Below are 55,466 nucleotides of genomic sequence, written 5' to 3' on the forward strand. Positions count from 1 at the left end.
AGGGAGCGCCCACCCCGGGCCCGTCACCCCGCAGGGTGTGGCGGGCCCGCCGGGCCCTCGCCCAGGGTCACAGCAGCACCGGCAGTACCACCGGCTTCACACCCGTCAGAAGTAACAGGAGCGGCGCCGGGGACCGGCTACGCGGGCTTGTGGGCGCTGGCGACCAGGTGGACGCCGACGTAGTCGTCGGAGTCGGCGGCGTGCAGTTCCATCTCCACCAGCCGCGCCATGGACCTCGGGTCACGGGCCAGCATCATCTCCACGGTGGAGGCGGACAGGACCGTGCGCGGCTTGATCCACTCCAGTTCGAGCCCGGCCTCGGTGACCATCTCCGTGACCTGCTCCGCGGTGAAGCAGCGGGTGATCGAACCGTCCGGCCAGGGCACCAGGAGCACGTCGGCGCTGGGCGCGTGGCTCAGTTCCGGCCAGGCGTCCTGTTCGGCCAGCAGCGCCATGCCCAGGACCACCGAGTCCACACAGACCAGCACCCGGCCGCCCGGGCGCAGCACCCGGGCCACCTCGGACATCGACGACTCGGTGGCGAGGTGTCGGGAGAACACCCGGTTGTCAGCGATCACCCCGTCGAACGACTCGGGGCTGAAGGCGCGCAGGAAGGCGGAGTCGCCGACCACGTGCCGAAGGCGCCCGCGCGGTGTGGGACGCGGCACCACCGCCCGGCCGTTCACCAGGGTGAGAGGGCGGCGCATGGCCATGTCCACCGAGGGCAGCAGAGTCACGACGTCATGACCAGCGGCGACGGCGCGTGGGGTGCCCTGGAAGTCGGGGCTGGACAGGTCGAGGAGCCGGGAGGGCCGCTCGGGGAGCCACCGGCTGATCTGCGCCTCCGCGACCGCCCAGTAGAAGCGCCAGTAGTCCGAGAGCCGGTCCGTTGTGGCGAACTGGGCGGCGGGCGATCGGGGGCGGTCGGAGGCCGGAGTCGAGGACGGTCGCACGTGCACTCCTCTCCATCCTTCAGTGTGTCCTACCCGCACTCTGCCATGCCTCACCTTCACCGACGCGGGCAAACGACAAAGTTCGGCGGGAGGGGGACCCGGTCACCACCCGCAGGGGTGGAATCAGGTCGCGGAGGACGTTGTTGTGACCAGCACCGCCCGGGGCGTGGTCCCGGAGGGGGTCCCCGAGGCGGGGACCCGCAGGAACACGGGAGCAGGGAAGGGGATGGGTTCGAGCATGCCGACCGCTGGTGCGTGCCTTGAGCGCGAGGAAACGGCGTTGGCGCCACGCGGCGTCGATGCGCAGGTCGGGGGTGTGGGAACGTATCGTTGGGATACGGACACCCCACCAGGGACCAGCGCGAGGAGGCCGAAGGGCTTGGACCAGAGCCAGGAGACAGCCGGGGAACGGGACGAGCGGTTCGAGAGGGACGTGCTTCCCTTCCTCGACCAGCTCTACTCGGCGGCGCTGCGCATGACACGCAACCCCTCGGACGCCGAGGACCTGGTACAGGAGACCTTCGCCAAGGCGTTCGGTTCCTTCCACCAGTTCAAGGCGGGGACCAACCTGAAGGCGTGGCTGTACCGCATCCTCACGAACACCTTCATCAACTCCTACCGCAAGAAGCAGCGGGAGCCGAAGCAGGCCGGGACCGAGGACGTCGAGGACTGGCAGCTCGCCCAGGCCGCCTCGCACACGGCGGCGGGGCTGAAGTCCGCCGAGGCCGAGGCGCTCGAGCACCTCCCCGACAGCGACGTCAAGCGCGCCCTCCAGGAGCTGCCGGAGGACTTCCGGATCGCGGTCTACCTCGCGGACGTCGAGGGCTTCGCGTACAAGGAGGTCGCCGAGATCATGGGCACCCCCATCGGGACGGTCATGTCCCGGCTGCACAGGGGGCGGCGCCAGCTGCGTTCCCACCTTGAGGAGTACGCGGTGGACCGTGGTTTCCTCCCCGCGACCAGAGCCGCGGAGGCCTCGGCCGTCGCGTCGGGGTCGGCGGCGGGGGGTCGAGGACAGGTGAGCGGGTCGGATCGAGGAGATCGGCAATGAGCGACGGCCACGACAAGTCGGAGACGGACACCCCGTGCAGCGAGGTGCTCGACAAGCTCTACACCTACCTTGACGGCGAGCTGGAGGAGAGCGACTGCCCCGAGGTCAGGGCGCACCTGGACGGGTGCAGCCCCTGCCTGGACGAGTACGGCCTGGAAGAGGCCGTGAAGAAGCTCGTCGCCAAGCACTGCGGTTGCGATCCGGTCCCGCTGGACCTGCGGGACAAGGTCCTCGGCCGGCTGGCCGAGGCCCGCAAGGAGCAGCTGGCCCGCGAGGCCAGGGCGGCCCCCGGGGCGCCCGCCTGACACCGGCCTGAGCCGTCGACGGCCGGGGCCGTCCGGGATGACGGGGTGGCGAAAGCTGGCATTCCAGCTTTCGCCACTTTTGTGTATTCAGGGGTTCTTGTTGGGTTCTGGTGCTTTTTGGGCCATTTGAGTGCTTTTGTAGAAAGAGTGCGACGCATCCCGTTGGGTCCGGGGGGTTTTGGTCATTCGGGTGTCGGGTGGGTGGTTCTCGGGGGGTTCGACACGCCCGATGGGGCGAATCGGTTTTCGGTCGTGACCGAGTCGGAATGAATTTCCTTGAACTTGTGAGAGTCCGTTTCGGATGCTCACAATGGGTAGTCGTGCCTGATGGGGTCCGCTGGCCTCGGTGGCAGGATCCCCCGAGGAATCGGAGGTCCCCAGTGTCGCGCCTGTGGTCTATTGTCACTCTGTGTAGTCATCTGGAATGACTAATTGAATTAGTAATTCCACGCTCCGGAACTTCTCGCTCCGGGGGGTGGCGAGTGTGCCCCCGGTTCGGGTTGGGGGTAATCAGGATGGTGTCGTGGCCCGTTAAACTGGAGGCCTTATCCAACGAATAAGGTAATTTGCGCGGCGTGCCCGGGGGATGAGGGGGTCGCCGCCACGGGGAGAAGGAGGACGACTGATGTTCGTCACCATGTTCGGTTCGATGATGTCCGCCGTTTTGATGGCTTCCACTTTTACCGGATGGTCTTGGTGGTAGAACAGAACCGGTGAAACCATGACAGTCCGGTCGTCGTCGGTGGGGGGTGAACGGGGGTGCGGGCTCTTCCTTGGGGCGCGCGTGTCTACGTCGGGATCATCGTTGTCAGTGCTGTCGCCATCATGCTCGTCGGTCCCTACACGGGGATCGACCTGGGGACCCTGGTACTCATCGCGGTCCTCTTCGTCGTCGCGGAGTCGATAAGCACACACGTCGTCGTCGACGTCAAGGAAGCCGGGATCTCGCCGAGCTCGGCCGTGGCCCTGGCCGCCGTCGTGCTGGTGGGACCGGTCGGCGCGGCCGTGGTCGGTTTCGCCTCCTGCCTGGCGGTCCGCAGACAGGGCCTGGTCAAGCGCGCCTTCAACGGAGCGCAGTTCGCACTGGCGGCCCACGTGGCCGGACACGTCTACCTCCTGCTCGGCGGCACGGTGGGGGTGCCGGGACAGTCCGACTTCCCCGGCATCGTCCTGCCGTACGTCGCGGCGGTCCTGACGCACACGCTGCTCAACTCGGTGCTCATCGGCGTCCTCATGTGGTGCCTGGGCGTCACCCGGCCCGCCGGGGCGGGGCCGCTGCGCTGGCGTCCGCTGGCCGCCCTGGAGGTCGCCTCCGTGGGCTACCAGATGCTGGGCCTGGCGATCGCGGCCATCTGGGGCGCGGTGGGGATCATCGCCCCGCTGCTGGTCCTGCTGCCGCTGTTCATCGCGCGGTGGGTCTTCGGCCAGCAGACCGCCGAGGCGCGGGCGCACGAGGCCACCCTGGCCACGCTGTGCCAGGCCGTGGAGACGAAGGACTACTACACCCGTGGCCACTGCATGCGGGTGGCCCAGGGCTCGGCGATGATCGCCGCCGAGTTGGGTATGCCCGCCGAGCGGGTGCAGAAGATCCGGTACGCGGGGATGCTGCACGACATCGGCAAGCTCGGGGTACCCACCAAGGTGCTCCAGAAGAACGGCAAGCTCACTGACGACGAGTACGCGGCGATCAAGCTGCACCCCACGCGCGGGTACGAGATCGTCCGCGAGATCAGCTTCCTGGACGAGGCGCTCGCGGGCATCCGGCACCACCACGAGCGCCTGGACGGGCGCGGCTACCCGATGGGGCTGGTGGGGATGGAGATCCCCGAGTCCGCTCGGATCATCAGCGTGGCCGACGTCTTCGACTGCCTCACCTCGACGCGCTCCTACCGCAAGGCCTGGTCCGTCGAGGACGCCATCGTCGAGCTCCGGCGCTGCGCGGGCAGCCAGTTCGATCCCCGCATGGTGGAGGCCCTCGTCCGGGCCGTCACCCGTGAGGGTTGGGAGACCCCGGACATCGCGGAACCGCCGGGCGGTTGCTACGGCGCCTCCGTCGACTCCGGGATCGGGGACACGGGCGCGACGGTGCCGGCCGCACCGCCGCGCGACGGTACGGCACCGGTGGCCGAGTCCACGTCGGCGGCCGCGGTGACGGGGGGCCAGGACCGGTGATGACGCAGAAGCAGTCGGACGGGCCGCTCCCCGGGCCCTACCCCGGTGGCCCCGAGGGCGGGGCGTTGGGCCACCAGCGGTCCTGGGGGCCCGCCTGGCGCACCGCGAGACCCTTCCGGGCGGTCCTGGTGGGCGGGGTGGGCGCCGCCTCCCTGGCCTCCCTGGTGTGGACCGCGGCTGCCGGGTTCCACCAGCCCTACGTGGCCCTGGCCTTCTGCCTGGTCATCGCGGGCGGCGAACTGGCCAGGATCACGCTGCCAGGACACCGGGAGTCCGCGCCGATCGCCCTGGCCGGGGCGATCGCCTACGCGTTCCTGCTCAGCCTGGGCGGAGAGGCCAGCCACCACACCGCCTGGCAGGTGGTGGCGGTGGTCGCCCTGGGTGTGGCCCTGGGCGAACTCCCGCACGTGGCTGTGGGGCGCGGCCCACGGCTGGAGGACGTCGCGCGCAGGGTGCTCACCGCGTCGCTGCTCGCCGTCGCCTTCCGGCCCCTGGTGGAGGCCCTGGCCCTGACCGGCCCCTCGGTCGTGGTCGCCCTGATGATGACCGTCCTGGTCGCCCTGGCGTGGTCGCTGGACGTCGTGGTCTCCGCCGTACTGCGCGCCGAGCGGCTGCGCACCCGCCTGGTGGTGGCCATGCGTGACGAGGCCCGGGCACAGGTCGCGACCGGCGGCGCGATCGCCTCCAGCGGAGTGCTGATCGCCCTGGCCTGTACGGTGACCGGCCTGGTGGGGCTGCTGGTCTTCCTCGCGCCGCTGCTGGTCTCCCAGGTGGCCTTCCGCAGGCACGCCGAGGTGCGCCGCACCTACCTGGAGACGGTGCGGGCGCTGTCCCGCGTCACCGAGGTGGGCGGATACGTGGAGAACGGCCACTCGCGGCGCGTCAGCCAGCTCTCCCACGGCATCGCCTGCGAACTGGGTCTGGCCGAGGCGGAGCTGCTGGAACTGGAGTACGCGGCGCTCATGCACGACATCGGCCAGCTCTCCCTTCGTGAACCCATCGCGGGCGGCGCCACCCTGCTGTCCTCGCCGAGGGAGCAGCGGCGGATCGCGGAGCTGGGGTCGGCCATCATCCGGGAGACCGGGGTGCTGGACAACGTCGCGGAGATGGTCCGCCGCCAGTGCGAGCCGCTGGCCGGGGACGGCGATGAGGGTGTGCCCCCGCTGGGCAGCCGCATCATCAAGGTCGCCAACGCCTTCGACGACCTGGTCGGTGAGAACGGTGACGCCGAGCGCCGGGCCGCCGTGGTGGAACGCCTGCGTATGGACACCGGCAGCGAGTACGACCCGCGCGTGGTCGACGCCCTCTCCAGCGTGCTCGCGCGCGGCTGATCCGGTCACCCGGTAAAGGGAGACACCGCTTCGGAGCCCGGGTCACCCGGACCGGGCGGTGCGCCGATGACGGCTGCGCGCCGGGAAGCGATCGCCCACGACGCCCTTCCCATGTGCGGGCGCGAGCCCGGAGCGGCGCCGGGAACGGTGCGTCCGCCAACCGGGCGGAGGGCGTTGACGGCGTCCGAGGCGTCGGCGAGGGGCGGTGCGAGCGGCCGCGGAAGCGTCGGGTGCCACCAGCGGGCTCCGAGGGCCCCGCACCCGGGCGGAGGGGTCCTCGGCCCGGGGGGCGGGAAGGCGCCGGTGAGAGGATGGTCACGGGGGAGCACGTCGGGGCCGCACCGTGCGTGCGCGGATCAGTCCCGGGGCGGGCGCAGGCGGGTGACGAACTTGTAGCGGTCGCCGCGGTAGAGCGAGCGGACCCACTCCACCGGGTGCCCGTCCCCGTCGAAGCTGTGCTGGCAGTGCAGGACCAGGGGCAGTCCCACGTCCACGCCGAGGAGGCGGGCCTCGTTGGGAGTGGCGAGGACGGTCTCGATCGAAGCCTCCGCCTCCGCGAGGGAGACGTCGTAGGCGCTCGCCAGAGCCTCGTAGAGCGACGCGTAGCGGTCCAGCTGCCTCCGGAGTCCGGGAAAGCGTCGCGCGGCCAGGTGGGCCGTCTCGACGGCCATGGGCTCACCGTTGGCCAGCCGGAGCCGTTCGATGCGCAGCACGCGGCCGCCCGAACGGATCGCGAGGAGTTCCGCGAGCTGGTCGTCCGCGTTGATGTAGCTCACGTCCAGGATGCGGGTGGCCGGGTGTAGACCGTGCGCCCGCATCTCCTGCGTGTAGCTGGTCAGCTGGAGGATCTGCGCGACCTTCGGCTTGGCCACGAAGGTGCCCTTGCCCTGGATGCGCAGGAGCCGGCCCTCGACCACCATCTCGGTCAGCGCCTGGCGCACCGTGGTTCGCGAGGTGCCGAACTGGGTGGCCAACGATCGCTCGGGCGGGACCGGGTTCCCCGCCGGCATCGCCTCGATCAGCTCCAGCAACTGCTTCTTGACCTGGTAGTACTTCGGCACTCTGGGGTTGCCGTCCAGTGTGTGCTGACCAGTCATCAGTCTCCTCCGCCGCGTTCCGCGCCCCGCCCGGACGTGGTCGGTGCGGCCGCCTTCCGGCCGTCGATTGGTGTGGACCACTGGTCGAGTGCGTGTCCCTTGAGTATGCACGGCTTCATGGGATGATTTGTGAGTGCCTCACCTCAGCGACCTCATTCGCCGTCACACGTCACTCAAGCAGGCGGACCTGGAGTGGATCCACTCTCTGGTCTCCGACTGGCAGCTCCTGGCCGACCTCTCCTTCGCGGACCTCGTGCTGTGGGTGCGCCTGCGCGAGGACGACGGCTGGACAGCCATCGCGCAGATGCGGCCCACGACCGGCCCGACCGCCTTCCAGGACGACCTGGTGGAGGCGGTGCTCCGGGACGACATGACCGATGTCACGTCCCGGTCCGCGCCCAGGGTGGTCGGCCGCCGGGCCCTGATAGACCGCGCCTGGAGCGAGGGACGGATCTGCCGCGACGGCGACCCCGACTGGTCCGGCGGGGTCCCGGTGCGCGAGGAGACCATTCCGGTCCGCCGCGAGGGCAACCTCATCGCGGTCATCCAGCGCAGCACCAACCTGAGTTCGGCGCGCACGCCCAGCCGTCTGGAGCTCACCTACCTCCAGAGCGCGGGCGACCTCGCCCAGATGATCGCTGAGGGCGCCTTCCCGTTCAGCGAGCAGGGGCCGCTCATGGTCCGCTCGCCGAGGGTCGGTGACGGCCTGCTGCGCCTGGACCAGAACGGCGAGGTGGTCTACGCGAGCCCCAACGCCCTCTCGGCGTATCGGCGCCTGGGCCTGGCGGCCGACCTGGTGGGTGCGCGCCTGGACCGCACCACGCTGGAACTGGCCGCCCAGGGGGAGGCCCGCGACGAGAACCTCACCTACACCGCGAGCGGGCGCGCGCCGCAGGAGGCCGAGGTCGAGGCCCGCGGTGTCACCGTGCAGCTGCGGGCCATACCGCTGGTGATCGACGGGGTGCGGATCGGCGCGCTGGTGATGGTCCGCGACGTCACCGAACTGCGGCGGCGTGAGCGCGAGCTGATGACCAAGGACGCCACCATCCGGGAGATCCACCACCGGGTGAAGAACAACCTCCAGACGGTGGCGGCGCTGCTGCGGCTCCAGTCACGGCGCCTGGACATTCCCGAGGCGCGTGCGGCCCTGGACGAGGCGGTCGGCCGGGTGGGGTCCATCGCGATCGTGCACGAGATGCTCTCGCACACCCCGGACGAGGTGGTGGACTTCGACGACATCGCCGACCGGGTCATGCAGATGGCGGCGGAGGTGTCCTCGACGGGACAGGCGGTGGTGCCCAGACGCGACGGCCACTTCGGCCTGCTGAACGCGCTGGTGGCGACGCCGTTGTCGATGGTGCTGGCCGAACTGGTGCAGAACGCGGTGGAGCACGGCCTGGGCCAGGGCCCTGGTCTGATCGAGGTGCGGGTGTGCCGGTTCGACACCGGGCCGGGCCACCCTGGGCCGAGCAGCCTGGAACTGGCCGTCTTCGACGACGGTGGCGGTCTTCCGGAGGACTTCGACCTGGAGGGGACCACGAGTCTGGGGTTGCAGATCGTGCGAACCCTGATCGTGGGAGAACTCGGCGGGACCCTGGCGATCAAGCCGAAGGATTCCGGCGGTACCGAGGTGGCGATCAGCCTGCCGCTGGAGCACGAGGAGCGGGAGGTTCCCTGAGGGGGCCCGAGAGGCCGGGGGAGCCGCTCCCGGTCCGGGGGCCGCACGGACGTGTGCGATCCCCCGCCGCGCCAACGGGGGTCGTCGGTCGGTCGGGGCCGGTGGTCAGCTGCGGACCATCGGACGCAGCGTGGTGCCACGGCGCTTGATGCGGCGACGTTCCTCCTCGGAGGTGCCACCCCAGACGCCGCCGTCCTGGCCGCTTTCCAGTGCCCACTTCAGACACGCCGAGCTGACCGGGCAGCGCTGACACACCGCCTTGGCCTCCTCGATCTGGTTCAGTGCGGGGCCGTAGTCGCCGATGGGGAAGAAGAGTTCGGGGTCTTCGTCACGGCAGGCTGCGTCATGGCGCCAGTCCATGCGGTCCACTCCTCACAGTGAGGCGATCATTTGTGAAGCTTTTCACGATCGGAATGTGCAAGGGCGCCCGGCGGAGGGGGTCCACCGGAGGTGTCGACAAGGCCGAGGTAAGTGAGGTTTCACCCCACGGCCACGTGGGAAGCGCCCAAATTAACTCGCCCGTAACTCGCGGCGATATCCTGAGCGTGACAGGAACGCGGGGGGCATGCAAGAGTCCCCGAGGCCAAAGGTCCTGTTCGGCGTGTCGGGTGCGTCACAGTCATCGGGAATGGCTGCTTTCGACGTTATTAACAGAAGATTCGTAATGCCTTCGGTACCGAGTGGAAGTTGACCTCTTCACGCTCGCCCAGGTATTCACCGTCGATTTGGAAGGCCCGGGGATGGGACGAGGAGATGCGCAGTGACACCTGGTCGTGCCAGGTCACGTAGCCGTCACCACGTGCGGGAAGGCCCTTGGGGAAGAACATTTGGGAAAGAACCCAGCCAGTCAGCGCGTGCGAGGACTGCGTCAGCGCGAATGCGTCCAGACCCAGCTCGAAACGTGAGGCCGGGGTGGGCTGAAGTGGCAGCGCCCCCGCGTAGGTCCACGGAGTGGTGTTCGTGACCAGCGCGAAATAGACGTCCTCCAGTGACGTTCCGTCGCTGGACACGCTGAGTGACGGATCGCGGATATCGCCCCGGAAGAACAGCTTTACCGCGGTCTCCGCGTACAGCGCGGGGGTGGCCTTCCTGCCGTTGCCGCGTTCCTGCTCCACCTGCTGCACCACATCGGCGTCCCACCCGAAACCGGCGCAGAAAGTGAAGTAACGGTCGTCCTGGTCGCCGGTGATCCGGCCCAGTCCGATCTCCCGCTCACGCCCCGCCCGAATGGCCTCCAGGACGGCACCGGTCGCCTCGACGGGGTCACCGGGGACCCCGAGCGAGCGGATGAACACGTTCGCGCTCCCGCCCGGGATGACGGCGTACCGGGGGCGGGGCAGGTCCTCGGGGGTAGTGAGGAGCCCGTTGACGACCTCGTTCACGGTGCCGTCACCGCCCAGGCTCAACACGAGTTCGTAGCCGTCCGCGGCCGCGCCCCGCGCCAGCTCGCGAGCGTGGTCACGATGGGCGGTCTCGACGGGGGTCACGTCCAGCTCGGAGGCCAGGGCGCCCAGGATCACCTCGCGCGTGCGGGAGGTGGTCGTGGTCGCCTGGGGGTTCACGATGAATAGGGCTCGCACCCGGTCAGTCTAGGCGGTGCGTCGTCCACGAGGGGCGCGGAGTCGGGCCCCACCACGGGGGCTGCCACGCGGGGGCACCGGGTGGGCCGGGCGCGGGAGCGTCTCCGAGGGCGGGCCGGAGAGGGGGACACCGGGAGCGCGTATAGGCTCGTCGGGTGTCTTCGCGTCCCTTCACCATCGTCATCGCCGCCGTGCTGGAGGCCCTGATCGGGCTGGTCGCGGCGTTCGCCGGAATCTACAGCCTGTACACCGCCATCACCGGACGGGCCACCGATCCGGTCTCCTCCGCCATCCCGCTCACCGTGATCGGGGTCGGGGTCGGCGCGCTGCTCGTCTTCGTCGCGTACGGGCTCTGGAACCTGCGCGACTGGGCCCGTACCCCGGTGGTGGTCACCCAGCTCTTCATGGCCGTGGTGGCGTACTACATGTACACGGGGGAGCAGTACGTGATCTGCGCGGTCATGCTCGCCGTGGCCGTCGCCGCGGCGACGGCCGTCCTGTCGCCGCCGACGACCGCGGTGCTGTTCTCCGACACCGAGGGGCGCCGGTAACGGTCACCGCGGCCGTCGGCCGCGCACCGGGTCAGTCGTCCGTGGTGAGCGCCTGACGCAGCTGGGCCAGGGTGCGCGCGAGCAGACGCGACACGTGCATCTGGGAGATCCCGAGCTCCTGGGCGATCTGCGACTGCGTCATGTTCCCGAAGAAGCGCAGCAGCAGGATGCGCTTCTCGCGGGGCGGGAGCTGCTCCAGGAGCGGTTTGAGCGACTCCCGGTACTCCACGCCCTCCAGGGACTCGTCGACGATCCCCAGGGAGTCGGCCACCGCGGGGGCGTCCTCGTCCCCGCTGTCGGGGGCGTCCAACGACACCGTCGAGTAGGCGTTGGCGGACTCCAGGCCCTCCAGCACCTCCTCCTCGGTCATCTGGAGGTGCGTGGCCAGCTCCGCGACGGTGGGCGAGCGCCCCTCGCGCTGGGACAGGTCGCTGACCGCCTTGGTCAGCGAGAGCTTCAGCTCCTGGAGACGGCGCGGTACCCGCACCGCCCAGCCCTTGTCCCGGAAGTGGCGTTTGATCTCGCCGACGATCGTCGGGGTCGCGTAGGTGGAGAACTCCACCCCGCGTTCCAGATCGAACCGGTCGATGGACTTGATCAGCCCGATCGTGGCCACCTGCGTGAGGTCGTCCAGCCACTCGCCCCGGTTGCGGAACCTGCGGGCCAGGTACTCCACCAAGGGCAGGTGGAGCTCGACCAGTTCGTCGCGGATCGCCCTGCGCTCGGGCGCGTCCGCGTCGAGGTCGTTAAGGCGCTCGAACAACTCTCTCGCGCGCGCCCGGTCGGGCACCGCGTGCTCGGTCTTCGCTGTCAGAGCGGGCCCCCTTTCGCTCACGCCGGCTCCAGGGCGCCACGGCGTTTGTACAGGACGATGTAGACGCGGTCGTCCGGACCGACCCCCGCGTCGACATCCCCGGCGAGAGCGGAAAGAACGGTCCAGGCGAAGGTGTCACGTGCGGGCAGGCGTCCGTCCGCCGTCATCACCGAGACCGAGATGCGCATCCCGTCGGGGGTGAGTTCGAATTCCGTGGTCAGTTCTGTGCCGGGCAGCGCCTGGGAGAGGAGCATCGCGCAGGCCTCGTCGACCCCGATCCTCAGGTCCTCGATCTCGTCGAGGGTGAAGTCGAGTCGGGCGGCCAGCCCTGCCGTCGCCGTGCGCAGGACAGACAGGTAAGCGCTGTCGGCTGGCATGTTGACGGTGACAGCGTCGCGTACACCGGTGGCGTCGGCCGTGGGCACAGCGGTTTCTTCGGTCACGTCCCTCCTTCGGGGGGCGAGGTTGCCGCTTGAGAGCAATGTATCTCGTTTCACCCTGCCACTGACGCAGGGCGATGGGATCGTGTCCAGCCCTCACGGGGTGAACACGAGACGAATGGTCCGTCCGGACCCCTTGCGGGAGCCAGTGCGGTCAGCGCGTCGCCGTTCGGGCGACGGACCGTCAACACATCCGTGGGGGGCCAACCCAGGGTACGCGCCGCGCCGGTGGGGCCCGCCGTCGAGACTCACCGGGGCCGTCGGGCGACCAGCCGCTCCACCATTCCCATCAACAGCCGGTCGTGGTGGCCCACCTCGAACCCGACCTCCTCGGCGACCGCGCGAGGCAGTCTGCGCGGGTGTGAGCGCAGACGTTCGCGCAGCCGGAACGGGAAGCGCGTGTACTCGATGTGGTCGACCAGCAGCAGCCGTCCGCCGGGGACCAGGACCCGGTACATCTCGGCCAGGGCGCGCTCCTGGTCGGGGATCGTGCAGAGCGCGAGCGCGCACAGGACGGTGTCGAAGGACTGGTCGGCGAAGGAGAGCCGCTGGGCGTCGCCCTCCACCAGGTGCACCGGGCGTCCCTGCTCCTCGGCCCGCTCCCGGGCCCGCGCGAGCATGGTGGGGCTCAGGTCCACCCCGGTGAGGACGACCTGTGGTGGGTAGAGCTCCAGGTTGATCCCGGTGCCCACCGCCACTTCGAGGGTGCGTCCCCGCGCGCCGCCGCACAGCAGACGACGGGTGCGCCGGACACTCGGCGGTTCCATCCGCGATCCCGCGTCGTAGCCTCCCGCCCTCTTCTCCCACAGCTCGCGAACCTTCTCCGTACGCGCGTCCATGCCTCTCCCCGGGCAGGTGGATGTCACGTGACGACTCTGGAGGCGGGAGCCCCCGGGGTCAAGGGCATCGGGGGTGCTTTCCCGTGAACAGCGAGGGCCCCGCGCTCCGTGGGGAACGCGGGGCCCTCGCGGCGTCGCGGCGGACCGCGGTGGCCGGTGTGTCTATAGCACCTTGGAGAGGAAGGCCTGGGTACGCTCGTGTTGCGGGTTGGTCAGCACCTCGGACGGGGTGCCCGACTCCACGACGACCCCGTCGTCCATGAAGACCAGGGAGTCGCCGACCTCGCGGGCGAAGCCCATCTCGTGGGTGACCACGACCATCGTCATGCCACCCCGGGCGAGGTCGCGCATGACGTCGAGCACCTCGCCGACCAACTCCGGGTCCAGCGCGCTGGTGGGCTCGTCGAACAGCATCAGCGACGGCTCCATCGCCAGCGCGCGGGCGATCGCCACGCGCTGCTGCTGGCCGCCGGAGAGCTGCTCGGGGTAGGCGTCCGCCTTGTCCGGGAGGCCGACCCGCTCGAGGAGCTCCCGGGCGCGTTCGGTGGCCTCGGCGCGCGGCACCTTCTTGACCTGCACCGGGGCCTCGATGACGTTGCCGAGCACGGTCAGGTGCGGGAACAGGTTGAAGCGCTGGAAGACCATCCCGATGTCGCTGCGCTGGGCGGCGATCTCGGTGTCGCGCAGCTCGTACAGGCGTCCGCGCTTCTGCCGGTAGCCCATCAGCTCGCCGTTGACCCACAGACGGCCGGCGGTGAGCTTCTCCAGGTGGTTGACGCAGCGCAGGAACGTGGACTTGCCCGACCCCGAGGGGCCGACCACGCACATGACCTCGCCGCGCTTGACCTGGAGGTCGATGCCCTTGAGGACCTCCAGGCGCCCGAAGCTCTTGTGGACGTTCTCCGCCACCACGAGGGCGTCGGCGGGCAGTTCGGTGCCCTCCGCGGTCTCCACGACGCCCTCCGGCCCGTGGTCACTGGTCTGGTCGGCCATCAGTGCGCCCCTCCCACGATGCGGTCCCGGACCCCGCGTCCGCTCCGGTTGAACCTGCGTTCGATGAAGTACTGGCCCACCATCAGGACGCTGGTGATGGCCAGGTACCACAGACACGCGGCCACCAGCATCGGGAAGATCTGGTAGCTCCGGGTGCCGATCGCCTGGAGCTGGTAGAAGAGCTCGATGGTCACCGGCACGTAGGCGAGCAGCGCCGTGTCCTTGAGCATGGCGATGGTCTCGTTGCCGGTCGGGGGGATCACCACCCGCATCGCCTGCGGCAGCGTGATCCGCCGCATGATCCTGCTCCGGCTCATCCCGAGCGCCTGCGCGGCCTCTGTTTGGCCCTTGTCCACGGACTGGAGGCCGGCGCGGATGATCTCCGCCATGTAGGCGCCCTCGGACAGCGACAGGGCGAGCAGGCCCGCCGTGTAGCCGGTCAGGAGGGTGCGCGCGTCGATCTCGAAGAAGCGGGCGTCGCCCTCCAGGCCCAGCCACGGCATCCAGTAGTTGTCGAACGGCAGCCCGATGTGGATGGTCGAGTACAGGATCGCGAGGTTGCCGAAGAGCACCGCCAGCACGAGCCGGGGCACCCCTCGGAAGAACCACGTGTACATCCAGGAGACCGTGACCAGCACGGGGTTACCGGACAGGCGCATCACCGCGAGGATGATGCCCAGGAGGACGCCGATGACCATCGACAACACGGTCGCGCTCAGCGTGACCCACACGCCCCGGAGCACGGGCTCGGAGAACATGTTGTCGAACATGAACGGCCAGTTGAAGGCGGGGTTCGTGAACAGCATGTGCACGAACATCGCGGCGAGGACCAGGATGATCCCGGCGGCCACCCACCGTTCGGGGTACCGGACGGGGACGGCGGTGATCGGAGCGGCCGAACGGCCCGGGGTCGGTTCCTTCGACCCCGGGCCGCCCACCGGTTCGCTCGGTGAGGTCACAGTCAGACTTTCGCTTGGTTGACGGGAGTGCGGTGCTCTGGGGCGTGTCCGCCGAACAGCCCTAGGCGGCGGGGTTGACCTCGGAGGTCTCCAGGGCGCCGCCCTCGATGCCCCACTCGGCGAGGACCTCCTCGTAGGTGCCGTCCTCAATGATGGCGTTGAAGGCGGCGGCGACGGCCTCGGAGAGCTCCTCCTGCTCCTGGTTGACGACGACGCCGTAGGGGGCGGCGTCGTACTGCTCGCCGATGAACTCCAGCTGCTCACCGGTCTGCTGGAGAGCGTAGAGCGAGGTCGGCAGGTCGGCCAGGGAGGCGTCGTTCAGGCCGGAGACGATGGTCTCGGTGGCCTGGGGCTGGGTCTGGAACTTCTCGATGGTGATGGCGTCCTCGCCCGCCTCGACACAGGCCTCACTGCGGGCCTCGATGTCGTGGTCGTGCGTGGTGCCCGTCTGCACCGCGATGCGCAGGCCGCAGGCGTTGTCGGGGTCGACGCCGTCGGGGTTGCCCGCCGGGGCGAACCACTGGGTGCCGGAGGAGAAGTAGCTGACCATGTTCACGGCCTCCATGCGCTCCTCCGTGATGGTGAAGGAGGAGGCGCCGAGGTCGTAGGTGCCGGTGTCGACGCCGATGATGATCGAGTCGAAGGTGGTGGGCTCCCAGTCGGCCTCCAGGCCGAGCTTGCCCAGCGCGGCCTCGATGAGGTCGACGTTGAAGCCGAGGACGGTCTCGCCGTCCTCGTCCAGGTACTCGCCAGGCGGGTAGGACGCCTCGACGCCGATCGTGACGGCGCCGGCGTCGGCGACAGCGTCGGGCAGGAGCGCGGCGAGCTCCTCGTCGACGGCGACATCGGGGGCGTCCGCCTCGTCGGAGGCTCCGTCACCACCGTTGCCGCAAGCAGCCAGAGCCAGCACGCCGGCCGTCGCCAGGGCGGTGAGGTAGGTCCGGGGCTCGGACAGGGGCTTGCGCAGGGCCATGGTGGGTCTCCTTCAGGGAGCACGGAGTGCCTGGTCGAGGGGTGGGTCCGCTGCGTCGCGGGGCCGACCAGTGGGGACTTGAGGTGGATGAGGTGCCGGTGGGCGACACATCAGTAACGTTCCATTGTGTCGACCCGCGATTTTCCTCCGGTCACCGTTGTGAGAGAATTGCGTAACGGGTTATCCCCGTGAGATGCGGACGCGCAGTACTCGTATAAGAGTCCGGCGAAGACCACCCCTCCCGGCGTACACCCCGGTCATGGCCGACCGGTGCCGACGAGGGCCCCCTGGCACCCTGACGTCTTCGCGCGCGCTCCGTGGCCCACCGTCCACGTCATGGCCGACGCGGACGTACAGCAGACCGAGGGGTTTGAGTAGTGACCACCTTTTCTTCGCGTACCCAGAACACGTCCCCCCTGGACGAGGACCCGGCGTTCGCCATGCACCGCGGCGGCAAGCTGCACGTGACCTCCTCCGTCGACGTGAGCGACCAGGAGGGCCTGTCCCTCGCGTACACCCCCGGTGTCGCCCGCGTCTGCGACGCCATCGCCGAGAACGCCGAACTCGTCGAGACCTACACCTGGAAGAGCAACCTGGTCGCCGTCGTCACCGACGGCACCGCCGTGCTCGGTCTGGGCAACATCGGCCCGGAGGCGTCCCTGCCGGTCATGGAGGGCAAGTCGCTGCTGTTCAAGCAGTTCGCCGACGTCGACTCCATCCCGATCGCCCTCAACTGCACCGACGCCGACGAGATCGTCGAGACCGTCGTGCGGATGTCGCCGTCCTTCGGCGGCGTCAACCTGGAGGACATCTCCGCTCCGCGCTGCTTCGAGATCGAGGCCAAGCTGCGTGAGCGCCTGGACGTCCCGGTCTTCCACGACGACCAGCACGGCACCGCCATCGTGACCGTCGCGGCGCTGCACAACGCGGCCCGCCTCACCGGCCGCACCCTGGCCGACCTGCGAGTGGTCGTCTCCGGGGCGGGGGCCGCCGGGGTCGCCGTCACCAAGATGCTCATCGACGGCGGGATCGGCGACATCGCCGTGGCCGACTCCAAGGGCATCATCCACCAGGGCCGCGAGGGCCTGACCCCGGTCAAGCAGGAGCTGGCCGAGATCAGCAACCGGGCGGGTCTCCAGGGCTCCATCGAGAGCGCGCTCGAGGGCGCCGACGTGTTCGTGGGCCTGTCCGCCGGGGAGGTGCCCGAGTCGGTCGTGGCCACCATGGCCGAGAACGCCATCGTCTTCGCGATGGCCAACCCCAACCCCGAGGTGCACCCGGACGTCGCCCGCAGGTACGCGAGCGTCGTCGCCACCGGGCGCAGCGACTTCCCGAACCAGATCAACAACGTGCTCGCCTTCCCGGGGGTCTTCCGTGGCGCCTTCGACGTCCAGGCCACCGACATCACCGAGAACATGAAGCTGGCCGCCGCCAAGGCGCTGGCCGACCTGGTCGGTGACGACCTCAGCGCCGACTACGTGATCCCCAGCCCCTTCGACGACCGGGTGGTCCCGGCGGTCTCCGCCGCTGTCGCCGCCCAGGCTCGCAAGGACGGCGTCGCCCGCCGTTAGCAGGCACGCGAGGGGGCCCGGAGACCGACCACGGTCTCCGGGCCCCTTGTTTCCCATGAGTTCCCGGAGCTTCTCAACGCTCCTACCGCAGTCCTTGAGGAGCCCCCGCAGGGTTCCCTTCACAGCAGCTCGGCGGGGGAGCCGAACTCCTCGGTGAGCAGGGCGAAAGCCGTGCGCAGGTCGGCCAGGGCGGCGTCCGGGGTGTCCCCCTCACCGTGGGCGGTGACCCCCGCGCGGAGCACGGCGCGGGCGCACCAGATCCCTTCCTCGTCCTGCTCGATCGTGTACGGAACCAACACGGGGTTCCTCCTCCTTCGCCGACCCGCGTGCACGGAGGGGCCCGGAGGACCACGCCCCCGCGCGGTCCTCCGGGCCCCGTGCCGGGCCGGTCTCGGTCAGTCCTTCTTCTGGTCGTCCTCGCCGGTGGCGGTGGACCAGGGGTCCCCGCCGGCGGGCGGCATCGGTCGGGCGTCCGGGGTCTCCGGTTCGGGCTTGGACTCGGGTTCGGGCTCGGGCCGCTCAGCGGTCCCGGACCCGTCGGAGGGCCCGGTGCTCTCGTCGCGGTCGGGCGGCCCCCAGCGGCCCATGTCGCGTCGGATCACCTCGACGGTCTCGTCCAGGATGCGCCGCAGGTCGTTGCTGGCGGACTCGCCCACCTGGCCGGCGCCGCGCACCATGTCACGGACCTTCACCGAGAAGTCGCGCAGGGCGTGCTCGAACTCGGCGCGGTCCTGCGCACCGGGCTTCGCGCCGTCGGAGTCGGAGCGCTCCGAGCCCTCGGACTCGCCGCGACCGCCCCAGGCCGCGCCGAAGGCACCGAACCCCTGGGCGAACCGCTCCCACTCGCGGGCCCACATGCCGTTGTCGCCGCAGTCCCGGTCCTTGTCGTCGGGCTTCTTCCGGTCCTCGCCGCCGGAGCTCTCACGACGCCCCTCGCCCGAGGCGAACTTGAGTTCGTCGCGCAGCGAGCTGATGGTCTCGCGGACGTCCTGCTTCACGGCGCGGGCGATGTCGCGGACCGAGTCGGTGATCTCCTTCTCCAGGTCGTCCAGGTCGCTCTCGCGGGCCCGCAGCTCCGCACGGCCCTTGTCGGTGAGGCTGTAGACCTTGCGGCCGCCCTTCTCCGTGTGCGTGACCAGCCCCTCCTCCTCCAGCCGTGCGAGGCGGGGGTAGATGGTGCCGGGAGAGGGCGAGTACACGCCGAGGAAGCGGTCCCGGAGCAGGCTGATGATCTCGTATCCGTGGCGCGGGCTCTCGTCCAGCAGCTTGAGCAGGTAGAGCCGGAGTCTGCCGTGGCCGAAGATGGTACTCATTCAGGCCCCCTCGGGGATCGCGGCCGGGGCCTCGGGCGCGCGGCGCAGCAGCGCCGTCCGCCCGGACACGGAGTTGACACTGATGGAGGCGGGGTCGACGCCCACGCCGATCTTGCCGGTCAGGGCGGTGCGGGCCGGGGCGCTGCGGCGGTCCAGACCGAAGTCCGAGTCCACCTTGCCGGTGACGGCGCGCAGCTCCACGGTGGCCGAGCTCTCCGAGGGCACCCGCAGGGCCACCTCGCCGGAGACCGTGGTCACCCGGACCCGGGCGGAGGCCGCCAGGTCGGTGTCCACGAGCACGTGGCCGGAGGCGGTCTTGGCGCGCAGCTCCGCCAGGCGACCGCCGGCCACCGCGAGCTGTCCGCTGGCGCTGTTGAAGGAGAGGGTGCCGCCGGGGGAGCGCACCGAGGCGTTGGCGGAGGCGGTGTTGACCTCGGTCTCCCCGGACACGCCGTCCAGGGTGACCTCGCCGGTGGCGGTGCGGACGCGGGTACGGGAGGTCAGCCCGGCGACGACCACCGGGGCCCCGGCCGTGGTGACCTCCACCGGGCAGTCACGGGGGACCCGCAGGTCGACCGTGGCCCGCCGGGAGGCGATGTTGCGGTAGCGGCCCAGCTGGATGGGCTTGAGCCGGTCCAGCAGACCCTGGCCGGTGAGGTCCTGGTAGTGGATGGTGAGGATGCCCGCCTCCTGGGTGACCTCCAGGGGCTCGCCCTCGATCTCGGAGATCTCGAAGGTGACCGGGTCGTCCGTGGGGATGATGTTGACCTGTCCGCTGACGATGCGCACCTTGAGGGCGACGATGCCGTCCAGGGTGTGGGTCATCGGACTGTCGATGGACCAACGTGCCATCGTGAATCCCTTCCGCTCGCTCTCGATGACTTCACGATATGTCGCGTGTTCGCCGAACTCAAGATATGTCGCGGATTTCAGGGTCGTGTCAGGGACGGCTCGGGGTCCGGGTACGGGAACGGCCGAGGGGCCCGGGTCAGTGAAGACCCGGGCCCCTCGGCCGGATGACGCCGCTGGGCGCCGCTCCGTGTGACTACTCCTCGTCCTCGTCGTCCAACCGGGCCAGCCAGGTGGCCAGTCGTTCGACCGGGGTCTCGAACTCGGGGTTGAGGTCGGTGAACACCCGCAGCTGCTCGGCGAGCCAGGCGAAGCTGACCTCCTCCTCGCCGCGGCGGTTCTCCAACTCCTCGATCCCGCGATCGGTGTAGTACATGGAAGCGTTCCTACTCTGCCGGCGGGAACACCGTGTCCACCAGGGCGCGCTGCTCGGCCTCGTGGCGCTTGGCCGAACCGGCCGCGGGCGCGGAGGAGGCCGGACGCGAGATCCGGGTGAACGGACGGTCGAGCTGCTCGGAGAAGACCAGCGCGACGAAGGGCCACGGACCCATGTTCGCGGGCTCCTCCTGGACCCACAGGACCTCGCCCGCGTTCGGGTAGGCCTTGAGCTGCTCGCGGATCTCCTCGATCGGCAGCGGGTAGAGCCGCTCCGCCCGGATGATCGCGGTGTGCTTGTCACCGCTCTTGCGGCGGGCCGCGTCCAGGTCGTAGTAGATCTTGCCCGAGCAGATGACCACGCGACGGACCTTGTCCGCCGAGATCGAGTCGTCCCCGATCAGCGGCTGGAAGTGGCCCGACGTGAAGTCGTCGGCGGCCGAGGTCGCGGCCTTCAGACGCAGCAGCGACTTGGGTGTGAACACCACGAGCGGGCGCTCGAACGGCGACTTCGCCTGCCAGCGCAGCAGGTGGAAGTAGCTCGCCGGGGTGCTCGGCATCGCGACGGTCATGTTCTCCTGCGCGCACTGCTGCAGGAACCGCTCGATGCGGGCCGAGGAGTGGTCCGGGCCCTGGCCCTCGTAGCCGTGCGGCAGCAGCATGGTCACGCTGGAGCGCTGACCCCACTTCTGCTCGCCCGCGCTGATGTACTCGTCGATGACGGTCTGCGCGCCGTTGACGAAGTCACCGAACTGCGCCTCCCACATGACCAGCGCGTTCGGCCGGGTCAGCGAGTAGCCGTACTCGAAGCCCAGTGCCGCGTACTCGCTGAGCAGCGAGTCGTGCACGAGGAACTTCGTGGTCCCGTTGTCGAACTGCTTGAGCGGCGTGTACGTCTCGCCGGTCTCGCGGTCCATGAGCGAGGCGTGGCGCTGGCCGAAGGTGCCGCGACGGCTGTCCTGACCGATCAGGCGGACCGGGTGGTCGTCCAGCAGCAGCGACCCGAAGGCCAGCAGCTCACCGGTGGCCCAGTCGACGGCGTCGGTCTCGACCATCGTGGCGCGACGGGTCAGCTGGGGTGCCAGACGCGGGTGCGGCGTGAAGCCCTCGGGCATCGTCACCTGGGTGTCGATCACCCGCTTGACCGTCTCGGTGCTGATGGCGGTCTCGACCTTGGAGTGGTCCAGACGCGACTCGGTGAACACCTCGGGCTTGACCACGGCGCCCGGCTCGATCGGCTTCTTCTCGACCTCGCGGGTCTCGGTGAAGGCCCGCTCCAGCTCGGACTGGTAGTCGCGCAGGGCCTGCTCGGCCTCCTCCACCGTGATGTCGCCGCGCCCGATGAGGGACTCGGTGAACAGCTTGCGGGTGGAGCGCTTGGCGTCGATGACGTCGTACATGAGGGGCTGGGTGAACGCGGGGTTGTCGCCCTCGTTGTGCCCACGGCGCCGGTAGCAGACGAGGTCGATGACGACGTCCTTGTTGAACGCCTGACGGTAGGCGAAGGCCAGGTGGGCGACCCGGACCACGGCCTCGGGGTCGTCCCCGTTGACGTGGAAGATCGGCGCCTGGACCATCCGCGCGACGTCGGTGGCGTACACGCTGGAGCGGCTGTCGGTCGGCGAGGTGGTGAAGCCGACCTGGTTGTTCACGATGACGTGGACCGTGCCACCGGTGCGGTAGCCCCGCAGCTGGGACAGGTTCAGCGTCTCGGCCACCACGCCCTGACCGGCGAAGGCCGCGTCACCGTGGATGAGGATGGGCAGCACGGTGAAGCCGTGCGGGCCCTTGTCCAGCACGTCCTGCTTGGCGCGGACGATGCCCTCGGCGACCGGGTTGACCGTCTCCAGGTGGGACGGGTTGGCCGACAGCGAGATCTGGATCGCGTCGCCCTCGCGGGTCTGGAAGGTGCCCTCGGTGCCCAGGTGGTACTTGACGTCACCGGAGCCGTGCGCGCTGCGCGGGTCGAGGTTGCCCTCGAACTCACCGAAGATCTGCCCGTAGGACTTGCCGCAGATGTTGGCGAGCACGTTCAGGCGGCCACGGTGGGCCATGCCGATGACGGCCTCGTCCAGCTCGGCCTTGGCGGCCTTGGAGATCACGCCGTCCAGCAGCGGGATCAGCGACTCGCCGCCCTCCAGGGAGAAGCGCTTCTGACCGACGTACTTGGTCTGGAGGAAGGTCTCGAAGGCCTCGGCGCTGTTGAGCCGGTGCAGGATGTGCAGCTGCTCGTCGCGGTCGAGCTTCTCGTGCTCGCGCTCGACGTGCGACTGGATCCACTCCCGCTCCTCCGGGCTCTGGATGTGCATGTACTCGATACCCACCGTGCGGCAGTAGGTGTCGCGCAGCACGCCCAGCACGTCGCGCAGCTTCATGACCTGCTTGCCGCCGAAGCCCCCGGTGGGGAACTCGCGGTCCAGGTCCCAGAGGGTCAGGCCGTGCTCGAGCACGTCCAGGTCCGGGTGCTTGCGCTGCTCGTGGTCGAGCGGGTTGGTGTCGGCCATGAGGTGGCCGCGCACGCGGTAGGCGTGGATCAGCTCCTGGACCCGGGTGGTCTTGTCGAGCTGGGTCGCCTTGTTGACGTGGATGTCCTGCACCCAGCGGACCGGCTCGTACGGAATCCGCAGCGAGTTGAAGATCTCGTCGTAGAAGCCGTCCTCGCCCAGCAGCAGCTGGTGGATGCGGCGCAGGAACTCGCCCGACTGGGCACCCTGGATGATCCGGTGGTCGTACGTCGAGGTCAGCGTCATGACCTTGCTGATGCCGAGCTCGCTCAGGGTGTCCTGGGACGCGCCCTGGAACTCGGCCGGGTACTCCATGGCCCCGACGCCGAGGATGGTGCCCTGCCCGGGCATCAGGCGCGGCACGGAGTGCACGGTGCCGATGCCGCCCGGGTTGGTCAGGCTGATCGTGGTGCCCTGGAAGTCCGGCACGCCCAGCTTGTTGTTGCGGGCCTTGCGGACCAGGTCCTCGTAGCCGCTCCAGAACTCGTTGAAGTCCATCTCGCCGGACTTCTTGATGGAGGGCACGACCAGCTGACGGGAGCCGTCCGGCTTCTGGAGGTCGATCGCCAGGCCGAAGTTCACGTGTTCGGGCTTGGCGACGCCGGGCTTGCCGTCGATCTCCGTGTAGGAGTGGTTCATCTCGGGCAGGGCCTTGAGGGCCTTGACCATGGCGTAGCCGATGAGGTGGGTGAAGGAGACCTTCCCACCGCGGCCGCGCCGGAGATGGTTGTTGATGACGATGCGGTTGTCGAACAGCAGCTTGACCGGCACCGCGCGCACACTCGTCGCGGTCGGCAGGGTCAGGCTCGACTCCATGTTGGTCGCGGTGCGGGCGGGTGCTCCACGCAGCCGCTCCTCGTTGACCTGGAGTGCATCGTCGGTGTTCTTGGGTGCAGGGGCCGCAGCGGCCTTCTTCTTCGGCGCGGGTGCGGCGGGGGTCTTCTCGGGCTGCGCCTTTGCGGTCGCAGTGCCCCCACCCTTCCCGTTGGCCGAGTCCGCGGGCTTGTAGTCCGCGAAGAAGTTCCACCAAGCCTTGTCAACCGAATTCGGGTCGGTGAGGTACTTCTGGTAAAGCTCCTCGACCAGCCACTCGTTCGGGCCGAAATCTGTCAGGGGTTGAGACGCCTCAGACGACACGGCGGAGATCGCCCACTTCCGCAGCTCGCTTGTGAATGATTAGGAAAGACGGGTGGCTGCTGGCAAGTCGGGCCCGAAGAAGCACGGAGTCGCTCCCCATCGCAGGGAAGAAGCTGACCTGGCCAGCACTCGTCGGGTACAAGGCTACTTGTACCGACCTCCCTGACGGGAACATCGGAGTAGCTGAAACTGGGAGATACCTAACAATCTTTCACACGAACCTTGTCTCTACGTGCCGGTCACTTTGCGTTGCGTGGTCGACATGCTGCGTTTGTTCCTGTTTGACGGGGTTTTCGGTGCGCATTCCTGTGACTGCCCCCGGGCCGGGCCCCTGTGGCGCGCACCACGTTTCCCATGGGGTCGTGCGCAGGGCCACCACGGGCAGCAACCGACGGTCACCCGCCCGCGTCCGGCCGTGAAACGCCGGTGTCCGACGGCGGTGATGTGCGGATCTGCGCGCTCTTCCCCGTTCTCCCCCATGGCGGCGGTGCCCGTGCCTACGATCGCCCTACGAACGCGACAAGTCGGGTGGGGAGGCCCATGAAGGGACTCGGAGAACTGGAGGCGGCCATCATGGGGGCCCTGTGGAGTTCGGAGGGGCCGCTCTCCGTGCGCGAGGTCCGGGAACACATGGTCTACGACCGGGAGGTCGCCTACACGACCGTCATGACGGTGGCCAACATCCTCTTCCACAAGGGTCTGGTGGACCGTGAGAAGGACGGGCGGGCCTGGGCCTACTGGCCTCGTGAGAGCCACGCCGAGTACACGGCACGCGTGATGGGCGAGGTCCTGGAGACGGGGCCCGACCCTGACGCGACCCTGCTGCGCTTCGTGGAGCGCTTCAGCGACGAGGAGATGGTCCGCCTGCACCACGTCTTCCGCCAGGTGCGCGACCGGCGCGGCGTCGGTCGCCCGCACACCTCACCGACGGCGTAGCGAGCGCACGCTCGGAGTGGCCACCGCCGCGAACGTGGCCGTCAGGGTCAGCCCCGCCACGATCAGGAGGGCCCGGTCCGGCCCGATGGCCTCGGCCACCGGCCCGATCGCGATCTGTCCCACCGGCATCGCCACGAAGGACCCCAGGGCGTCGTAGGAGTACACGCGGGAGAGCCGTTCGGGCGGGACGTTCTCCTGCACGGAGACCTCCCAGGCCACCGAGAACTGCTGCATCGCCACCCCGCCCGCGAACATCGCGGCGAACAGCAGCGGCACCAGCGGTGAGGGCCCGGCCATCACGAAGAACGGGAGGGTCTGGAGCGTGACCAGCGCCGTGCCGTAGAACAGGGCCCGTCGCGGCTGCCACCGGGCCGCGAGCACCCCGCCGACCAGCAGTCCCACACTGTTGGCCGCCATGAGCAGTCCCCACGTGGTCCGGCCGAACGTGTCGTCGGCGATCCCCGGCCCCAGCACCGCCGTGACCGAGGACCACCCGGCGTTGACCACCATGAACTGCAACACGACGATCCAGACCCACGGGCGGGCCACGAACTCGCTCCACCCGTCCAGCAGGTCGCGCAGCACGCCCCTGCTCGGCACGGCCGTGGACGGCACCCGCAGGAACAGGAAGACCAGACCGGCGGCGGCGAACAGGGCCGCGTCCGCGCCGATCGCCCAACCCGGACCGACCAGCCCCACCAGCACGCCGCCCACCGACATCCCGGCGAACATGCCCAGCTGCTTGGCGATCCCGGCCAGCGCGTTGGCCTGGCGCAACAGCGACCCCGGCACGGTCTGCGGGGTCAGCGCCGCGATCGCGGGCAGGTTCGCGGCGGCCGCGGCCCCGTTGAGCACGCTCAGCGCGACCATCAGCCAGAGGGTGGCCGTCCCGGAGAGGAGGAACACGGCCAGGAGGGCCTGGGAGACCGCGGCGAGCAAACAGGCGCCCCGGATCACCAGGGCGCGCGGAAACCGGTCGGCGAGGACTCCGCCCAACAGCAGCAGCGCCACGTTGGCGATGGAGCGCGCCCCCACCACCAGTCCCACCTGGGCCAGGGAGCCGGTCACGTCCAGGACGGCGAAGGCCAGCGCCACGTGCGCCATGCCGTTGCCGAAGAGCATGAGCACACGACCCGTCACCAGGACTCGGAAGGGCGTGTGGGCCAGCGGGGCCGTGATTCCGGGGACGGCGCCCCGCTCCCGGGTCATCCGTGCCCCTGGTTCATCCGCGCTCCACCCCTCGGTCCGCCCGCCACCCGGGGCATCCTCTTCGAACACCGGGCCGGGGGCAACCGGTTTTTCGCGGTGGCGGGAGGCTCAGCGGCCGAGGACCCAGCTCCGGCCCTCGGCCGCCAGCTTCTCCACCAGGGTGGCGCTGTCGTGCTCCTTGGCGAAGAGGTGTTCGGGGCGGGTGATCGGCACGATCCACAGCCACCGCACCGGGTCGCCCTGGAACGACAGGCCGGAGGTGTCGGGCGGTGTGCGGGTGGGATCGGTCACCAGGGGGCCGGGGTCCTCCAGGAGCAGAACCGCGCCCGCTCCGCCGCGCATGGACCGGTCCTCGGGGTTGTCCAGCCACTTGATGGTGTGCCCGGTCCCGAACCACGTCACCGCACGCCAGGGAAACGCCCCGATCCACCGGAAGATCCGGGCGGCGTGGTGCGCGGGCAGGGTCGTGGCCAGGGCCAGCTCCACCCGTGCGTGGTTCGAGGTGTCGGCCATGTAGCGGTCCAGGGTGGGCATGCGCTGTCCGCACATGCCCACGGTGGAGAGCACGGTGAAGGGCCGCTCCTGTGAGGGCGGCCGCTCCGAGACCCGCAGCAGCGGCGGGTGCCCGTCGGACACGTCCCAGTAGTGGCCGGGTTCTCCCACCCTGCGGTTCAGATGGCTGAGGACGGTCCGCTGCACGCTGCGCCACGCCCCGGAGGCGCGACGCCAGTCCCAGTAGGCCTCGGCGTGCACCACGCGCGGCCACAGCTGGTCCCGCACCGAGTCCAGTTCCCAGGCGTAGGCGCTGCGCCCGATCGCCTCGCGGGCGTACCCGGGCAGACCGCTGTCGGCCTCGGCCCAGCCCGGGATCACCGCGAGCAGGCCCTCCTCGTCCACCAGGGCCACTCCGTCGCCCTCCTCGAACCACACCGCGCGCAGCGTGGCCGGGTCGAAGCGGGGGCGTCCCTGGGGGTGCTTGGTGTGGGCCTCCGGCATGAGGGGGGCCTGCCCCCGGTAGAGGCCGCTCGACTCGCTGTCGCGCGGGGCCGCCTCGTGGTTGGCCAGCCACACCGGCACCCGGATGCGCTCACGGGCGTCCAGCAGGTAGGCGGCCGTGGTGTGGGAGTCGCACTCGACGACGACGCGACGGCTCTGGTAGGGGCTGATCTCGTCCAGCAGGACGTCGATCTCGGTCACCGGCCCTCCCACGTGCCGACGGCTGTCGTGTCGTCGTGTCCGCCGGAAGCGGGCACAGCCGCCCGGCCTGTCCACAAGCTAAGTAGAATCGACGGTAGTGCCCTGACAGTCGGAGCAGCACCGCAGTCGCGTATAGGTCGTATAACGACCCGTGCCGCCACATCCCTCCCGCACCGGGCGCAGACCACCGACTCCACTCCTTACGGATCCTTATGCCCGCCGAGCTCACATTCGTCGCACCCCGCCGCGCCAAGCCGCCCCGGCACCTGGCCGACCTCAGCCCCGAAGAGCGGCTGGAGGTCGTCAGGGAGCTGGGTGAGAAGCCCTTCCGTGCCAAGCAGATCGCCAAGCACTACTACGGCGGGCTGGAGTCGGACACCTCGAAGATGACCGACCTCCCGGAGTCCTCCCGGGAACGGCTCGGGGAGGCGCTGCTGCCCACGCTGCTCACCCCGGTCCGGCACATCACCTGTGACAACGGGATGACCCGCAAGACCCTCTGGAAGGCCTTCGACGGGGTGATGTTCGAGTCGGTGCTCATGCGCTACCCGGACCGCGTCACCCTGTGCATCTCCTCCCAGGCCGGGTGCGGCATGAACTGCCCGTTCTGCGCCACCGGCCAGGCGGGCCTCACCCGCAACCTGTCCACCGGCGAGATCGTCGACCAGGTCGTGGCCAGCGCCCGCGACCTGGCGCGCGGCGAGGTCGCGGGCGGCCCGGGGCGGATCAGCAACATCGTGTTCATGGGCATGGGCGAGCCCATGGCCAACTACAAGCGCGTGCTCCAGACCGTCCGCCAGATCACCGACCCGGTCCCCGACGGGATGGGCATCTCCCAGCGCGGGGTCACCGTCTCCACGGTGGGCCTGGTCCCGGCCATCAACAAGCTCATCGACGAGAGGATGCAGGTCCGTCTGGCGATCTCCCTGCACGCCCCCGACGACGAGCTCCGCGACGAGCTGGTGCCGATCAACACCCGCTGGAAGGTCGATGAGGTCCTGGACGCCGCCTGGCGCTACGCCGGGACCACCGGTCGCCGCGTGTCCATCGAGTACGCGCTGATCAAGGACATCAACGACCAGGCCTGGCGGGCCGACCTCCTGGGCAAGCTCCTCAAGGGCCACCTGGTGCACGTCAACCTCATCCCGCTCAACCCCACCCCGGGGTCCAAGTGGACCGCCTCGCGCCCCGAGGACGAGCGCGAGTTCGTCCGGCGCCTCCAGTCCCACGGCGTCTCGGTGACCGTCCGCGACACCCGGGGCCAGGAGATCGACGGGGCCTGCGGGCAGCTCGCCGCCGCCGAGAAGTAAGACACCGACGTGGTCGAGACCGCCCTCGCCTTCGTGGTGGCCACCGCGGCGGGGCTGGTCCCGCTCATCAACATCGAGCTGTACCTGCTGGGCGCCGTCGCCCTCCTGGACGACGGCGCCCTCGTGGCGATGGCCCTCGCGGCGGCCCTGGGCCAGACCCTCGGCAAGATCCCGTACTACTACGTGGGCTACGGGACGATCTCCACGCCGTGGCTGCGGCGCCGCGCCGCCACCCCCGGCAAGTGGACGGAGCGGGTGTCCCGCTGGCGGGCCAGGGCCGAGGAGCGCCCCGTCTGGGGCGCGGGCCTGCTCGCCCTGAGCTCCTTCGCCAGCGTGCCGCCGTTCATGGTGGTCTCCGTGCTGGCCGGGGTGCTGCGCATGAACATCGTGCTCTTCTGCGTGGTCACCTTCGTCACCCGCTTCGCCCGTTTCCTCATCCTGGTCCTGGCCCCCGCGTGGGCCATGGGCGTCCTCCCCTGAACCGTGCCGCGCGCCCGGTCAGAGGGCGTGGTCGGCGAGGCGGGTGACGGCCGCGACGACCTCCGGGCCGTGGATGGTCCTCGGGTCGTTGTGGCCCGCCCCGGGCAGCACGACCTCCTCGAACAGGTCCGCGCTGGCCTCGGCCACCTCGTGGCTCTGCTCCGGGGGCACGACGCCGTCGGCGTCACCGACGACCACGGTGGTGGGCCGGTCCACCCCCGAGACCAGCTCCGTGACCGGGAACTCGTCCCGTAGCAGCGACCGGACGGGCACCACGGGGTAGTGGTGGCGGCCCATGTCGGCCAGCGAGCTGAAGGGCGAGCGCAGGAAGAGCGCCGCCGGAGGGCGCTGGTCGGCGAGGTCGGCCGCCACGGCCGCGCCCAGGCTCTCTCCGAAGTACACGGTGCGGTCCGAGTCGAAGCCGCGCTGGGAGAGGAGGTCGGCGGCGGCACGCGCGTCGGCGGCCAGGCCCTCCTCACTGGGGGAGCCCGGGTTGCCCCCGTAGCCCCGGTAGTCGAAGAGCAGCACGGAGAAGCCCTCGGCGGCCAACGCCCGTGCCAGCGGCGCGCGGGTCCGTCTGTCGCCCGCGTTGCCGTTGGTCACCAGCACGGCCGCCTCCCGATCCCCGCCGGACGGGGGCACCAACCAGCCGCCCAGTTCGAGCCCGTCCTCGGTGTGCAGCCGGACGTCCTCGGCCCTCTCGATCACCGATCCGGCGGCCGGGGGTTCGTCGAGGGAGGGGAGATAGATCACGGATCGCTGCATCGCCCACACGAGTCCCAACAGCAACACAAGCACCAGTGCCGTCACGGCCGTCACGATCAGGACCGGTCTCACCAAGGTTCCTCCCGGGGGTCGGGTGTGCCTGTCGCGTGAACTACCCGTTCGCCGTGCCTGATACCGGGAGGTTCGCCCCGGAACCGGAACGCGCTGGTCGGCGTCTGTTCCTGTGCCTGATCATCGGACATGAGGGAGGCCGCGATGCGGCGGGTCGGACGTAGTGGGATCGTCTTCGGGACTGCCCTGGGGGTGTTGCTCCTGGTCACCGCCTGTTCCTTCGAGTTCAGCATTGGCGGGGGCGACGCGGAGGGCGCGGAGGAGGCCTCGCAGGCCCCCGCTGCCTCCGTGGACGTCGAGGAGGTCGAGAACCAGTCGAGCTCCAGGCTCTCCGAGCAGGTCGGGCAGGTGCCGGACGACTTCACGTGCCCCGGGAACCTCCCGGCCGAGGAGGGAGCGCAGATGCGCTGCGAGCTGACCGCCGGGGGGCAGAGCCTCGGCGTCACCCTCACCGTGACGTCGGTCGACGGCGGTCAGGTCGACTGGGACATCGTGGTCGACGGATAGTCCGCCGTCCCCGACACGGGCGGGCCGCCCGAGACGCCCCGAGGGCGTACCGGGCGGCCTCCGGCTCAGTTGCTCGCGAGGTCGCGGCCGCGAAAGCCCAGCAGTGCCACCGACCCGGCGAGCAGCACCGCGCCGAGGTACAGCAGGAACCTCGCGGAGTCGAACTCGTCCACGGGCGGGCGCGGCAGGATCTCGAAGGCGCTCAGGTCCATCACCCGCTCCGAGAAGTGGAAGAGCCCGCCCAGCATCGTCGCGACCAGGCTGTAGGCCAACCACAGCCAGAGCAGGGGCAGCAGCCGGGGCGCCGTCCCGAACAACAGCGCGGCGAGGGCGCCGAAGGTCAGGGCCGCCGGGAGCTGGGAGAGCACGGCCACGATCGTCCGCCAGGTCCAGTCGGCCTCGCCCAGAGCGACCGAGGCACCCAGCCCCAGCCCCAGGCCACCGGCGACGGTGATCAGCACCGAGGCCAGGGCGGCGACCACCAGGGCGGAGCCGAGCCACTGCGCCCGCCCCACCGCTGTGGACAGCACCAGTTCCGCGCGTCCGGCGCCCTCCTCGGTGTGTGCCCGCAGCACCGAGAGCGCCCCGTAGGCGGAGGCGGCCATGACCGCGTAGACCCCGATCATGGCCAGGAACCCGTTGACCACGTCGTCACCGGCGGCGCCCAGGAGCACCGCCAGGTCCGGGTTGCCGTCCAGCATCTCCCGGACCTGGGAGGCCAGGGTGCCGAAGGCGTAGGCGAAGGCGAACACGGCCGCCGTCCAGGCCAGGATCGCCCCGCGCTGCTGGTGCAGGTGCAGGGTGAGGGTCCCCGACAGCAGCCGACCGGCCTCCGGCCTGCCGGGGCGGGAGGACACGAGCCCCGCGCCCACGTCGCGCCGGCCCGCCAGGACGTGGGAGACGGCCAGCAGCACCAGGACGACCACTCCGTACAGGGCCAGCGGTTCCCAGCGCAGGTCGACGAAGGGACGCGTCTGTTGCACCCACGCGAACGGTGAGAACCAGGACACCGGGGTGCCGCCCCGCTCCTCGATGTCGCCCACCACCCGCACCATGTAGAGCACGCCCACGGCCAGGAAGGCGAGCCCTGAGGCGGAGCGCGCGTGCTCCGACACCTGGGCGCAGACCGAGGTGATCGCCCCGAAGGTGATCCCGGCCAGCGCGAGCCCCAGCCCGTAGGCCGCCGAGTCGGCGGCGGAGAGGCCGTAGCCGGTCATCGAGGCGGTGACCAGACCACCGATCACCAGGTTGACCAGGGAGAGGGTGAGCAGGGCTGCGGTGGTCTGGGCGGCGGAGCCGACGACCCCGGCACGCAGGAGTTCGGTCCGGCCGCTCTCCTCCTCGGCCCGGGTGTGCCGGACCACGTGCAGGACGCTCATGACGGCGAGGGCCAGGAGCAGGCTCATGGTCAGCTCGTTGACCAGCATCCGGCTGAGCGTGTAGTCGTCAACGCCGTAGCCGGGCCCGCCGAAGACGACGCCGGTGGGAGTCTCGATCAGCTGGGCGCGGGCCTGGCGCTCCTCCCGGTTGGTGAAGGTGCCGTCGAGCGCGGGGATGCTGGCGGCGGTCGTCCCGGCCAGCGCCACGGTCCACACGGCGAGTCGGACGCGGTCGCGGCGCAGCGCGAACCGGGTCAGGGTCCAGGTTCCGGTGAGGGCGCTCATGCCGGGTCACCCGCGCCGCTGGGGGCGTCGAGGTCGTCGCCGTAGTGGCGCAGGAACAGCTCCTCAAGGGACGGCGGGTTGCTGACGAGGGAGCGCACACCCAGGTCGGTGACCCGCCTGAGCACGTCGCCCATGTGCTCGTGGTCGACGGCGAGGGACACTGTTCGGCCCCTGACCGCCAGGTCGTGCACACCGGACAGGCCGGAGAGCGCCGACGGGTCGTCCTCGACTTCGGCTCGGACCGTGGAGCGGGTCAGGTGGCGCAGCCGGGCCAGGGAACCGGACTCCACGGTCCGGCCCCGGCGGATGATCGTCACGGTGTCGCAGAGCTTCTCGACCTCGGACAGGATGTGGCTGGAGAGCAGGACGGTGCGTCCCTCCTCCTTGACCTCCCGCACGCAGTTGGTGAACACCGTCTCCATGAGCGGGTCCAGCCCCGAGGTGGGCTCGTCGAGGACGAGGAGTTCGGCGGTGGAGGCCAGCGCCGCCACCAGGGCCACCTTCTGCCGGTTGCCCTTGGAGTAGGTGCGGGCCTTCTTGGTGGGGTCGAGCTCGAAGCGCTCCAGGAAGGCCTGCTTGCGGCGGGTGTCGAGACCGCCGCGCAGCCGCCCCAGCAGGTCGATGGCCTCACCGCCGGTGAGGTTGGGCCAGAGCGAGACGTCGCCGGGCACGTAGGCCAGGCGGCGGTGCAGGCTCACCGCCTCCTTCCACGGGTCGCCGCCGAGCATGCGAACCGAGCCGGAGTCGGCTCTGAGCAGGCCGAGCAGGACCCGGATGGTGGTGGACTTACCGGCGCCGTTGGGGCCGAGAAAGCCCACCACCTGGCCGGTTTCCACGGTGAGGTCGAGCTTGTCCAGGGCCCTGAACCGGCCGAAGGACTTGTCGAGGCCACGGACCTCGACGGCGTTCGCTGGTGACATGGGCTGCTCCTCGTGGTGCGGGGTTCAGGTGTCGTCGTTGCCGTCGCCGCCGGTGTCCGGGGCGGTCGTGGGAGGGGTTTCGGTGCTGGCCGAGAGGTAGGCGTCCAGCAGGGAGGTGTCGGCCAGCACCGGTTCGGTGTAGGCCTCCAGGACGGCGAGCATGTGCTCCGCCATCCAGGTGTGGAAGACCTGCCGGTAGTCGACGTCCGGCCCGGGGTGGCGCAGGCGCACGTGGAGCAGGAGCGAGCCGAGCGCCGAAGAGACCGCCCAGCGGGCCCGGCCCGCCGGGTCCCGGCTCGGGCGGACGGCACCCGCCTCCTCCGCGACGGCGATGTAGCGCTCGGCGTCCTCGACCATGAGGTCGTACATCGAGACCGCGAGGGGGCCACCCGCCTGGAGGGCGTGCAGGACGTACCCCAGGACCGGCGCGTACTGGTCGGTCTCGGCCAGCTGTTGCAGGAAGGTCTGCCGCGCGGGCTCGGCGAACGCCTCCCCCTTGAGTTCGTTGATGACGCCCCGCACGTGGTCGTCGCAGGCCTGGCGGAGCCGGGCCTTGCTGCCGAAGTGGTGGATGACCAGACCGGGGGAGACCCCCGCGTGGTCGGCGATGGTGCGTACCGAGACGCCGAAGCCGTACTGGCCGAAGCACGCGACGGCCGCGTCGCGTACCCGGGCTCGTGCGGTCAGGTCTTCCGAAGGGACTGAACTCATGTTCAATAGATTAAACACGTGTTTAGTCGCAGTGCAAGGGGGTGTGCGTGATCCGGGCGTACACTCGGGGCACGTCCGGGGTCGCCAGCCGGTCCGGTTCCCAGGTCACGAGGGGGAAGTTCGATGGTGCAGGTCGCGGTCGCCCAGTTCGCGCCGGGGCAGGACAAGGCAGAGAACCAGCGCTCGGTCGCGGAGCTCACTGCGCGGGCCGCCGGACGGGGAGCGCGGGTCGTCCTGTTCCCCGAGTACACGATGTTCACCGCGCCACGCACCGACCAGCGCTTCGTGGAGGCCGCCGAACCCCTGGACGGCCCCTTCCTGTCCGACGCCGCGGACACCGCCCGACGCGAGGGCGTGTACCTGGTGCTGGGCGTGAACGAGGCCGGGGAGCCGGGCTCCACCCACTTCACGAACACGCTGGTCGCGCTCTCACCGGAGGGGAAGCGGGTCGCGCTCTACCGCAAGATCCACCTCTACGACTCCTTCGGGGCGCGGGAGTCGGACGTGGTCGCCCCCGGGCCGATCGACGCCCCGGAGACCTTCACCGTGGGCGACGTGGTCTTCGGCCTCCAGACCTGCTACGACTTGCGCTTCCCCGAGGTGACCCGGCGGATCGCCGACGTCGGTGCGCACGTGGTGCTGCTGGCCGCGCAGTGGGTGCCGGGGCCCCTCAAGGAGGACCACTGGCGCACGCTGGCCCGGGCGCGCGCCATCGAGAACACGGTGTACGTGGTCGCCTCCGGGCAGGCCGCGCCCACCGGTGCGGGCGGCAGCACGGTGGTCGACCCGATGGGGACCGCGCTGGCGTCCCTGGGAGAGCAGACCTTCGAGGTGGCCTCGGCGGAGGTTTCGGCCGAGCGTGTGGAGGCGGTGCGTGTCACGAACCCGGCGCTGTCCCTGCGCCGATTCTCGGTGATTCCGCACGCCCGGGACTGAGTCCCAGCTCTGTACGGGCCGGGACATATCCGGCTCATCGTAGAAAAGACCATCAATGAACTGGGGTCTTCCCAGGGTTCGTCACTTAGGGTTATGATCTCCCTGCGCGGAGTGATTTAGATCGGTCCGGACCCTTCCAGGCGCCGATAGCTTCTGATTCAATTAAGAGCCGGTAACTATCGGCCCGCCAGACTGTCCTAAACCACGGGGGGAGCAAGGACATTGCGCGGAACGAGCACGATGTGCGAACGGGACACGAGGCCTGACGCCGCATCCGAGATCCACGTCTACGACCCGAGCTGGCTCAGCGGGGCGCAGTGCATGGGGGATGCCTGCGTCGTCTGCCACGTCAAGTGGCCCCGGCCCCGCCGGGTCCTGGGCGAACTGCCGGACGGCAGCCAGGTGTACGGATGTGACGAGTGCGCGGGGATGATCGGCCACCAGCCGGTCGCCGCCAGCGGGTCGCTGATCGCGGCACGCTAGGTGGTGACGGCGGTGGAGACGGTCGCGCTCCGGGTCCAGGGGGAGTCTTGAGGACCCGGAGCGCTTCCGTTGACGCACCCGCTTCCATGGGGAGGAGGGGAATTGAGCACGTCCATCCAGGATGGTCTCTCGTGGCACGCGCTGTCCGCGGCCCGCGCCCCACGAGGGGGCGCCGGTGAACCACGATACTCCGTGTGGCCCGCCGTAGACGGTCAGTGAGAGACATCCGTCGTTATTTCGAGGGGACCGGGGTTACCCGTTGATGGGAAACCCCAGGTCGACGCCGCCCTGGGGGCGCTGCCCCGGGTCGGTCCACCGGGCCGTGACCGCCTTGGTGCGGGTGTAGAAGTGGACGCCCTCGGTGCCGTGCGCGTGCGAGTCACCGAACAGCGACTGCTTCCAGCCGCCGAAGGAGTAGTACGCCATCGGCACCGGGATGGGTACGTTGATCCCCACCATCCCCACCTCGATCTCGTTCTGGAAGCGCCGGGCGGCACCGCCGTCGTTGGTGAAGATCGCGGTCCCGTTGCCGTAGGGGTTCTCGTTGACCAGCCGGACCGCCTCGTCGTAGTCGCCCACGCGGACCACGCTCAGTACGGGGCCGAAGATCTCGTCGCGGTAGCAGGACATCCCGGGGTCGACGTGGTCCAGGACCGAGGGCCCCAGCCAGAAGCCGTCCGCCGCACCGCCCAGCACCGGGTGGACCCGGCCGTCGATGGCCAGGGTGGCCCCCTCGCGCACCCCGGACTCCAGGTAGGAGGCCACCTTGTCGCGGTGCTCCCGGGTGACCAGCGGACCCATCTCGCTGCGGTCGTCGTCGCCGGGGCCGACCCTCAGCCGTGAGACCCGCTCACGGATACGCTCCAGCAGGTCGTCGGCGACCGAGTCCACCACGGCCACCGCCGAGATGGCCATGCATCGCTCGCCCGCCGAACCGAACCCGGCCGAGACCGCCGAGTCCGCGGCCAGGTCGAGGTCCGCGTCGGGCAGCACCACCATGTGGTTCTTGGCGCCGCCGAGGGCCTGGACACGCTTGCCGTGCTCTGCGGCGTTGCGGTAGACGTACTTGGCGATCGGTGTGGAGCCGACGAAACTGACCGCCGCCACGTCCGGGTGCTCCAGGATCGCGTCGACCGCGACCTTGTCCCCGTGCACGACGTTGAAGACACCCTCGGGCAGCCCCGCCTCGGCCCACAGTTCCGCCAGGACCAAGGACGCGGACGGGTCCTTCTCGCTGGGCTTGAGCACGAACGTGTTGCCGCAGGCGATCGCCACCGGGAACATCCACATCGGGACCATCGCCGGGAAGTTGAACGGCGTGATCCCGCTGACCACCCCCAGCGGCTGGAGGATCGAGTAGGCGTCCACCCCGGTGGACACGTTCTCGGAGTACCCGCCCTTGAGTAGGTGGGGGATGCCGCAGGCGAAGTCCACGACCTCCAGGCCCCGCGCCACCTCGCCCTGGGCGTCGGAGAAGACCTTGCCGTGCTCGGAGCTGACGACCGCGGCCAGCCGGTCGCTGTTGGCGCGCAGCAGTTCCCGGAAGCGGAACAGGACCTGGACCCGCTTGGAGAGCGAGGTGTCCCGCCAGCCAGGGAAGGCCGCCCTGGCCGCTGCCACGGCCGCGTCGACCTCCTCCGTCCCGGCCAGGGCCACCGTCCCGGTGACCGCGCCGGACGCCGGGTTGTAGATGTCACCGGTCCGCTCGGCGGGCCCCTCGTGGGCGCCGCCGCCGATCCAGTGGGTGACGTGCTTGCTCATGCTTCCTCTTCCTGGTGGCGGGGGCTTCAGGCGTGGTCGGCGACGGCGCGGACGGCGTCCAGCAGGATGTCGCGGCCCTCCGCCGCCTCCTCGGTCGTCAGGTTCAGTGGCGGGGCCATGCGCAGCACGTTGCCGTGGACGCCCCCCTTGCCCACCAGCAGACCGCGCTCGCGGGTGGCCTCCAGCACCTTCCCGGCCAGGGGTGAGGACGGTGCGCTGGTGGCGGGGTCGACCATCTCGATGGCGAACATCAGGCCCTTGCCGCGCACGTCCCTCACGCAGTCCAGCTCGCGCAGCGCCCGCAGACCCTCGACCACGGTGGTGCCCTGGCGGAGCGCGTTGCCCTGGAGGTCGTGCTCCAGCACGTAGTCGAGGGTGGCCCCGGCCGCGGCCATGGACACCGGGTTGCCGCCGAAGGTGGCCACGCCCAGGGCCGTCAGACCGTCCATGAGGTCGCCGCGCGCCACCACACCGCCCACCGCGAAGCCGTTGCCCAGCCCCTTGGCGAAGGTCATGGCGTCCGGGGTGACCCCGTGGTTGCCGATCCCGAAGAAGCTGGTCCCGGTCCGGCCCCACCCGGTCTGCACCTCGTCGGAGACGAACAGGATGCCGTGCTCGTCGAGGACCTCCTTGTAGGCGGCGTACAGACCGTCCGGGGGCATCGCGAACCCGCCCACGCCCTGGACCGGCTCCGCGATCAGACAGGCCACGTTGGGCGCCGCGGTGTCCAGGACCTCGCGCAGGTCGGCGACGCAGACGTCGATGTACTCCTGCTCCGTGAGGTTCCGGAACGCGGGGGAGGAGTGGTCCGTGCCGTGCAGGTAGTGGACGTTGAGGGGGGAGAGCGAGGAGTTCTTCCAGGCACGGTTGCCGGTGACCGCGACGGTCCCGAAGGACCGCCCGTGGTAGCTGCCGCGCAGGGCGAGGACCTCGTCGCTGCCGCGCGCGTGCGTGGCCAGCAGCAGTGCGGTCTCGTTGGCCTCGGTGCCGGAGTTGGTGAAGAAGACCTTGGCGTCGGGGATGCCGGACAGCCGGGCGATCCTCTCCGCCAGCTCGACCTGTGCGCGGATGAGGTAGAGGGTGGAGGTGTGGACGACGCCCTTGGCGAGCTGGCGTTCCACCGCCTCGCGCACCTCGGCGACGTCGTAGCCGAGCATGTTGGTCACGATGCCGGTGAAGAAGTCCAGGTAGGTGCGGCCTTCGGCGTCCGTGACCCGGGCGCCCTTTCCGCTCACGATCTCCAGCGGGGACTCGTAGTACAGGGGCAACCAGGAGGGCATGACCGCGCGGTGGCGCGCAAGGAGTTCCGACATGCCCCCAGTGTCCCCAGGGCCCGGGGGCTTGGCCAGGATCACCATGTTGACAACATGCTGGTCGGACTTACAACGTGTAAAGCATACGTCGGGCGGCCTCGGCGGAGCTCACGAGTCGGAGCCACCAGCACGATGTAAGCACTACGCCCTCGAATCTGACAGAGCGTCCTAGACTGTCGCCTGTGCTTCCCACCCTTGCCGAGGTCCTCCAGCTTCCCGCCCTCCAGAAGGCCAGGCCCCGAGTGGTGGCCGGTTCCGAGTACCTGGACGTGGCCGTGCGCTGGGTCCACATCGCGGAGGTCACCGACCTCGCCCACCTGCTGCGCGGTGGTGAGCTGGTGCTCAGCACCGGGATCGCCATGCCCGACGACCCCGACGCCCTGCGGCGCTACATCGAGGACATCGCCGACGCCGGTGTCAGCGGGATCGCCGTCGAACTCGGTCGCAAGTACCACGCCGAACTCCCGAAGGCGTTCCTCGACGCCGCCCGCGACGCCCGCATCGCGGTCATCCTCCTCGACCGCGAGGCCCGCTTCGTCGAGATCACCGAGGCCGTGCACATCCGGGTGGTCAACGAGCAGCTGGAGGAGCTGCGCGAGTCCGAGAAGCTCCACTCGGTCTTCACCCAGCTGTCCGTGGAGGGCGCCGACGTCGGGCAGATCCTGCACGAGGTGGCCCAGCTCTCCGGCTGCCCGGTGGTCCTGGAGAACCTCACCCACCAGGTCCTGGCCTGCGACCTCAACGGAGAGGACCCCGGAACCCTGCTGACCGCCTGGGAGAGCCGGTCACGAGCGATCCGCACCGGAACCCGGACCGTCCACGCGCCCTCCTCGGGCTGGCTGGTCACGACGGTCGGCGCCCGGGGGCAGGACTGGGGGCGGCTGATCCTCATCACCGGGGCCACCCCCACCGCCCGGCAGACCATGCTCATCGAACGCGCCGCCACCACCCTGGCGTTGGGACGGCTGCTGGAGCGCCACCAGGAGAGCCTGGAACGCCAGACCCACCGCACGATCATCGCGGGCATCATCGACCGCGCCTACTCCGATCCGGAGGAAGCCCTGGTCCGGGCCCGCGCCGTGGGTGTGCCCCTGCACAACCGCGAGATGGTCGGCCTGGTCCTGCGGCTGCGCGAGAGCGGGACCGGTCTGGCCGCGCAGGCCCGTCTGTCCGACACCGCCGAGGGCGCCGCCCGCGCCTGCCGCGAACTCCGCCTGCCCGCGCTGGTGGGCTCCCTCGACGACTTGCGCGTGGGTATCCTGCTCGCCCTGCCGGACCGCAGACGCCTGGACGCCACGCTGCACCTGCTCGCGGACCGGGTGCGCGGCGCCGTGGGGGACGCGGCGGTGCTCGCGGTGGGGTCGGCCGCCGACGACGTCCGTGAGGTGCGCCGCTCCTTCCTGGAGGCCCGCCAGGTGGGCGACGTGGCGATCAAGCAGAGCGACCGGCGTCCCTTCTACCGCCTGCCCGACCTCCACCTGCGCGGGCTGCTGCACCTGTTCCGCGACGACGAGCGCCTCCAGACCTACGTGGAGCGCGAGTTGGGGCCGCTCCTGGACCACGACGCCCGGCACGGCGGCGACCTCGCCGACATGCTTCGCCACTATCTGGGGGCGGGGCGCAACAAGGCGCTGGCCGCGAGCCGGGCGCACCTGTCCCGGCCCGCCTTCTACGAACGGCTGCGCCGGATCGCCAACGTGCTCGACGCCGACCTGGAGTCGGTGGAGACCTGCCTTTCCCTTCACGTGGCCCTGCTGTCCCTGGACTCGGTCCGGGACCAGCAGTAGGGGAGCCCTCCGTTCGGCACCTGTTCGTCACACCGGTGCAGTACGTTGGATTCCGTTGTGAATCTCCATCTTGACAAGGGATTCCTGATTGACGCGTGGAGGACCCCAGTGACCGAGCACCTTGACCCCGGACCCGCACGACGGGTCAACGGGGTGGTGTTGGACGAGACGGCCAAACGCATCATCGAGGTCCTCCAGCAGGACGGACGCCTGTCCTACGCGGCCATCGGCAAGACCGTGGGCCTGTCGGAGGCCGCCGTGCGCCAGCGCGTGCAGCGCCTACTGGAGTCCGGGGTGGTCCAGGTGGTGGGCGTCACCGACCCCATGACACTGGGCTTCGAGCGCCAGGCGATGATCGGCGTGCGCACCAGCGGCGACCTCAACGCCGCCGCCGACGCCGTCTCCGAGCTGGCGGGCGTAGAGTACGTGGTCATCACGGCGGGCTCCTTCGACCTCATGGTCGAGGTCGTCGCCGAGGACGACGCCCGCCTGCTGGACATCCTCGCCGAGATCCGCGCGGTGGAGACCGTGGAGAGCACCGAGACCTTCCTCTACCTCAAGTTGCGCAAGCAGACCTACGCCTGGGGGACCAGGTAGGAGCGGCTGTGCTTCCTGGGGCCTCCGCTTCGCTTTGGCCCGGGTTCGGTGCCTTTGCAGAGGAACCTTCGACGTCTTCGGTGTGATGGCTCGTTCCTCGCGATCCCACCTTCACCACCTCCAGAACCCTCTCCGGCGTCCTCATCTTCTTTGGGCCTCCGGCTTCGCTTTGGCCCGGGGTTCGGTGCCTTGCAGAGGGATTTGGGTTCAAGGCAACACAGCATCCTCGTCTGCGCCTGGTTCGTTCCTCGCTGGCGGCTTGACTCGTCTTGCAGAACCCTCTCCGGCACCGAACGGGCACCCCCTTGTGGCTGAGGTGACGTCCTCACCCGACCCGGCTCACAGCGGTTCCGGGACCCCGGTGACCTCCATTCCCAACAGCTCCGCGGCCAGGGTCTTGCCGTGGGCGTCCAGGTACAGGGACGTGGTCACCGTGTCGTCGGAGGCCCGTGCGCACACGAGGATCAGGGCGTGCACGTTGTCCATGCGGTGCACGGTGACCGGCCCCCGGAAGCGCTCGCCCAACTCGGCGCGGACCCGCTCGGGCGTCAGCTCCCCAAGGAGCACCGGGTACCAGCGGGGGTCACGGGCGACGACGGAGATCGTGTTGAGGTTGCCCTTGTCCCCGGCTCTCGCGGTGGCGATCTCGTACAGCGGGACGCTCATCGCCCCTCCTCTCCGAACCAGCTGACCACCGGTTCCACGTGCTCTCGTGCGATGGTGCTCGACAGGATCCCGACGACCTCACCGCTTCGGGTCCGTACCCCGCCACCTCCGGCGGGTCCGCAGGTGTACAGGGCGGTGACCTCCTCCTCCACGGCCTGGGCGCCCGCCCGGTCCGTGCTCAGGGCCGCAACGCGCAACCGGCACTCGGAGGGCCCCGCGTCGTCATGCCCCGGCCCCGCCCCGATCAGGTCGAACCGGCTGCGGACCCGGTCTCCCAGGCGCTCGCGGACCACCTCCCCTGCCAGCCTGGCCCGTGCCACGGCGCCGGGCCCCGTGTAGGAGATCTCCCCCTCGCCCCGGTATCCGGCCCGGTAGCCCACGCTGACCTTCAGCGTCCGGGGCCGCGCGAAGCCGCGCGCCCCGTCCACGAGGACGCGGTCCCCGCCCAGCTCCCGCAGGCGCACGCCCGTCATGTCCAGGGAGACGTCCGGGGTCAGGTAGGCCCTGGGGTCGGTCACCTCGTAGGTGAGCTGCTCCGTGACCGTCATGCGGTCGACCCTGCCGCCCGTCCCCGGGAGTTTGGTGACCACCGCACGGCCGTCGCCGTCGACCTCGGCCAGGGGGAACCCCAGGTCGGCCAGGCCGGGTACGTCCTTGCGGCCCGGGTCGGCGAAGTACCCGCCGGTCAGCTGGCCGGCGCACTCCAGCAGGTGGCCCACCAGCGTGCCCGCCGCCAGCAGTCCGTCGTCGGACGGGTCCCAGCCGAGGTCGTGGACCAGTGGAGCCAGGAACAGCGAGGGGTCGGCGGCCCGCCCGGCGACGATCACGTCGGCCCCGCCGCGCAGGGCGGGCAGCAGGGCCTCAACCCCCAGGTAGGCGTTGGCGGAGACGAGTTCCCCGTGGGACTCCAGCGACTCCCCGTCCTCCCAACACGGAGCGGACGGGTCGATCCGGTCCAGGACGTCGTCGCCGGAGACGGCGGCCACGGTGGTCGGCAACCCCAGAGAGGCGGCCAGCCCCGCTGCCATCGCCCCGGCCGCCACGGGGTCCGCGGCGCCCGCGTTCGTGACCAGCCTCGTGCCCCGACGGTGCAGGGGCTCCAGGAGGAGTTCGAGCCGTCGGCGGAGCATCGGGTCGTACCCGGGCCCCGAGCCCTCGGACGCGCGCAGGGAGGCGAGTGAGACCGTTCGCTCGCCCAGGCACTCCAGGACGAGTGTGTCGAGCTCGCCCCGCTCGACCAGGTCCACGGCGGGGTGGAGTCGGTCGGAGGCGAATCCCGCTCCGCAGCCGATCCGGGTGCCAGGGGTCACGTGGTGCTCCTTCGGGTTCGCGCGGACCATCGGTTCGCGGGTGTGCGGACGTTGGCGGGGTCGGTCACGCCGCCCACGGCAGGATGACGCCCATGGCGACGGCCGACCCGAAGACCACCAGGCTGACCAGCCAGGCCCAGGGGAACAGGAACCGGATGTGGGTCCCGATGGGGACCCCGGAGAGGCCGACCAGCAGGTAGAAGGAACCGGTCATCGGGCTGATCGGGAAGCCGACGGTCTCCTGGCCGGTGATCGAGGCCTGAGCGACGTCGATCGGGGCGACACCGAACTCGCCTCCCACGGCGGCCAGCACGGGCATGACGGCGAAGTAGTAGGCGTCCGGACCGAAGACCAGGCTCATGGGGACGGCCAGCACGCCGATCAGCAGGGGCAGGCCGGGGCCGAGGAAGTCGGGCATGGCCCCGGTCATCGACACCGCCATCGCCTCGATCATGCCGCTCTCCTCCATGACCCCGAGGAAGGCCCCGGCCGCCAGGAGGGTGCTGGCCATGAGGATCGCCCCGCGTGCGTGGTCGTTGATCCTCTCCGTCTGCGCCGACATTCCCGGGTAGTTCACGGCCAGCGCGATGACGAGGGCGATCATGAACACCAGCTCCGGGGGCATCACCCCCGAGATGAGAGTGGCGACGGCGGCCAGGGTGAGCACGGCGTTCAGCCAGTACAGACGGGGGCGCAGAAGTTCCGGACGCTCCGACTCGTACTCGGCGGGCGCGGCCGCCCGAGGGGCGCCGTCACCGGCCGCCGAGGCACCGGACGGGCCGACCCCGGCGCCGACCGGACGCCCGGCGGCCGTCGTCCGCAACCGGTTCCGTTCGCGGACACCCAGGTAGTACGCGATGAGCAGGCACGTGACCATGCCGATGAGCTGGGCCGGGATCAGCGGGACCCACAGGTCGTTGGCCGGGATGCCGCTCGCGGTGGCCGCCCTGGCCGTGGGGCCGCCCCAGGGGAGGATGTTCATGATCCCCGCCCCGAGTCCCGTGAGAGCGGCGAGCACCACCCGGCGCATCCCCAGCGCGTCGTAGAGGGGGAGCATCGCCGGGATGGTGATGAGGAACGTGGTCGCGCCGGCGCCGTCGAGATGGGCCACCATCGCCAGGACCACCGTGGCCACGGCGATGGTCACGGGGTTGTCCCCGGCGAACCGCAGGACGCGGCGCACGATGGGGTCGAAGAGCCCGGCGTCGCGCATCACCCCGAAGTAGAGGATCGCGAAGACGAACATGGCGGTGGTGGCGGCCACCCCGGTGATGCCCGCGGACACGAAGGTACCGACCTCGCCGGGACCGAACCCCATCACGAGGGCGGCGGCGACGGGGACACCGGCCAGGGCCACGACCGCGCCCACCCGGTTGGACAACAGCAGCACGAGCACGACCGTGATCGTCGCGAATCCCATGGCGGTCAGCATCTGGAACGCTCCTCGGAAACGGGGGGTGAGAGTGACCTGCGGCACTCTCGTTCATGTTTCCGCGACGTTTCCTTGAGTGTCCAGCATTAATAAAGCAAGGGGCTATGCTCTCGGAGCATGGACCTGACGCTGAGGGAGTTGTCGGTCTTCGCGACCGTCGCCAGGCACGGAAGTTTCACTGCCGCCGCCGACACGCTGCACGTCGCGCAGTCCTCGCTGAGCCGGACCGTGATGACGATGGAGCGCAACCTGCGCGTCCGGCTGCTCGAACGCACGACCCGGAACGTGCGGTGCACGCCGGAGGGCGCCGAACTCCTCGCCGTGGCCGAGCGCCTGCTCGCCGCCCACCGTGCGGAGATGAACGGCCTCGAACGCTTCCTGCGCGGCACCCGGGGCACGGTCGTCGTGGCGACGCTGCCCTCGGTCGCGGCCGCCCTGCTGCCAGCCGTGATCGCGCGGTTCCGCGCCTCCGCCCCCGAGATCGACGTCCACGTCCTGGACGGCATGGCGGGCAGCGCGATCGAGCGCCTGCGGGCGGGGGAGTGCGACATGGCGCTGGTGGCCGCCCGGGGCCCGCAGGAGGGACTGCGGGCACGGCCGCTGCTCAGGGACCGCTTCCTCGCGGTGGTGCCGTCCGGGCACCCGCTCGCGCGACGTCCGGAACTCACCTGGGCCGACCTGGCCTCGGAACCCTTCATCGTGACCGGCGGGGACTCCAGTGTCCGCCCGGTCACGGACACCGCCTTCCAGAGCGCGGGGACCCGACCGGAGCGCACCATCGAGGCGGGCAACATCTCCACCGTGGGCGGTCTGCTCTCCGCGGGCCTCGGTGTCGCCGCGCTCCCCGCGCTGTCCAGGATCCTCATGGGCTTCGCCGACCACGTGTGCCTGCCACTCGGCGCGCCCGCCGTCGAACGGAGGGTCGACGTGATCGTCCACGGGGAGCGGCGCATGGGGCGGGCGGCCGAGGCCTTCCTGGACCTGCTCCTGCGGATGCGCGCGGAGGACCACCCCCTCCCGGAGGGGGTGGCCTGGGTGGCGGACCCCGCCTGACGGCCGCGGCCGTCAGGCGGGGTCCGCCGAACCCGCCCTACACCCCGGCCAGGGCCTCTTCCAGGATGTCCAGGCCCTCACGGAGCAGGTCGTCGCCGATGACCAGCGGCGGCAGCATGCGGATCACGTTGCCGTAGGTGCCCGCGCTCAGCAGGATCAGGCCGCGGGAGTGGCAGTGCCGCAGCACCCGGGCCACGGCCTCGGGGTTGGGCTCCTTGCCGTCCCGGACCAGTTCGATGGCGACCATCGCCCCACGGCCGCGCACGTCGCCCACGACGTCGAAGCGGTCGGCGAAGGAACGGAGGCGGTCCAGCATGAGCGCGCCGATCTCGCGGGCCCGGCCGGTGAGGTCCTCGGTCTCGATGACCTCCAGCGAGGCCAGTGCGGCGGCGCAGGCCGCCGGGTTGCCGCCGTAGGTGCCGCCCAGTCCGCCGCCGTGCACGGCGTCCATGAGCTCGGCCCGGCCGGTCACCGCCGCCAGCGGCAGGCCGCCCGCGATGCCCTTGGCCGTGGCGATCAGGTCCGGCACGATCCCCTCGTGGTCGCAGGCGAACATGTCGCCGGTGCGCGCGAAGCCGGTCTGCACCTCGTCGGCGACGAACACGATCCCGTTGGCGCGGCAGAACTCGACCAGCGCGGGCAGGAACCCGGGGGCGGGCTCGATGAAGCCGCCCTCGCCCTGGATGGGCTCGATGACCATCGCGGCCACGTTCTCGGCGCCGATCTGCTTGACGACCTGGTCGATCGCGGCGGCAGCCGCCTCGGGGCCGCAGTTCTCGGGGCCGGTCGGCCAGCGGTAGGCGTAGGCCATGGGCATGCGGTGGATCTCGCCCGCGAACGGACCGAAGCCCTGCTTGTAGGGCATGTTCTTCGCGGTCAGACCCATAGTGAGGTTGGTGCGGCCGTGGTAGGCGTGGTCGAACACCACGACGGCCTGCCGCCCGGTGGCGCTGCGCGCGATCTTGACGGCGTTCTCCACCGCCTCCGCACCCGAGTTCAGCAGGATGGACCGCTTCTCGTGGTCGCCCGGGGTGACCCGGTTGAGCGCCTCGCAGACCTCCACGTAGGCCTCGTACGGGTTGACCATGAAACAGGTGTGCGTGAAGCGGCCGAGCTGTTCGGCGGCGCGGTCGACCACCCGCGCGTCGGCGTTGCCGACGTTGGTCACCGCGATACCGGAGCCGAAGTCGATCAGCGAGTTGCCGTCCACGTCCTCGACGATGCCGCCGCCCGCGCGCTCCACGTACACCGGCAGCACGCTGCCCACGCCCTGGGCGACGGCGGCGGACCGGCGCTTCTGGATGTCGCGGGACTCGGGGCCGGGGATCTCGGTGACGATCCGGCGGGACTGGACGACCTCGGTCTGTGCCATGCGGCTGCCTCCTTGTGCGCGGGTGGTGCGACTGTGCGGACGGGCAAGACACTAGATCGCACAGAACCGGACACCCATGGACACAGTGGATAATCAGGAGGGAGTCCTGTGCCATTGCGTCAGGGATGGGACCGCTGGGACGAGAGCTGGGGGGAGTCCGGATGCCGCCGACACTGGGGGCGCTGCTGCGCACGCCGAGTCTGCGTCTGCGCCTGCTCACCGGGCAGGACCGCACGCACCGCCAGGTGGAGTGGGTCGCCGTCAGCGAGCTGGCCGACCCCACCCCCTACCTGGCCGGGGGAGAGCTGGTGCTCACCACCGGTGTGCGGTGGGTGGACCGCCTCCCCGACCTGCGCGCCTACGTGGGCCGCCTGGCCGAGCGCGACATCGCCGGGATCGGCTTCGGCGCGGCCGTCAACTTCGAGCACACCCCCGAGGAACTCGTGGCCGCAGCCGAGGAGTTCGGAGTGGCCCTCGTGGAGGTCCACCGCCTCACCCCGTTCATGGCGGTCGGCAAGGAGGTCTCCCGGTTGCTCGCCCAGGAGGAGTACGAGGGGTTGAACCGGGCCTTCGCAGCCCAGCGCGCGCTCACCCGGGCCGCGCTCACCGGCGCGCCCGCCGTGGTGGACCGGCTCGCCCGCGAACTCGGCGGCTGGGTGCTGCTGCTCTCCCCGGACGGCGCGGTCCGGCACGCGGCCCCCGGGTCGGCCGCCGCCCGAGCCCCCGGGCTGGCCGACGAGCTCGCCCGGCTGCGCGGCGCGGGACCCCGGGCCAGTGTCTCGGTGGCCTCGGAGGGCGACCGCGTCTCCGTCCAGCCCCTGGCCACGAGCGGCCGGGCGCGGGGGTTCCTGGCGGTCGGCGGGGTCCGGGTGTCCGGGTCCGATGACCGCACCCTGGTCAACGCGGCGGTGTCCCTGCTCTCCCTCGAACTCGAACGGCCCTCGCCCGGTCCGGTCGCAGGAGTGCGCTCGGCCGTGCTCACGGCGCTGCTCGACGGTGCCCTCGACCCGGCGCACCCGGGCGCGGCCGACCTGCGGGCGGTGCTGCCCGCCGAACCCGTGGTGGTGGCCGTCGGCGCGGCCGTTCCGGACGGGCAACGCCCCGAGCGCGTCCTGGTGGCCGGGCACGAGGGCCGCACGGTGGTGCTGGCCGCCGCGGCCACCGACGCCGCGGTGTTCGGGGAGGTGCTGGCGGGACCGGTCGGCGTGAGCGCCGCGATCGGCTACCCGGACCTGGCCGCCGCCCGTTCCCAGGCCGAACGCGCGCTGGCCGCCGCCACCGAGGAGGGGAGCGACCTCCAGCGCTACGACCAGCTCCCGGGGGGCCTCCTCGGTCTGCTGGACACCCCCGCCGGGGTCCGGCTGGCCGACGACCTGCTGGCCCCGATCGACCAGCAGCGGGCCGCGCCCGAACTGCTCGCCTCGCTGCGCGCCTACCTGGCCGCCTCGGGCCGCTGGGACACCGCGGCCGAGCGGTTGGGCGTGCACCGGCACACCCTGCGCTACCGGATGCGGCGCATCCGGGAACTGCTCCCCGGCGACCTGGACGACCCCGACCACCGCACCGAACTCTGGATCGCGTTGCGTGTGCGCGAGGGCCGTCACTGACACCGGGCGTCCGCGTCGGCCCCCGACCGCCCCGGCGTTGGGGGAAAGTGGCACCGGTTTCCGGCGTTCGCCAGGTGGGGGCGCGGAAAATGCACCACAATGGCCCCGATAGCTGGGGGTAGTCATTCGATCACTTGTGGTCGGATGGTCAGGGGGGCGTCGTGAGGTCACTACAGGACGACGAACAGATCGGCGGTCTCGGGTCCTACCCGACCACGGAGGGGCGGATCGCGGACCGCGGCCGGGCGGCGGGCGGGATCGGCGCGGCTTCCCTGCGCTGGAAGACACCGGCGGACCAGGGCGGGGTGCGCTCCTTCCTGGCCTACCTGCGGGCCTGCCTGCGTCGCGAGTCCGTCCTCACCCACGTGGTGCGCGCCGAGCGACTGAACACCGACACCTGCGCGTGCCTGCCCGCCGGTCCCGAACTGCTGTTCAGCGGGGCCAGGGACACGCTGCCCCCGCACCCCGAAAGCGGCAGGGTGACCCGCCTGGCCGTGCGGCGCGGTCAGGCGCTGCGCTACGGCTACCCCCTGGTGATCCTCGGCGAGGGCCCGGACCGCGTGGCCCTGCCCCTGCTCACCGTGGACGTCCGCGCCGTGGAGGGGCCCGGGACGGCGGGAGCGTCCGGCCTGCCGGGCACGGGACCGGGCCCCCTGGTGCGCGCGGTCGGCAGGCCCGACGTCAACCCCGCCCTGCTCGCCCGGCTCGGCATCACCGACCCCGAGGACCTGTTCGAGCTGCGGGCCCGGCTCCGCTCCGGGGCCCCCGACCCCACCCACCGGCCCGCCGCGGTCGCCGACCTCGCCGCCAAGGTGCGCACCCTGCTCACCCGGCTGGAGATCGAACGGGTGGATGACATCGCCCCGCTCGGCACCCGGGGCAGGCCCCATCCGCTCACCCCCGGGGCGCACAACACCGCTGTGCTCTTCCGGGCGGGCCCCTCGGGGGCGGGCGGCGGAGGCGGGAGCGAGCCGGGGGCAGCGGACGGGGTACTCGCCGACCTCGACCCCACGGACCAGCACGGACTCGATCCCGGCGCCATCCCCGGCACCGCTCTGGAGTCCCTGCTCGGCAGCGCCGCCCACCCCGCGCCCGCGGCCGGGGGCGCCGACCGCTCCAGGGCCTGGCCCGTCCCCGATCCCCCGCGACGCGGTTCGCGCGCTCACCGTCGCGGGACAGCGGACCGCGACCACAACCCCCCGCCGGTCCCGGTCTCGGCCACCGACCTCAGCCAGGCCCAGTACGCGGTCCTGTGCGCCGCCATGCGCGATCAGCTCACCGCGGTGGCCTCCCCTCCCGGCAGCGGCGTCCACGACCTGGTCGACGCGCTGGTGCGCACCGCCGTCGCCTCCGGGCAGCGGGTCCTGGTGTGCGGCCGGACCGAGGCCGACCTCGACGCCGTCCTGGCCCGGGCGGAGACCACCCCGGCGCACCCGGTCGTGCGCGCGGGCGGTGCCGGCGACCGCGCCGCCGAACAGTGGCAGCTCACCCGCCTGCTGGCCCAACACACGGAGTCCGCGCCCGGGACGGGTCGGCCGTTCGCAGGGGAGGACGGCCCCGGCCACCGCGACGACCTGGTCGCCGCCTGGAACCGGGTCCGCCGGGTGTGGTCGGCCATGGACACACTGGCCGCGGACGGCCACGTCCTCGCCCGCCTCGCCGAGGAGCGCGGCCGCAGCATCGCCCGAGGCTGGGCTCCCGAGACGCTCTTCACTCCCGAGCACGGCGGCCCCGAGTACTGGCTGCACCGGGCCGAACGCGCCGCCGCGGGCGGTCTGGGCGGACTCCAGCACCGCGCCGCCGTCCGCCGCGAACTGGGCGTGGCCACCGATCCCGAGGGCCTGGAGCAGCTCTGCGCCGTGGCCCGCCTGGAGAGCGAGTGGCGCGCGGCGGTGGACCGCAGGACCCGCTGCGCGCCCCTGAACGAACTCACCGAGGAATTGGCCGACGCGTGGGCCCAGCACAGCCGTGCCAGCGCCGCCTGCCTGGCCTCGGTGACCGGCCCCCGCCTCCGGCGCGGCCGCACCTCCATCGAGAACCGTGTGGAGGCGCTCAACTGGCACCACGACGGGGGCTGGCCCGGTCCGGCCAACCTCCTGGACGCCCTGCCCGTGTGGGCCTGCCGCACCGACCAGGCCCGTGCCCTGCCCTCGGAGGCCGGGATGTTCGACCTGGTGGTCGTGGTGGGAGCCGAGCGGACCCGGGTCAGCGAACTGCTCCCCGTGCTCTACCGGGCCAACCGCGCGGTGGTGGCGGGCGACCCGGCTCACGCGGGCCCGGCCAGCGTGCTGGAACCGGAGGAGGAGCGGCGGGCCCTGGCCACCGCCGGGCTGGTCGCGGGCCAGCTCGACGACCGCGCGCTGCGGCACGGATCGGGTTCCGCGCTGCGGGCGGTGCGCGCGGCCACCACCACGACGCTCTGGCTGGACGAACACGACGGAGCCCCGGAGGACCTGGCCGCGGTCGCGTCCCGGCACTGCTACGGAGGACGGCTCGTGGTGGCGGTCCCGCCCCGAGGAGCCGGGCGGCCCGCCTTCGAGTGGCGCGACGTCACGGGGGAGTGCGAGGCGGCTCCGGGGTCCTCCTACGTCAACCGGGAGGAGGCCTACCGGGTGGCCGTGATCGTGGCCGAGCTCGACAGGGACCTGCCCGAGGGCAGCGGCCTCGCGGTGGTGGCACCCCTGCAACCGCAGGTGGCGCTGCTGCGCAGGCTGCTGCGCCAACGCCACCTGCGTCGCCGGGTCCGGGTGGGCGGGCCCGACATGCTGGACTCCGACGCCGCCTCCGCCGACGTCACCGTGCTCTCCCCGATGCTCGCCGCCGGGGCTCCGGCCATCGCCGAACGGCGGGTGCGCCAGATGACCCACCTGTGGTCGTCCCTGCTCACCCGGACCCGCGAACGTCTCGTGGTGGTGGGTGACCGGGCGCACTGGTCCGGCGGAGACGGTCCCCTCGGCGACCTCCTCGGGGGCCGCTCCGGGCCTGGCGCCACCCCGGCCGGCATCGCCCTGGTGGAAGCCCTGCGCACGGCCGGAACCGACGTGGAGGCGGGACGCCGCTTCCACGGGTGGACCGCCGACCTCGTGGTCAGCTACGGCTCACGGCGCGTGGTCCTGCTGCTGGACGGGGAGCCGGACGGCCCCTCCCTGCGCCGGCTGCTCACCAGGGGGGACGCGCTCAACGAGGTGACCGACGACCTCGTGGTGGTGGTCCCCGCCTGGCGCTGTCTCACCGATCCCCGGACGCTGGTGGAGGAGATCCTGTCCGCCTGCTGACGCCTCCTCGCGCCGCCCGGTCGGGGGCGAGTGCCCGCGTCCTATCCTGGAATGACGGACACACGCTCACAGAAGGGGACACGGGTGCCTGAGGGTCACACGCTGCACCGGCTGGCCGCGCACTTCGAGAAGACCTTCGGCGGCGGCACGGTGAGGGCCAGCAGCCCCCAGGGGCGCTTCGCCGAGGGTGCGGCCCGGATCGACGGCCGGGTCCTCACCGAGAGCGAGGCGCACGGCAAGCACCTGTTCCTGGGCTTCGACTCCGGCGAGTGGCTCCGCGTCCACCTCGGCCTCTACGGCGCCTGGTCCTTCGGGGACGCCGACGGCGAACGCCACCTGGGCGCCCCCCGCACCGAGGGAGCCGAACGCCTCGACCTGAGCCGCGACCCGGACGGCTTCGTGGTCCCGCCGGAGCCGGTGGGCGCCGTCCGCGTCCGCCTGGTCAACTCCTCGGGTTGGGCGGACCTGCGCGGCGCCTCGGTCTGCGAGGTCATCACGGTGGACGACAAGCACGCCGTCCAGGCCCGGCTGGGACCGGACCCGCTGCGCGCCGACGCCGACCCCGAACACGCCTGGCGGGTGGTGAGCCGGTCCCGCAGCAGCCTCGCGGTGCTCCTCATGCGCCAGGACGTCATCGCGGGCATCGGCAACATCTACCGGGCCGAGTCCCTCTTCCGCGCCGGGCTCGACCCCCTGACCCCCGGACGTGAACTCACCCGGGAACGCTGGGACGCTCTCTGGGCCGACCTCACCGGACTCCTGGAGGACGGCGTCCGGGACGGGTACATCATCACCACACGGCCGGAGGACCGGCCCGACCCCGACGCGCGCCCGGTGCCCCGGCCCGACACGCTCTACGTCTGCTACCGGACCGGGGACCCCTGCCGCGTGTGCTCGTCTCCGGTCTCCGCCACCGAGCTGTCCGGGCGCACCCTGTACTGGTGCCCCGGCTGCCAGGGGTAGCCGAGCCCCCCGGCCCCGCACCGCCGCCCGGAAATTGCCCGGGTGCCCGCCGCTCCCGTGGGTACAATCCCGTGTCGATCGCTTAACCGGTTCAGTGAAACGGGTGTTCGGAGCCCGGATCCCGGATGGTGACGGGAGGAGAGAGGACGTGAGGGAAACACTGTGGGTGCTCTGATGCGGAGGCCGACGATCATGGACATCGCCCGCGCGGCGGGGGTGTCCAAGGGGGCGGTCTCCTACGCGCTCAACGGGCGCCCCGGGGTCTCCGAGGAGACCCGGAGGCGCATCCTGGACATCGCCCACGACCTGGGGTGGGCTCCCAGCAAGGCGGCCCGGGCGCTGTCCCCGGGCGGCCGGGTCGGCGCGGTCGGGCTGGTCGTGGACCGGCCGGCCCGCTCGCTCGGCATCGAACCGTTCTTCATGCAGCTGGTCTCCGGTATCGAGACGGAGCTCGCCTCGACCGGGGTGGACCTCCTGCTCCAGGTCACCGACGACGCCGGGGCGGAGCTGGAGGTGTACCGGCGGTGGGCCTCGGAGCGCCGGGTGGACGGGGTGGTGATGGTCGACCTGCGCGCGGACGACCCCCGGCCGGCCGCGGTCCGCTCCCTGGGCCTGCCCGCCGTGGTTCTGGGCGGCCCGGACGGCGTGGGCGGCCTGCCCTGCTTGTACACCGACGACGGCGCATCGGTCCGGGAGGTGGTCCACTACCTCGCGGCGCTCGGGCACCGGCGCGTCGCCCGGATCGCCGGGCCGGAGGAGCTGGTGCACACCCGGGTGCGCGGCGCCGCCTTCGAGGAGGCCGCCGCCGGCGCGGGCCTGTCCGGAGCGTACTCGGTGAACGCCGACTACACGGGGGAGGCGGGGACCCGGACCACCCGGCGCCTGCTGGCCTCCGCCAACCGGCCCTCCGCGCTGGTCTACGACAACGACCTGATGGCGGTGGCCGGGCTCGGCGTGGCGGGGGAGATGGGCGTGGACGTGCCCGGGCAGCTGTCGATCGTGGCGTGGGACGACTCCACGCTGTGCCGCCTGGTGCGGCCCTCACTGACGGCGATCAGCCGGGACGTGGTGGGTCACGGACGCCAGGTCGCGGCGATGCTCGCCCGGGTCCTGGACGAGGAGCGGGTGGAGAGCGAGGAGACTCCGGTGGGGGAGCTGCACCCACGGGGGAGCACGGGGGTGCTGGTGGGGGACCCCGAATCCGCTGTTACAAGCGGATAACACCGAAGTGTCGGGGATTGACGGGGTTCGCCGGTCCATGTTGTTGTTAACGTCACTTACCCGGTTCAGCAACGGTCCTTCGCTCCCTCTCTTGGGAGCGCTCCCAGCCTTTCGAGTCAGGATCGGCTTCCCCCCATACGAAGGGCCGACCGGGTGGAAGGAGGAGTCGAGATGAGATCTCTGAGGCTTTCCGCCGCTCTGGCGGCGCTGGGGNGTGGCCAGCGCGTGCTCGGGCGAGGGCGCAGGGGGCGATTCCGGGGGCTACCCCCGGAACGAGACGCTGTACACCACAGGTACCGCCTGGGGTCCCCCCACCAACTGGAACCCGATCATGGAGGGCAACTACGCGGTCGGGACCGTGGGTCTGGTCTACGAGCCGCTCTTCGTCTTCGACCCCAGCGAGGGCGCGTACACGCCCTGGTTGGCCGAGAGCGACGAGTGGCCGGACGAGAACACGCACGTCATCACCCTCCGCGACGGGGTCGAGTGGACCGACGGTGAACCCCTGGTCGCCCAGGACGTGGTCACCACTCTGGAGCTCGGGCACTTCGACATCCACTACAGCAACGTCTGGGACTACCTCGAAAGCGCCGAGGCCACCGGTGAGCGCGAGGTGACCCTCACCTTCTCCGACCCGCGCCCGCAGGAGTGGATGAACTGGGTGGCCAACCGTGCCATCGTCCCCGACCACATCTGGGCCGACAAGAGCCAGGAACAGGTCAACGACGACCCCAACCGCGACCCGGTCGGCACCGGTGCCTACGTCTACGAGAACCACGCGGACGACCGCATGGTCTGGCGGCGCAACGACGACTGGTGGGGCACCGAGGCCCTCGACCTGGAGATGAAGCCGACCTACATCGTGGACATCGTCAACGCGTCCAACGACGTCACGATGAACATGCTGAACAACCACGAGGTCGACCTCTCCAACAACTTCCTCCCCGGCATCGACCAGGTCATCAGCAACGACAACAACATCACCAGCTACTTCGCGGGCCCGCCCTACATGCAGTCCGCGAACACCGCCTGGCTCGTCCCCAACCACGAGCACCCCGCCCTCGGCGACCCCGAGTTCCGGCGGGCGCTGGCCCACGCCGTCGACACCAGCCAGATCGTCGAGGGCCCCTACACCAACCTCGTCGAGGCGGCCGACCCCACCGGCCTTCTCCCCCAGTGGGAGGAGTACATCGACCACGAACTGGTCGCGGACGAGGGCTTCACCTACGACTCCGGCGAGGCCGTGGCCATCCTCGAGGCGGCCGGCTACCTGGACGAGGACGGTGACGGCTTCGTCGAGACCCCCGACGGCGAACCCATCACCCTGTCGCTGGAGGTCCCCTCGGGCTGGAGCGACTGGATGGAGGCGGCCAACGTCATCGCCGAGAACGCACAGGAGGTCGGGATCAAGGTCGAACCCGCCTTCCCCGAGCACGAACTGCTCATCGAGAACTTCCGCAAGGCGGAGTTCGACCTGATGATCAACAACGACCGGAGCCTCAGCAACACGCCCTGGACGTACTACGACTTCATCTTCCAGCTGCCGATCCGCGACCAGCAGACCACGGCCAACTACGCCCGGTACGAGAACGAGGAGGCCTGGGAGCTGACCGAACAGCTGGCCGCGACTCCCGCCGAGGACGCCGAGGGCATGGCCGCGATCACCTCCGACCTCCAGGGCATCTTCCTGGACGACCTGCCGATCATCCCGCTCTGGTACAACGGCATGTGGTCCCAGGCCAGCAACCAGGTGTGGACCAACTGGCCCAGCGAGGACGAGGGAACCCCCGACAACTTCGCCACCATGTGGAACCACATGTACCAGATGGGCGCGATCTACACCCTCGCCGAGATCGAACTGGCCGAATAGCGCACACGTGGGACGCTCCCCGCGCGGAGCGTCCCACCACCCGCGCTCCCACACCTGGAGGACACCCGTGTGGCGCTACATGGGCCGAAAGATCGGCATCTACGGCATCACCTTCGTCGTGGCGGTCACCATCAACTGGATGATCCCGCGCTTCATGCCGGGCGACCCCGTCCGGAGCATGCTCAGCAGGGCCTCGGTCTCCGACCCGGAGGCCCTGGAGCGGATGACCGCCTACTACAACGAGGTCTTCGGCCTCGACACCCCGCTCCACCAGCAGTACTTCAGCTTCTGGGCCGGACTCTTCCGAGGTGACCTCGGGCTCAGCGTGTGGCTCTACCCGGAGCCCGTCACCGACGTCATCCTCCGGCACGTGCCCTTCACCCTGGCCCTGCTGCTCCCCGCCATCATCCTCAGCTGGATCATCGGCAACCGCTTCGGCGCCTTCGCGGCCCGGAGCAAGATCCTGGACAACACCGTCCTGCCGATCGGCTACATCCTCACCGCGATGCCCTACATGTGGATCGCGATGCTGCTGGCCTACTCGCTGTCGGGGGGCGGCGGGTT

47 protein-coding genes and 2 pseudogenes are annotated in these 55,466 nt (G+C 70.8%); 22 read left to right on the forward strand and 27 right to left on the reverse strand.

The window, feature by feature from the left end; genetic code table 11:
- Positions 1 to 137 precede the first annotated feature (137 nt).
- Entirely contained in the window at positions 138 to 959 is an 822-nt protein-coding gene (locus D452_RS0102180; protein ID WP_017542514.1) for a class I SAM-dependent methyltransferase, read from the reverse strand.
- Positions 960 to 1,332: 373 nt separating this feature from the next.
- Between D452_RS0102180 and D452_RS0102185 the strand changes: the two genes are divergently transcribed.
- The 4 genes from D452_RS0102185 to D452_RS0102200 all read left to right on the forward strand — a co-directional run bounded on the left by D452_RS0102185 (position 1,333) and on the right by D452_RS0102200 (position 5,812).
- The gene (locus tag D452_RS0102185) at positions 1,333 to 2,004 is read left to right on the forward strand and encodes a sigma-70 family RNA polymerase sigma factor (protein WP_017542515.1); all 672 of its coding nucleotides are present in this window, start codon (positions 1,333 to 1,335) and stop codon (positions 2,002 to 2,004) included.
- Entirely contained in the window at positions 2,001 to 2,309 is a 309-nt protein-coding gene (gene rsrA, locus D452_RS0102190) for a mycothiol system anti-sigma-R factor (protein WP_017542516.1), read from the forward strand. The genes D452_RS0102185 and rsrA overlap by 4 nt, the downstream gene beginning before the upstream one ends.
- Positions 2,310 to 3,134: 825 nt before the next feature.
- On the forward strand, positions 3,135 to 4,481 hold the full coding sequence (locus D452_RS0102195) for an HD-GYP domain-containing protein (RefSeq protein ID WP_017542517.1): 1,347 nt from the start codon (positions 3,135 to 3,137) through the stop codon (positions 4,479 to 4,481).
- Positions 4,481 to 5,812 carry an HD-GYP domain-containing protein gene (locus D452_RS0102200; RefSeq protein WP_017542518.1) on the forward strand — a complete coding sequence of 444 codons (1,332 nt, stop codon included), beginning with the start codon at positions 4,481 to 4,483 and terminating at the stop codon, positions 5,810 to 5,812. Before D452_RS0102195 ends, D452_RS0102200 begins: the two co-directional genes overlap by 1 nt.
- A gap of 356 nt (positions 5,813 to 6,168) precedes the next feature.
- Here the strand turns inward: D452_RS0102200 and D452_RS0102205 are convergent, their stop codons facing one another.
- A complete protein-coding gene (locus D452_RS0102205; RefSeq protein WP_017542519.1) occupies positions 6,169 to 6,909 on the reverse strand; it encodes a GntR family transcriptional regulator in 741 nt (246 codons plus the stop codon).
- Positions 6,910 to 7,042: 133 nt separating this feature from the next.
- Here D452_RS0102205 and D452_RS0102210 point away from each other — a divergent pair, with 133 nt between their 5' ends.
- Positions 7,043 to 8,587, forward strand: coding sequence for a sensor histidine kinase (locus D452_RS0102210; protein WP_017542520.1), 1,545 nt, complete (start codon positions 7,043 to 7,045; stop codon positions 8,585 to 8,587).
- A gap of 105 nt (positions 8,588 to 8,692) precedes the next feature.
- Here the strand turns inward: D452_RS0102210 and D452_RS0102215 are convergent, their stop codons facing one another.
- Entirely contained in the window at positions 8,693 to 8,947 is a 255-nt protein-coding gene (locus D452_RS0102215; RefSeq protein WP_017542521.1) for a WhiB family transcriptional regulator, read from the reverse strand.
- A gap of 287 nt (positions 8,948 to 9,234) precedes the next feature.
- On the reverse strand, positions 9,235 to 10,167 hold the full coding sequence (locus tag D452_RS0102220; protein WP_026128902.1) for a diacylglycerol/lipid kinase family protein: 933 nt from the start codon (positions 10,165 to 10,167) through the stop codon (positions 9,235 to 9,237).
- A 155-nt stretch (positions 10,168 to 10,322) separates the two neighbouring features.
- Between D452_RS0102220 and D452_RS0102225 the strand changes: the two genes are divergently transcribed.
- Positions 10,323 to 10,718 (forward strand): hypothetical protein, encoded by a 396-nt coding sequence (locus D452_RS0102225; protein WP_017542523.1) that lies wholly within the window; start codon positions 10,323 to 10,325, stop codon positions 10,716 to 10,718.
- 31 nt (positions 10,719 to 10,749) lie between these two features.
- Here D452_RS0102225 and D452_RS0102230 read toward each other — a convergent pair whose 3' ends face one another.
- The 6 genes from D452_RS0102230 to D452_RS0102255 all read right to left on the reverse strand — a co-directional run bounded on the left by D452_RS0102230 (position 10,750) and on the right by D452_RS0102255 (position 15,736).
- Complete coding sequence (locus D452_RS0102230) at positions 10,750 to 11,508, reverse strand: RNA polymerase sigma factor SigF (RefSeq protein ID WP_193374200.1); 759 nt, start codon at positions 11,506 to 11,508, stop codon at positions 10,750 to 10,752.
- A 41-nt stretch (positions 11,509 to 11,549) separates the two neighbouring features.
- The gene (locus D452_RS0102235; RefSeq protein WP_026128903.1) at positions 11,550 to 11,975 is read right to left on the reverse strand and encodes an ATP-binding protein; all 426 of its coding nucleotides are present in this window, start codon (positions 11,973 to 11,975) and stop codon (positions 11,550 to 11,552) included.
- A gap of 245 nt (positions 11,976 to 12,220) precedes the next feature.
- Positions 12,221 to 12,811 (reverse strand): class I SAM-dependent methyltransferase, encoded by a 591-nt coding sequence (locus D452_RS0102240; protein ID WP_017542526.1) that lies wholly within the window; start codon positions 12,809 to 12,811, stop codon positions 12,221 to 12,223.
- 162 nt (positions 12,812 to 12,973) lie between these two features.
- Positions 12,974 to 13,804 (reverse strand): amino acid ABC transporter ATP-binding protein, encoded by an 831-nt coding sequence (locus D452_RS0102245; RefSeq protein WP_017542527.1) that lies wholly within the window; start codon positions 13,802 to 13,804, stop codon positions 12,974 to 12,976.
- Entirely contained in the window at positions 13,804 to 14,763 is a 960-nt protein-coding gene (locus D452_RS0102250) for an amino acid ABC transporter permease (RefSeq protein WP_017542528.1), read from the reverse strand. Before D452_RS0102250 ends, D452_RS0102245 begins: the two co-directional genes overlap by 1 nt.
- Positions 14,764 to 14,824: 61 nt before the next feature.
- Positions 14,825 to 15,736 carry an ABC transporter substrate-binding protein gene (locus tag D452_RS0102255; protein ID WP_017542529.1) on the reverse strand — a complete coding sequence of 304 codons (912 nt, stop codon included), beginning with the start codon at positions 15,734 to 15,736 and terminating at the stop codon, positions 14,825 to 14,827.
- A 377-nt stretch (positions 15,737 to 16,113) separates the two neighbouring features.
- Between D452_RS0102255 and D452_RS0102265 the strand changes: the two genes are divergently transcribed.
- Positions 16,114 to 17,307, forward strand: a complete 1,194-nt coding sequence (locus D452_RS0102265; RefSeq protein WP_017542531.1) for an NAD(P)-dependent malic enzyme — start codon at positions 16,114 to 16,116, stop codon at positions 17,305 to 17,307.
- 119 nt (positions 17,308 to 17,426) lie between these two features.
- Here the strand turns inward: D452_RS0102265 and D452_RS0102270 are convergent, their stop codons facing one another.
- The 5 genes from D452_RS0102270 to D452_RS0102290 all read right to left on the reverse strand — a co-directional run bounded on the left by D452_RS0102270 (position 17,427) and on the right by D452_RS0102290 (position 23,485).
- Complete coding sequence (locus D452_RS0102270) at positions 17,427 to 17,606, reverse strand: hypothetical protein (protein WP_017542532.1); 180 nt, start codon at positions 17,604 to 17,606, stop codon at positions 17,427 to 17,429.
- A gap of 96 nt (positions 17,607 to 17,702) precedes the next feature.
- Positions 17,703 to 18,620 (reverse strand): PadR family transcriptional regulator, encoded by a 918-nt coding sequence (locus D452_RS0102275; RefSeq protein ID WP_017542533.1) that lies wholly within the window; start codon positions 18,618 to 18,620, stop codon positions 17,703 to 17,705.
- The gene (locus D452_RS0102280; protein ID WP_017542534.1) at positions 18,621 to 19,472 is read right to left on the reverse strand and encodes a DUF4097 family beta strand repeat-containing protein; all 852 of its coding nucleotides are present in this window, start codon (positions 19,470 to 19,472) and stop codon (positions 18,621 to 18,623) included.
- Positions 19,473 to 19,665: 193 nt separating this feature from the next.
- Entirely contained in the window at positions 19,666 to 19,845 is a 180-nt protein-coding gene (locus tag D452_RS0102285) for a DUF6104 family protein (RefSeq protein WP_017542535.1), read from the reverse strand.
- Positions 19,846 to 19,855: 10 nt separating this feature from the next.
- Positions 19,856 to 23,485: a multifunctional oxoglutarate decarboxylase/oxoglutarate dehydrogenase thiamine pyrophosphate-binding subunit/dihydrolipoyllysine-residue succinyltransferase subunit gene (locus D452_RS0102290; protein WP_017542536.1), complete on the reverse strand. Its 3,630-nt coding sequence runs from the start codon at positions 23,483 to 23,485 to the stop codon at positions 19,856 to 19,858.
- A gap of 540 nt (positions 23,486 to 24,025) precedes the next feature.
- On the opposite strand from D452_RS0102290, the gene D452_RS0102295 reads away from it, so the two are divergent.
- Entirely contained in the window at positions 24,026 to 24,421 is a 396-nt protein-coding gene (locus tag D452_RS0102295) for a BlaI/MecI/CopY family transcriptional regulator (RefSeq protein WP_017542537.1), read from the forward strand.
- On the opposite strand, the gene D452_RS0102300 is transcribed toward D452_RS0102295, so the two are convergent.
- Together D452_RS0102300 and D452_RS0102305 are read right to left on the reverse strand one after the other, a co-directional pair.
- Positions 24,407 to 25,630, reverse strand: a complete 1,224-nt coding sequence (locus tag D452_RS0102300; protein WP_017542538.1) for an MFS transporter — start codon at positions 25,628 to 25,630, stop codon at positions 24,407 to 24,409. The two genes, D452_RS0102295 and D452_RS0102300, sit on opposite strands and share 15 nt — an antisense overlap.
- 108 nt (positions 25,631 to 25,738) lie before the next feature.
- Positions 25,739 to 26,827, reverse strand: a complete 1,089-nt coding sequence (locus D452_RS0102305; RefSeq protein WP_017542539.1) for a suppressor of fused domain protein — start codon at positions 26,825 to 26,827, stop codon at positions 25,739 to 25,741.
- 212 nt (positions 26,828 to 27,039) lie between these two features.
- On the opposite strand from D452_RS0102305, the gene rlmN reads away from it, so the two are divergent.
- Positions 27,040 to 28,137, forward strand: coding sequence for a 23S rRNA (adenine(2503)-C(2))-methyltransferase RlmN (rlmN, locus tag D452_RS0102310; RefSeq protein ID WP_017542540.1), 1,098 nt, complete (start codon positions 27,040 to 27,042; stop codon positions 28,135 to 28,137).
- A 9-nt stretch (positions 28,138 to 28,146) separates the two neighbouring features.
- Positions 28,147 to 28,617: a YqaA family protein gene (locus tag D452_RS0102315; protein ID WP_017542541.1), complete on the forward strand. Its 471-nt coding sequence runs from the start codon at positions 28,147 to 28,149 to the stop codon at positions 28,615 to 28,617.
- 18 nt (positions 28,618 to 28,635) lie between these two features.
- Here D452_RS0102315 and D452_RS0102320 read toward each other — a convergent pair whose 3' ends face one another.
- Complete coding sequence (locus D452_RS0102320; RefSeq protein ID WP_017542542.1) at positions 28,636 to 29,454, reverse strand: alpha/beta hydrolase; 819 nt, start codon at positions 29,452 to 29,454, stop codon at positions 28,636 to 28,638.
- Positions 29,455 to 29,598: 144 nt separating this feature from the next.
- Here D452_RS0102320 and D452_RS0102325 point away from each other — a divergent pair, with 144 nt between their 5' ends.
- Entirely contained in the window at positions 29,599 to 29,961 is a 363-nt protein-coding gene (locus D452_RS0102325; RefSeq protein ID WP_026128906.1) for a DUF4333 domain-containing protein, read from the forward strand.
- A gap of 65 nt (positions 29,962 to 30,026) precedes the next feature.
- Here the strand turns inward: D452_RS0102325 and D452_RS0102330 are convergent, their stop codons facing one another.
- Genes D452_RS0102330 through D452_RS0102340 form a run of 3 tightly spaced genes read right to left on the reverse strand, consistent with a single transcriptional unit; the run spans position 30,027 to position 33,256 of the window.
- On the reverse strand, positions 30,027 to 31,625 hold the full coding sequence (locus D452_RS0102330; RefSeq protein ID WP_017542544.1) for an ABC transporter permease: 1,599 nt from the start codon (positions 31,623 to 31,625) through the stop codon (positions 30,027 to 30,029).
- Entirely contained in the window at positions 31,622 to 32,545 is a 924-nt protein-coding gene (locus D452_RS0102335; RefSeq protein ID WP_017542545.1) for an ABC transporter ATP-binding protein, read from the reverse strand. The genes D452_RS0102330 and D452_RS0102335 overlap by 4 nt, the downstream gene beginning before the upstream one ends.
- Positions 32,546 to 32,569: 24 nt before the next feature.
- On the reverse strand, positions 32,570 to 33,256 hold the full coding sequence (locus tag D452_RS0102340) for a TetR/AcrR family transcriptional regulator (RefSeq protein WP_017542546.1): 687 nt from the start codon (positions 33,254 to 33,256) through the stop codon (positions 32,570 to 32,572).
- 123 nt (positions 33,257 to 33,379) lie between these two features.
- Between D452_RS0102340 and D452_RS0102350 the strand changes: the two genes are divergently transcribed.
- Entirely contained in the window at positions 33,380 to 34,192 is an 813-nt protein-coding gene (locus D452_RS0102350) for a carbon-nitrogen hydrolase family protein (RefSeq protein WP_017542547.1), read from the forward strand.
- A gap of 240 nt (positions 34,193 to 34,432) precedes the next feature.
- Positions 34,433 to 34,675: a hypothetical protein gene (locus D452_RS0102355; protein ID WP_017542548.1), complete on the forward strand. Its 243-nt coding sequence runs from the start codon at positions 34,433 to 34,435 to the stop codon at positions 34,673 to 34,675.
- A gap of 252 nt (positions 34,676 to 34,927) precedes the next feature.
- On the opposite strand, the gene D452_RS0102360 is transcribed toward D452_RS0102355, so the two are convergent.
- Together D452_RS0102360 and D452_RS0102365 are read right to left on the reverse strand one after the other, a co-directional pair.
- Entirely contained in the window at positions 34,928 to 36,436 is a 1,509-nt protein-coding gene (locus D452_RS0102360; protein WP_017542549.1) for a CoA-acylating methylmalonate-semialdehyde dehydrogenase, read from the reverse strand.
- Between the two features lie 26 nt (positions 36,437 to 36,462).
- A complete protein-coding gene (locus tag D452_RS0102365) occupies positions 36,463 to 37,749 on the reverse strand; it encodes an aspartate aminotransferase family protein (RefSeq protein ID WP_017542550.1) in 1,287 nt (428 codons plus the stop codon).
- A 182-nt stretch (positions 37,750 to 37,931) separates the two neighbouring features.
- Between D452_RS0102365 and D452_RS0102370 the strand changes: the two genes are divergently transcribed.
- Both D452_RS0102370 and D452_RS0102375 read left to right on the forward strand, forming a co-directional pair.
- A complete protein-coding gene (locus tag D452_RS0102370) occupies positions 37,932 to 39,536 on the forward strand; it encodes a PucR family transcriptional regulator (protein WP_017542551.1) in 1,605 nt (534 codons plus the stop codon).
- A 108-nt stretch (positions 39,537 to 39,644) separates the two neighbouring features.
- Positions 39,645 to 40,133 carry an Lrp/AsnC family transcriptional regulator gene (locus D452_RS0102375; RefSeq protein ID WP_017542552.1) on the forward strand — a complete coding sequence of 163 codons (489 nt, stop codon included), beginning with the start codon at positions 39,645 to 39,647 and terminating at the stop codon, positions 40,131 to 40,133.
- A 339-nt stretch (positions 40,134 to 40,472) separates the two neighbouring features.
- On the opposite strand, the gene D452_RS0102380 is transcribed toward D452_RS0102375, so the two are convergent.
- From D452_RS0102380 to D452_RS0102390, 3 genes are all read right to left on the reverse strand, one after another.
- Entirely contained in the window at positions 40,473 to 40,799 is a 327-nt protein-coding gene (locus tag D452_RS0102380) for an AtuA-related protein (RefSeq protein ID WP_017542553.1), read from the reverse strand.
- Complete coding sequence (locus D452_RS0102385; protein ID WP_026128907.1) at positions 40,796 to 42,109, reverse strand: acyclic terpene utilization AtuA family protein; 1,314 nt, start codon at positions 42,107 to 42,109, stop codon at positions 40,796 to 40,798. The genes D452_RS0102380 and D452_RS0102385 overlap by 4 nt, the downstream gene beginning before the upstream one ends.
- Before the next feature lie 64 nt (positions 42,110 to 42,173).
- Positions 42,174 to 43,541 (reverse strand): CitMHS family transporter, encoded by a 1,368-nt coding sequence (locus D452_RS0102390; protein ID WP_017542555.1) that lies wholly within the window; start codon positions 43,539 to 43,541, stop codon positions 42,174 to 42,176.
- Positions 43,542 to 43,658: 117 nt separating this feature from the next.
- Here D452_RS0102390 and D452_RS0102395 point away from each other — a divergent pair, with 117 nt between their 5' ends.
- Positions 43,659 to 44,594 (forward strand): LysR family transcriptional regulator, encoded by a 936-nt coding sequence (locus D452_RS0102395; protein WP_017542556.1) that lies wholly within the window; start codon positions 43,659 to 43,661, stop codon positions 44,592 to 44,594.
- Positions 44,595 to 44,631: 37 nt separating this feature from the next.
- Here the strand turns inward: D452_RS0102395 and gabT are convergent, their stop codons facing one another.
- Positions 44,632 to 45,966 carry a 4-aminobutyrate--2-oxoglutarate transaminase gene (gene gabT / locus D452_RS0102400; RefSeq protein ID WP_017542557.1) on the reverse strand — a complete coding sequence of 445 codons (1,335 nt, stop codon included), beginning with the start codon at positions 45,964 to 45,966 and terminating at the stop codon, positions 44,632 to 44,634.
- A gap of 161 nt (positions 45,967 to 46,127) precedes the next feature.
- On the opposite strand from gabT, the gene D452_RS0102405 reads away from it, so the two are divergent.
- The 6 genes and pseudogenes from D452_RS0102405 to D452_RS0102430 all read left to right on the forward strand — a co-directional run.
- The gene (locus tag D452_RS0102405; RefSeq protein ID WP_017542558.1) at positions 46,128 to 47,573 is read left to right on the forward strand and encodes a PucR family transcriptional regulator; all 1,446 of its coding nucleotides are present in this window, start codon (positions 46,128 to 46,130) and stop codon (positions 47,571 to 47,573) included.
- Between the two features lie 161 nt (positions 47,574 to 47,734).
- Positions 47,735 to 50,848, forward strand: coding sequence for a DEAD/DEAH box helicase family protein (locus D452_RS0102410; protein ID WP_017542559.1), 3,114 nt, complete (start codon positions 47,735 to 47,737; stop codon positions 50,846 to 50,848).
- 84 nt (positions 50,849 to 50,932) lie between these two features.
- Entirely contained in the window at positions 50,933 to 51,811 is an 879-nt protein-coding gene (locus D452_RS0102415) for an Fpg/Nei family DNA glycosylase (RefSeq protein ID WP_017542560.1), read from the forward strand.
- Between the two features lie 174 nt (positions 51,812 to 51,985).
- The gene (locus D452_RS27590; RefSeq protein ID WP_017542561.1) at positions 51,986 to 53,032 is read left to right on the forward strand and encodes a LacI family DNA-binding transcriptional regulator; all 1,047 of its coding nucleotides are present in this window, start codon (positions 51,986 to 51,988) and stop codon (positions 53,030 to 53,032) included.
- Positions 53,033 to 53,203: 171 nt separating this feature from the next.
- A pseudogene (locus D452_RS0102425) lies at positions 53,204 to 54,902 on the forward strand (ABC transporter substrate-binding protein).
- A gap of 67 nt (positions 54,903 to 54,969) precedes the next feature.
- A pseudogene (locus D452_RS0102430) lies at positions 54,970 to 55,466 on the forward strand (ABC transporter permease); the annotation flags it as partial.

The sequence above is a fragment of the Nocardiopsis prasina DSM 43845 genome (assembly GCF_000341265.1).
Classification (GTDB): Bacteria; Actinomycetota; Actinomycetes; order Streptosporangiales; family Streptosporangiaceae; genus Nocardiopsis; species Nocardiopsis prasina.

What these genes read in the sequence shown, in the direction of transcription:
- rsrA (WP_017542516.1), top strand. Translation starts at nt 2,001, where the DNA reads ATGAGCGACGGCCACGACAAGTCGGAGACGGACACCCCGTGCAGCGAG.
- D452_RS0102195 (WP_017542517.1), top strand. Translation starts at nt 3,135, where the DNA reads ATGCTCGTCGGTCCCTACACGGGGATCGACCTGGGGACCCTGGTACTC.
- D452_RS0102200 (WP_017542518.1), top strand. Translation starts at nt 4,481, where the DNA reads ATGACGCAGAAGCAGTCGGACGGGCCGCTCCCCGGGCCCTACCCCGGT.
- D452_RS0102205 (WP_017542519.1), bottom strand. Translation starts at nt 6,909, where the DNA reads ATGACTGGTCAGCACACACTGGACGGCAACCCCAGAGTGCCGAAGTAC.
- D452_RS0102215 (WP_017542521.1), bottom strand. Translation starts at nt 8,947, where the DNA reads ATGGACTGGCGCCATGACGCAGCCTGCCGTGACGAAGACCCCGAACTC.
- D452_RS0102240 (WP_017542526.1), bottom strand. Translation starts at nt 12,811, where the DNA reads ATGGACGCGCGTACGGAGAAGGTTCGCGAGCTGTGGGAGAAGAGGGCG.
- D452_RS0102245 (WP_017542527.1), bottom strand. Translation starts at nt 13,804, where the DNA reads ATGGCCGACCAGACCAGTGACCACGGGCCGGAGGGCGTCGTGGAGACC.
- D452_RS0102255 (WP_017542529.1), bottom strand. Translation starts at nt 15,736, where the DNA reads ATGGCCCTGCGCAAGCCCCTGTCCGAGCCCCGGACCTACCTCACCGCC.
- D452_RS0102275 (WP_017542533.1), bottom strand. Translation starts at nt 18,620, where the DNA reads ATGAGTACCATCTTCGGCCACGGCAGACTCCGGCTCTACCTGCTCAAG.
- D452_RS0102280 (WP_017542534.1), bottom strand. Translation starts at nt 19,472, where the DNA reads ATGGCACGTTGGTCCATCGACAGTCCGATGACCCACACCCTGGACGGC.
- D452_RS0102285 (WP_017542535.1), bottom strand. Translation starts at nt 19,845, where the DNA reads ATGTACTACACCGATCGCGGGATCGAGGAGTTGGAGAACCGCCGCGGC.
- D452_RS0102295 (WP_017542537.1), top strand. Translation starts at nt 24,026, where the DNA reads ATGAAGGGACTCGGAGAACTGGAGGCGGCCATCATGGGGGCCCTGTGG.
- D452_RS0102300 (WP_017542538.1), bottom strand. Translation starts at nt 25,630, where the DNA reads ATGACCCGGGAGCGGGGCGCCGTCCCCGGAATCACGGCCCCGCTGGCC.
- rlmN (WP_017542540.1), top strand. Translation starts at nt 27,040, where the DNA reads ATGCCCGCCGAGCTCACATTCGTCGCACCCCGCCGCGCCAAGCCGCCC.
- D452_RS0102325 (WP_026128906.1), top strand. Translation starts at nt 29,599, where the DNA reads ATGCGGCGGGTCGGACGTAGTGGGATCGTCTTCGGGACTGCCCTGGGG.
- D452_RS0102330 (WP_017542544.1), bottom strand. Translation starts at nt 31,625, where the DNA reads ATGAGCGCCCTCACCGGAACCTGGACCCTGACCCGGTTCGCGCTGCGC.
- D452_RS0102335 (WP_017542545.1), bottom strand. Translation starts at nt 32,545, where the DNA reads ATGTCACCAGCGAACGCCGTCGAGGTCCGTGGCCTCGACAAGTCCTTC.
- D452_RS0102340 (WP_017542546.1), bottom strand. Translation starts at nt 33,256, where the DNA reads ATGAGTTCAGTCCCTTCGGAAGACCTGACCGCACGAGCCCGGGTACGC.
- D452_RS0102350 (WP_017542547.1), top strand. Translation starts at nt 33,380, where the DNA reads ATGGTGCAGGTCGCGGTCGCCCAGTTCGCGCCGGGGCAGGACAAGGCA.
- D452_RS0102355 (WP_017542548.1), top strand. Translation starts at nt 34,433, where the DNA reads ATGTGCGAACGGGACACGAGGCCTGACGCCGCATCCGAGATCCACGTC.
- D452_RS0102360 (WP_017542549.1), bottom strand. Translation starts at nt 36,436, where the DNA reads ATGAGCAAGCACGTCACCCACTGGATCGGCGGCGGCGCCCACGAGGGG.
- D452_RS0102365 (WP_017542550.1), bottom strand. Translation starts at nt 37,749, where the DNA reads ATGTCGGAACTCCTTGCGCGCCACCGCGCGGTCATGCCCTCCTGGTTG.
- D452_RS0102380 (WP_017542553.1), bottom strand. Translation starts at nt 40,799, where the DNA reads ATGAGCGTCCCGCTGTACGAGATCGCCACCGCGAGAGCCGGGGACAAG.
- D452_RS0102390 (WP_017542555.1), bottom strand. Translation starts at nt 43,541, where the DNA reads ATGCTGACCGCCATGGGATTCGCGACGATCACGGTCGTGCTCGTGCTG.
- D452_RS0102395 (WP_017542556.1), top strand. Translation starts at nt 43,659, where the DNA reads ATGGACCTGACGCTGAGGGAGTTGTCGGTCTTCGCGACCGTCGCCAGG.
- gabT (WP_017542557.1), bottom strand. Translation starts at nt 45,966, where the DNA reads ATGGCACAGACCGAGGTCGTCCAGTCCCGCCGGATCGTCACCGAGATC.
- D452_RS0102405 (WP_017542558.1), top strand. Translation starts at nt 46,128, where the DNA reads ATGCCGCCGACACTGGGGGCGCTGCTGCGCACGCCGAGTCTGCGTCTG.
- D452_RS27590 (WP_017542561.1), top strand. Translation starts at nt 51,986, where the DNA reads ATGCGGAGGCCGACGATCATGGACATCGCCCGCGCGGCGGGGGTGTCC.